This is a genomic window from Microbacterium hydrocarbonoxydans (assembly GCF_011752045.1).
Lineage (GTDB): Bacteria > Actinomycetota > Actinomycetes > Actinomycetales > Microbacteriaceae > Microbacterium.
On record NZ_JAAKXW010000003.1, the window covers coordinates 55,794 to 113,464 of the forward strand.

Below are 57,671 nucleotides of genomic sequence, written 5' to 3' on the forward strand. Positions count from 1 at the left end.
CGCGCGCAGCTCGGCCGCGGAGATCGTCGCGCCGTCGTGATCCCCCTCGACGGGAGCGGGCGCGGGAGCGGGAGCCGCCGACGCGGAGGACAGGTGCACCGTCTCGCCGAACAGCTGATCGAACTCGTCGTCGTCGGCGGGGGCCAGCGTCTCCTCGGTCACGGGACGGCTGTCGTCCGCTCCCCGGTCGTCGGCCGCGTCGGTCTCGTCGGCCTCGTCGGTCTCGTCGGCCGCGTCGGGTCCGGGAGCGGGCGCGGGCGCCTCGGACGCCGCCACGGCGGCGACGGCGGCGTCGGTCTCGGCGATCGCCGGAGCCGGGTCGGCGGATGCCGGCTCCTCGCCGGCGCTCTCCGCGGCGGCGGGCGGGGGCACCGCCCCCGGTACGACGAGAGGGGGCGCGGCGACCGCGCCGGCCGCGCCGGCGACGGGAGCGGCCGCGGGAGCGGCGGCGGACGCCGGTGCGGCATCGGCGGAGGCGGCGGGGGTCGACGCGACGGCGGCGGCCTGCCCGCCGAAGGACGCGAGCTGCGGCGCGGTCGTGCCGGCCAGCACGGCGGCCGAGACCCCGGCGGCGTCGGGCTGCACCAGCGGCGCGGGCCCCTGTGCGCCGAGGAGCGGCTCGGCGTCGCTCGCCTCGAGGTCGGAGGACACCGCCGCCGCGCGCACGACGCCGCTGTGCACGGGCAGGCCGGAGACCGCGTCGGTCTCCTCGACCGTGATCTCGACCCGGCTGGCCCGGCCGACGAAGCGCTCGCTCCAGGTCGTGACCTCGGCACCGGTGAACTCGTGGGCGGCGTCGTCGTCGTCGCTCACCCTCGCGGCCACCCCGCCGCGCAGCGCGATGCGCACGTCGTCGCCCTCGGCCACCGCCGCGGCGAACGGCGGCAGGGCGGTGAAGGAGCCACCTGCGTGGGTCGTGAGCACGTCGACGACCGTGGCGAGAGTCTTCTGCTGCGGGAGCCGCTCCCACAGCTTCGTGACCAGCTCGCCGGGTGCGTCCGGCGGCAGGGCGACCAGGGCGCCCGGGATCACGATCAGGTACCACTGTCCGGGTCGGTAGATCGTCTGCATCAGAGAATCCCTCCTGCTGCCTCACGCGGGCGCGTGTCCATGTCGATGTCGGTGTCGTCGGTCTCCAGCAGCGTGCCGGGTCTCGAGGCCACCGAGACGGCGTCCGCGATGATGACCGTGATGTTGTCGCGCCCGCCGGCCGTGACCGCCTCGTCGACGAGGGCGTCGGCCGCGGCCTGCGGATCGGCGACCGACCGCAGGATCTCGAGGATCCGCCCGTCGGCGAGCTCGGAGGTGAGTCCGTCGGAGCAGATCATGATGCGGTCGCCCATCTCGGCGGGGAACAGCCAGTAGTCGGCATCCCCCGTGCTGCTCGCCCCGATGGCCCTGGTGATGATGTTGCGCCTGCGGTCGGTGGCCGCGTCCTCCGGGGACAGCTCGCCCGACTCGATGAGCTCCTGCACCACCGAGTGATCGACGGTGATCTGCTCGAGCTCCCCGTCGGCGTAGCGGTAAGTGCGCGAGTCCCCGATGTTCACCGTCAGCCAGTAGCCCATGCCGTCGACCGAGGCGACGACCACGCCGCTGAGAGTGGTCCCCGCACGTCCGTTCCCGGTGGTGGAGAGCTCCTCGACGCCCTCCCTGGCGCTCGCGATCGCGTCACGGACGTCATCGAGCTCGAGCGCCGACCGCCCGATGAAACGCGAGAACTCCGCGATCACCCTGGCGCTCGCCCGCTCGCCCGCCTCGTGCCCGCCCATGCCGTCGGCGACGACGAACACCGGAGCGCTGGCGAGATGCGAGTCCTCGTTGAGGGCTCGGCGGAGGCCGGGGTGCGTCGCGGCCCCCGCGCTGACGATCAGTCCGGCCCTCATGCGTAGCCGCCGATCGTGACGATCCGGTCGCCGATCTCGAGGGCGTCGCCGAGACGCACGGGCACCCGCTGGCCGGCGGGGCAGGCGATGCGCTGCCCGTCGCGGACGATCGTCAGGCCGTTGGTGGAGTGGCGGTCGAGCACCCACCCGCCGGACGTCTCCGCCGCGGCCTCGAAGTGCGTCTTCGAGAGGGAGAGGGTCTCATCGCGCACGGAGACGAGGACGGCGCCGTCCTCGGGCGCGGGGTTGCGGCCGAAGATCGTGCGCCGCGACACCGACACCCTCGTGCCGTCGTCCCAGGTGAACACCAGACGGTGCCCGGGGATGCTGATCCGGGTGTCCTCGATGTCCTGCTCGCCGCCGTCCGAAGGCGGAGCGGATGCCGGAGCTGCGGGCGCGCTCGGAGCCGGAGCCGGAGCCGGCGCTGCGGTCGGAGCAGCGGCAGCGGGGGCCGCAGGAGCGGCGGGAGCCGGCAGCGGCGGAGCGGGCGGGACGGCCTGCGGTCGCTGCACGACCGTCTCGTCCAGCGGCGCGGGCTCGGGCAGCGGGTTCCGCTGCGGCGGGGAGTCCTGAGTGATCCCCGGCACATAGTCGATCAAGGATCCGGCGTCGGCGATCGGCTCCGCGGGGGCCGCGGGTCGCGCAGCCTCGGCCGCCCGGGGCGCCGGGGCGGGAACCTGGGGGAACGCCGGCGCCTGCGGAAACGCGGGGGCCTGCGGGAACGCCGGCGCCTGCGGGAACGCGGGAGTCTGAGGCGCGGCCGGCGCGGCCGGAGCGGCCGGAGCGGCGTAGCCCTGCGCGGCCAAGGACGGCGCGGGGATGCCGGGGACGGAGGGGAAAGCCGACGTGGCGGGGGCGGCGGCATCGGCGACGGGCGCCGCGGCGGCGGCATCCGGCTGCGCGTCGAGCATCAGCGACCTCGCCACCTTGTCGTGCCAGCCCTGGAACCGGCCCGAGCCGTCGAACAGCGGGGTGAAGTATCCGATGACGAATCCGGCCGTGAAGCCGAAGACGACGTTGCGCAGCAGCGTGCGTCCGAAGCCGAGGGGTGAGCCGTCCTCCGAGACGAGGCGCAGCCTCTGCAGGCGCATCCCGATGGACCCCTTGCCCGCCTGCATCAGGGTGTACGCGACGAACCAGCCGAGCAGCAGCAGGGAGACGACAGGACCGCCGATCGCGATCGTGCCGAGCATCGCCTCGGCACTGCCGCCGGCATACGCCGCGGCGACGAGCCCGCCGGTCAGCAGGACGCCGATCCCGGAGGCGATCAGCGCGTCGATCAGGTAGGCGATCGCGCGCCGCCGGACAGGCGCGACCTGGCCGAACGGAAGCATGCTCATGGGGTCTCGCTCTCGGGTGAGGGGGACTTCGTACTGTTGTCGTTCTTGATGGTGCCAGGTTCGCGGCGCACGCGCGCGGCCGCGGCATCCTTCAGGCTCTCGAAGCCGGCGGAGACGGCGGTCCCGCCCAGCAGGGAGCGCAGGCTCAGCCGCGCCTTGGTGCGCTTCCAGAGGCTCGCCTCCTTGCTCAGGCCGCCGACGATCCCGTCGACCTCGGCCCAGAAGGCGTCGACGTCCTCGGAGGTCGGCTCGGACGGGCCGAACACTCCGCTGTCGGCGCGATCCGCGAGCGCGGTCACCTGCGGGAGGGCGAGGCTCGTGGCGACGGTCACGGCCTCTTCGGCCCTCGTGCCGCCGGGGGCGATGCGCGCCCCGTAGTCGACGGCGCGGTCGGTGAGCTCGTCCCAGCCTCCGCTGATGCGGTCCGCCGTGCGCGCGGCGCTGCGGCGGGTGCGGCGGCGGGCAGCCTTCCAGGCGCCGATGAGGATGAACGGCGAGGCCAGCAGGGCGAGGATGCCGAGGCTGATGCCTCCGATCGCGAGGATCGCGCCGATGATGCCGAGGATGTTGAGGCTCTCGTCCTCGCCCTTGCGGTCGTCGGGGAGCGTCGGCGGGAGGTCCACCGGCTCCTGCGGCGGGGGCGGGGGCTGCAGCACCTGCGGCTTCGGCTCCACCTTGGGCTTCGTGTTGAGGTTGTTCGGGACCTTGTCCTCGGGCGGGGTCGGGTTGAACGTCAGCCACCCCAGTCCGTCGAAGTTCACCTCCACCCAGGCGTGCACGTTGTCGCCGGTGGCCTCGAAGAGCGCCTCCTCCGCCTGGTCCTCGTCGGGGTAGTAGCCCATGACGACGCGGGCGGGGATGCCGACCTCCCGGGCGAGCAGTGCCATCGCGACCGCGTACTGCTCGTCGTCGCCGACCATCTGGTCACCGCCGACAAGGGTCGAGATCCGCTCCGACGTGTGCCCGGCGCGGGACAGTGCGCCCTCGTTCTCGAGGCCGTGGCTGAAGAAGCCGCCCTCGGCGAAGAACGTCTCCAGCGCGCGCACCTGCTCGATCGGTGTCTCGGCCCCGGCGACCGTCTCGGCCGCCAGTGACGTGAGCCCCTCAGGCACGTTGCTCTGCTTCGGCAGCGGCACCTTGCCGAAGTCCGCGTCAGCGAGGTCCTCGTCGTCGACGTCCGCGGGCAGGATGGTGTCGACCGTGTACGTGTCCCCGCTCTTCAGCCGCGAGGTCACCACGGCCGTCCCGGTCTCGGGGTTGAAGAACCCTGAGCGCCGCAGCTCCTCGGCGCGGTCTCCGGTGAACTCGATCCGAGACACCGCACCGGCGTCGGGAACCCAGACGCCGCTGTACTCGCCGACCTCGAACCTGAGGGTGGCAGGCACGCCCTCGGCATCCGGCGCCATGTTCGAGCGCAGCGGCCCGAACGCGCTGGACGACCCCGGACCACCATCGGTCACGTTGTACACCATGCCGTCGAACTGATCCATCACCGCGATTCGGATGCGGGTGCCCTCCGGCAGGCCCTGCACCGTGAAGAGAGTGTCGCTCGCGTAGTCGCGGACGTTCTTCCGGAAGGCCTGCAGCGGGCTGGGGTAGTCGCGCACGTTGAACGGCGGGATGATCACGTCGCGGAAGACGTGGCGGGGCTGCACGGGCGCGGCGATCGCGCTCGAGGCGAGGCCGGCGCCGCCCGCGACGGCGAGCACCACGACGCCGGCGAGCAGCCGACGCATGCGCATGTGCGCGGCTCGCGCCGGATCGACCTCGCTCACCGAGACCGCCGCGTTCTGCGGCGCCCACATCTGCCGCAGCGCCAGCCACGCGATGCCGAGCACCGCGAAGAGGATGCCCTGCACGACGGGGGATGCCGGCTCCGGGGTGCCGAGGGCGATCACCAGGATGAGCATGAATCCCGCGGGCAGGAGCGCCCAGACGACGCGCGAGAGACGCAGGGCGAGGGATGCCGTGAGCACCGAGATCACGAGGGTGAGCAGGAACGGCACGAGGAGGTGGCCGTCGGCCGCGGAGACGGGCGCCACGGTGGTGAGCATCTGCTTCCACGACGTCACGGCGCCGAGCGCGAGGCCGATGAGGGTGTCGAGGGTCGGGATGACGCCGGCGATCGTGGTGTGCGGGAGGGCCAGCGGCCCTCCGAAGAGGAAGTACGCCGCGACGGTGAGCCCCGCGATGATCAGGATGCCCCATCGGCGCCAGGCCGCGACGGCGGAGATCGCGAGGCCGATGAGCAGGGCGCCGACCGCGGCGGGGAGGTACGACGGTCCCGCGAACGTCGGCCAGAACCCCACGATCGACACGGCGATGAGGAGCGCAGACACGCCGAGGTCGAGGATCCATCGGCGCAGCGGCAGACGGGTCTGCGAGGCGGGAAGCGAGGTCATGAGAGCACCTTCTGCAGTGCGAGGGGGATCTGCTCGAGCGCTCCGACCGTCACGACGGCGGCGTCGCCGATGCGGCGCAGCGCGGGAGCGGTGGCCGTCCTGTCGGCGACGACGGCGAGCACGCGCGCGCCGAACGGGAGGCGGGAGCACGCGAGGCGGAGATCGTCGGCCTTGACCTTCGAACCGCACACCAGCACCACGACGCTCGCGAGCGGCAACGTGCGGCTGAGCACACCGGCCAGCTGATCGATGCCGCCGTCACGCGGACGGGAGGCCTCCAGGGCGGACAGCGAGTCGAGCAGCTGCTTGCCGGTCCCGGCGGCGAGCTCGCGACCCTGCACGCGGACGTCGACGCGCTGGGAGTCGCGGATGGCGCGCAGTCCGATGGACCCCGCGGCCGAGATGGCGAGCTCGAAGTCCTCGCCGTCCGCGTAGTCGCCCGAGGAGGTCGACAGGCCGATCACGAAGTGCGAGCGGCGGGTCTCCTCGTACTGGCGGACCATCATCGTGCCGGTGCGCGCGGTGGACTTCCAGTGCACATGGCGCAGGTCGTCGCCCGGCTGGTACTCCAGCAGGGCGTGGAACGAGACATCATCTCGGGAAAGGTCGGCCGCGGGAAGGCCCTCGAGATCGCGGAGGAACCCGAGCGACTGTCCGTCGAACAGAACGGTGCGCGGGTGCACGTACAGGTCCACCGGATCGTCGCGCCGGTGCGCCCGCTCGAACAGCCCGAGCGGATCGCCGCGCACGACGCTGACCGGACCGACCTTCACGACCCCGCGCTTCTGCGTGGGGATGGCGAAGAGCTCCTCCGCCTCCTCCCCCGGGGCGAGGCGCTGGATGCCGAACTCGCCGCGGCCGGAGCCCACCGGCAGCACCACCCGCGAGGGAAGGATCGCGCGGCTGCCGCGGTTGGCGAGCTTCAGCGCGCCGACCGCGCGCTCGCCGACGACGACGCGAGTCCGGGCGAGGTCGAGGGACACGTCGTAGGCGGTGCGACCGATGAGGAACAGCGCGCACAGCGCGACGGTCAGCGCGATCACCACGGCGGCGACGGTGAACTCGGCCCAGCCGGCGACCTGACCCAGGATCCAGAATCCGATGGTGACGGCCATCAGCACCCAGGCGAGCGGCCGCACCGCGGCCGCGATCATGCGGAGGCGCGCCAGGACGCGCGCGCCGATGACCGCCGCGATGTCGCGCCAGCCGGCGTCGCGGTCGGTCGGCGCGGCCTGCGCCAGGAGCACCTCCCCCGTCATCAGGCCGCCGATCGCGCCTGCGGCGCGGCCACGCCGTCGAGCACGCGCGCGAGGACGACGTCGCTGGTCGTGCCGGCGAACTCGGCTTCGGCGTCCAGGAGCAGACGGTGCTGCCACACGGGCCGGACCAGCGCCTTGATGTCATCCGGCAGCACGAAGTGGCGTCCGTGGGCCGCGGCCCAGATCTTGGCCATGCGGACCATCGCGATCGCGCCGCGGACCGAGACGCCCAGACGGATCGCGGAATCGTTTCGGGTCGCCTCGGCGAGCTCCGCGACATAGCGCAGCACCGCGGACTCGACATGCACCGAGGCGCCGAGGTCGGCCATGTCTGCCACCGCGCTCGTCGTGATGACGGCGGAGAGTCCAGCAGACGGGTTTCGGTCGGACGCCCCGGCCAGGATGCTCTCGGTCACGGCCAGGTCGGGGTAGCCGATCGTCGTCTTGATGAGGAAGCGGTCGAGCTGCGCCTCCGGGAGCTTGTACGTTCCCGCCTGCTCGATCGGGTTCTGGGTCGCGATGACGAGGAACGGACGGCCGGTCGAGTGCGTCACGCCGTCGACGGTGACCCGCGACTCCTCCATGACCTCGAGCAGCGCCGACTGCGTCTTCGGCGAGGCGCGGTTGATCTCGTCGGCGAGCACGATCGAGGCGAAGATCGGTCCCTTGTGGAACTCGAAGCGGTGCGACTGCTGGTCGTAGATCGTGACGCCGGTGACGTCGGACGGCAGCAGGTCCGGGGTGAACTGGATGCGAGCGCTGGTGCCCTGCACGGTCGCGGCGAGCGCCTTGGCGAGGCTCGTCTTGCCGGTGCCGGGCGCGTCCTCGAGGAGCACGTGCCCCTCGGCCAGCATCGACGCCAGCACGAGGCTGACGATCTCGCGCTTGCCCTGGACGGCCTTGTCGACGTTGTCGACGAGGCGCTGGAAGGTGCCCTGGAACCAGGCGGCCTGTTCGGGGGTCATGCTCATGTTCGGGAGTTCCTGTTCGTGTCGTCGATGTTCGTGTCTAGTACCAGGTCATCGCGTCGGCGTCGCCCCAGCCTCCGATGGTCACCCACACCCGGGTGTTCGGCCGGCCGTAGAAGCAGCCGAGCTCCACCTTGCCGTTCTTCGGGACCCACTTGGTCGCCCCGCCCCACTGTCCGCCGCTGTCGTTGCAGTAGAGCCGGTAGTTGCCGGCGGGGAAGTTCTCGACGGAGATCGCCATGTACGCGCACGAGGAGCTCGTGCAGCTGCCGTCACCACCCCACCCGGGAGGCCAGTTGCCGGATGTGCCCTTCACAGTTCGCGCCGTCGGCTTCGGAGGACTGTCCGTCTTGGCGGATGCGGAGGCGACCGGCGTCCAGGCCCCCGTCGAGTCCTGCGCGCGCACCTGGATGCTGTGCGTCTGGTCGTAACCGTTGCCCGGCGTGCGAGAGCCGGTCTGGTTCACGTTCTGCCAGCCGTTGCCGTTCACGTTGATCTGCGTGAGCGTGATGGGGCGGCCATTGTCGGACACCCTCGAGTCCCAGGTGAGTTCGACGCTGGTCCCGAGGTTCCGTGCCGTCGCCTTCGGCGCGAACGGGGCGCCGTACGGCACCTCGGACACGGTGTTCGACACGCCGCTCGCGTAAGTGGACCCGTCCACGGTGGCGACGGCGCGCATCTCGACGCGGTACGTGGTGCCGTTGCTGAGCCCGCGGATCACCCGGTCACCGGGGAGCCCGGCCCAGCCGCCGCCGTTGAGGCGGTACTGGTAGGCGACCTCGCCGGTCCTGGCGCCGTTGCGGGAGCCGGGGGTGTAGGCGACCGTGATCGTGTGATCCGCCGGACGAAGGCTGTCGATGCGCGGCGGCGACGGCGCGATCACACCGCGGCGCGGCGCCGACGGGGCGCTGAGCTCACCCCAGCCGGCCTTGTTGTGCGCCTGGATCCGGAACGTGTACGCGGTCTCCGAGGTCGGCACCACGACGGCCTGGCTGGTCGCCCCCGCGCTCGGGGTCAGCGTGTTGACGAGGGTCGACCCCTCGTAGACGTTGAGCCGGTAGGCGTCGATCGCGTCGCCGTTGCTGTTCGGAGCGACCCAGTTCACCTGCATCTGCGCCTGGTTGCCGACCGGCGCGAGCTCCTGGGTCGTCGGCGCGTTCGGGGTCATCGGCGGGCCCGCAGGCACCTCGGATGCCGACCAGCCGCTCCAGCTCGACGGCTCGGGCGCGCGGTTGTGCGCCTGGACCCGCACCTGGTAGTTGCCGCCGTTCTCCAGCCCCTCCCAGACCAGGGAGTTGCCGGTGACGTTCTGCTTCTGCGTGATGCCCGACGGCGGTGCCGGCGAGATCTCGAGCGTGTACGACTCGACGGGCGACCCGGGGGTGGTCGGGGTGGTCCAGCTCACGTTGAGCGAGCGGTCGCCGAAGGTCAGCGTCGGCGGGCTCGGCGTGTCCGGGCGCGCATCCGGACGGGCCACCTCGGACGTCCCGGACGGCTTCGACTCGCCGACGCGGTTGGTCGCGGTCACCTGGAACGTGTACTCGACGTTGTTGGTGAGGCCGTCCAGCGTGCACGTCGTCGACTGGCACTCCTTTGTGTACGGCGTGCCGCTCACGGATCGCACCGTGTACTTCGTGATCTCGGCGCCGTTGTTCGAGGGGGCGCCGTAGGAGACGACGACCGTGCGGTCCTGCACGCTCGTGACCGTGGGGACTCCCGGTGCCGCGGGAACGCCCTGCACGGTGACGACGATCTGCCCGTTCGCCTCGCGATCGGCATCCTCCGTCGCATCCTGGATGCGGTAGCCGACGACCATCGTGCCGACGAAGTCGCCGTTCGGGGTGACGACGACCTCGTCGCCCTTGACCACCGCGGTGCCGCCGCCGGTCTCCGGAGCGGCCGCGACCAGCTTGAGCGGCGTCTCCGGGAACGGGTTGAAGTCGTTCGCGAGCACGGGCACGGTGATGCTCTTGCCCTGGTCGGCCTCGGAGATCGTGTCGGTGTTGGCCGCGGGCAGAGCGCGGCTCGAAGCGGTCACGAGCACGCGCACCGTACCCTCGATCGGCTCCGTCTCGCCGTCGCTGATGCGCAGGGTCAGCGTGGCCGCCGTGCCCTTCTTCGCGTTCGAGGAGGCCTGCACCAGCAGCGTGCTGCCGTCTTCGATCTTCGCGGTGATCCCCTTCTCCTCACCGCCGACGATCGTGTAGTCGTGCTTGCCCTCGTCCTCCGGGTCGGGGTCGGTGGTCAGCGCCGCGAGATCGAGCGGGGTCGCGTCCTCGCCGGGGGCGACGCTGACCTCACCGCGGATGAAGGTCGGCTGCTGGTTCTCGGGGGGCAGCACGTTGATCGGGATGCTGAGGGTCGCCTTGCGCCCCTCGGGATCGTCCGGGCCGGTGCCGTCGGTCACCTCGAAGGTGATCGCGTCCTGGCCGAAGTAGCCGGCGGCGGACGTGTAGACGAGGGTCTTCCCGTCCTTGACGAGGTCGGCTCCGTCGGCGTGGACGGCCGTGACCTTGGCGTGCTCGGTGATCACCACGTCGCCGCCGCCGGCGACGGTGACGTACTTCGAGAGCGGCAGCTCCTTGGTCTCACCGCTGACGACCTCGACCGGCTTGGTCGACGTCAGGGTCGGACGCAGACCGTCCACTGAGGGGACGAAGATGAACGCGGACGCGGTCTGGTCGTCCTGATCGGTGAGCGTGTACCGGATGAGCTGCAGCTTCTCGCCGACCTCGACCCGCACCTTGCCGTTCTCGAGCAGCGTGCCGCCGGCGCCGACCTCGACGTCCAGAGCATCCGTCGTGCCGTCCGGGTCCTCGTCGTTGGTGAGGATGTCGATGTCGGCCGTCAGCGTCTCGTCCTTCAGATCGGCGGGACGCACGCGGTCGTCACGGGCGACCGGCGCCTGCAGCGGAACGTCTTCGTCGACGGTGATCTGCAGCACGGCGGATGCCGTCGCACCGCGAGCATCCGTGATCGTGTACTGCAGCGAGGTCTCGACCGCCCTGTCCGGGGCCTGGACGAGCACGCGGTCGCCCGACACGCGTGCCGAGAGGCCGTCCACATCGGGGAGCTCCAGGCCCTTCTTCACCAGTGCGACCTTGTCGCCCTCGGGGTCGGAGTCGTTGCCGAGCACGGGCACGGCGATCTCACGACCGGGGCGGACCACGACGGCGTCCTTGACGGCGTACGGGGCCTGGTTCACCTGCTCGGCGGGGGCGATGCCGACGCGGATCGTGGCGACGCCCTCCTTGCCGAGGCGATCGCGGACCCGGTACTTGAAGGTGTCGACGCCGGTCGAGTCGTCGAAGGCCTCGTAGACGAAGTAGTTCTGGGCGGTCTCGACGATCCGTCCCTTGGTGGGGCTCGAGGTGATGTCGAGGAGTTCGACCGAGTCGCCCTCGGCATCCAGTCCGTCGAGCGGCACGGCGATGTTGACCTCGGTTCCGGCGAGCGCGCGCGCCTCGAGATCACGCGGGCGCGGCGCGGAGTTCTTCTCGACGTCCACCGGCAGGATCTGGATCGTGACGTAGCCGGCCGCCTTCTGCTGCCGGGAGTCGACCGCCTCGTAGGTCAGGTAGACCGTCTTCGCCTCCGGGCCTGCCTTGAAGCGCACCTTGTCCTGCGAGACGAACGCCTCGCCGTCCTCAGGGTCCACGAACGGCTCGATGAGCTCCGGGGCGACGTGCAGGGTGTCGCCGCTCGGGTGGGTGTCGTTGTCGAGCACGGGGATCGTGACGACGTCGCCGGCGCGGACGTACACCGTGTCGTCGTTCGCGACGGGCTGGAGGATCTCCTCCGGCGGGGCGATCGGGATCACCACGACCTCGCCCTCCGCCGACTGGGAGCCGTTGGAGATGCGGTACTTGACCCGCACCTGCTCCTCGAGCGCACCCTGGTCGGTGATGCGGAGCGTCTCGTGGTTGATCACCGAGACGGAGATGCCGCTGCTCGGCTCGAGCGAGACGGACTGCACGACGAGGATGCCGCCGGACGGGTCGGTGTCGTTCGCGAGCACGCCGATGAGGGTGTCACCGCCGGAGGGCAGCAGTGCGACGTCGCGCACGGCGACCGGGGGCAGGTCCGCCTCCGCCGCGTCGAGGACGTCGATGCGCACCAGCCCCTCGCCGTTGGCCGGACCGGCCGTCGCCAGGTACTGCACGTAGTAGACGCCGGGCTTCGGGGCGGAGAAGGAGAAGGTGTTGTTCGTGATGTCGGGGAGTACGGTGGCGCCGAGCGTCTCGTCGACGCGGCCGAGGCGCAGCGGCTCGCGGCCCGAGCTCGTGTCGTTCGCGAGCGGCGAGACCGTGATCTGCTCGCCCACTCGAGTGACGACATGGTCCGCGTTGGTCTTCGGGTTGGTGCTTCCCGCCGGGCGCACGTCGAGCGTGATGGTGCCGGTCGCGACCTCGCCGAAGCCGTCGGCCACGGTGACCTGCACGTCCTTGCGGCCCTGCAGGCTCGCGGTGGCCTTGTAGGTGATCTGCCCGTCGGTGCTGAAGTCGGCCTCGTCCCCGGGAGCGGGCACGACGCTCTTGAGGTAGACGTCGTCTCCGTCGGGATCGATCCAGTCCGGAAGGATGTTGTACGAGATCGTCCCGCCGCTCTCGACCGTCAGCATCGTCTTCCGCTTCGGAGTCGGGGCGCCGTTCACGTCCCAGTCGTGCACCGCCAGCGTGACGGCGGCGGTGTCCTTGCCGCCTCGCCCGTCGTCGGCGTCGTAGGTGAAGGTCGCCGAACCCGAGGCCTTCTCCTCGACGGCGATCTGCAGGGAGCCGCCGTCGTAGATCGGCTGCACGGTGCCGATCGCCGGCTGCGCCTCGGCGAGCGCGGCCACGAGCACATCGCCGTCCGGATCGTTGTCGTTGTCGAGCACCGGCAGGATCACGGACGCGCCCGGTCGCACGCCGAAGGAGTCATCTTCGGCGATCGGCGGCGTGTTCACGTCGCTGCGCTCGGGGAGCGTCGTCTCGACCGTCTCCTCGGTGCTCTCCTCCTGGTCCTCGGACTCGCCCTCCGGCGGCACGATGTCGTCCCAGTTGTCCACGCGCTTCAGGCTGTCGTCCGCCATCCAGGCGGCACCGCCGACGGCGTCGTTGAGGATGATGACGTCGCGGTTGACGCGGAACTTCAGCGACGCGGAGTCCTCGGCACCCGCGATCTTCTCGTTGACGTCGTTGGCGTCGCCGGCGCATTCGCGCACGAACCGGGCGGAGCCCGCCCAGGCGCCATAGGCGCAGCCGCGCAGGGTCACCGGCGACGCCGGCGTGCCCTCGGCGCCCGCCTCGGCCGCCGCCGGCTCGCTTCCGTCGAGAGGAACGCTGACGAGCGCCGTCGCCGTCGAGACGGCCACGGCCTCGGCCGGATCCGAAGCCTGCTGCAGCACGGCATCCGCGGCGCCCTTGACCTCGGTGCGGAACCCGCCGGGGGTGCTGACGACGCCCGCGGCGTCGAGGATGACGGGGGTGCTCCCGACCGCGGTGATCTGCGGGGCCTCGGAGTCGTCGAGCTCGCCGGCGGATGCCGTGGACGGATCGAGCGCCTGGCCCTCGTTGTCGACAGGCACGGTGACGACCTCGCCGCTTTCGGCGGACACTGCGAAGACCGTTCCGTCGTAGGCGACGGCGACGTCGGCCTTGCCGCCGAGTTCGGCGACGGGCTCGGCTGCCTCGATGTCGAAGGACGCGATGCCCTTGACCGGCACGACCCAGAGGTCGCCCGACTTCGTGTCGAGGATCGCCGCGGTCTCCTCGCCGAGCGCCACCTTGGCGGAGCCGGGGATGTTCGCGGTGTCGCCGAGCGAGACGCGCGCCGGATCGACGGCGGTGACGGTGGACCCGCCCTCGTCGACGACCAGCACGTTCGTCTCGTCCTGGAGGATGTCGTAGTTCTCGCCGGTCGTGCGCAGACCGCCGTCGAGCAGTGTGGACTCGTGGTTGAAGTGCCCGACGAGGAGGCTGGACGTCTTCGTGATCCACACGCCGCCGTCGTTCAGGTCGACCTTGGTGGTGGGCACGCCTTCATAGCTGAACGCCATCGTGGTCAGGGCGACGACCCCGACCGTCACTCCCGCCGCCGACGCCAGCGTCTTCGGCCGCGCGCGCATCCACGACAGTGCCTTCATCGCGTTTTCCCCCGGTGTTCACGTACATGTTCCCTGTGCCGGTCGCAGAGGCGACCGGCGGGACATACCCGCCCATCCTAACCGGGGTCGATTTCGCACTCGATGGGGAGAGATACCCATCGAGCCCGCAGGGCGGGCTCAGCTGGCTGCGGCCCGCCAGCATCCTTCGAGGTGGTCGTCGACCATGCCCGCCGACTGCATCAGCGCGTACATCGTCACAGGTCCCACGAACCGGAATCCGCGGCGGCGGAGCTCCTTGCTCATCGCCGTCGACTCCGCCGTGACCGCGGGCACGTCGGCCATCGAGGCGGGACGGGCGACGCGCGGCGCGGGCGCGAACGACCACATCAGCTCGTCGAGCTCCCCCTCCGCCATGTCCAGGACCAGGCGGGCGTTGCCGATGGTCGCCTCGATCTTCGCGCGGTTGCGGATGATGCCGGCATCTGCCATGAGCCGCTCGACGTCGTCCTCACCGAAGGCGGCGACCGCCTGCGGCTCGAAGCCGGCGAACACCTCGCGGAACCGGGGCCGCTTGCGCAGGATCGTGATCCAGGAGAGACCCGCCTGGAAGCCCTCGAGCGCCATCTTCTCGAACAGCGCACGGTCGCCGTGCAGCGGCGTGCCCCACTCCTCGTCGTGGTAGCGGCGGTACTCGGCATCGTCGCCCACCCAGGCGCAGCGTCCACGGGCATCCGGCCCGACGATCAGAGAGGTCACCCTGCGACGCTATCGCGGGTCGCCGACGTCACGCCCCGAACGTCTTCGCGTCGATGACGAACCGGTAGCGGACGTCGGAGGCGAGCACCCGGTCGTAGGCGTCGTTGATCGCGGATGCCGGGATCACCTCGATCTCCGCGGCGATGCCGTGCTCGGCGCAGAAGTCGAGCATCTCCTGCGTCTCGCGGATGCCGCCGATGTTCGATCCGGCGATCGTCTTGTTGCCGCCGATGAGCGAGCCGACGTTCAGGGCCAGCGGCTCGCCGGGCGCCCCGACGCACACCATCGTGCCGCCGGTGGCGAGCAGGCCGAGGTAGGCGCGGAGGTCGACGACGGCGCTGACCGTGTTGAGGATGACGTCGAAGGAGCCGCGCAGCTCGCGGAAGGTGGCGGGGTCGCCGGTGGCGCGGTAGTCGTCGGCGCCGAGCCGCAGACCGTCGTCCTTCTTGCTCAGGGTCTGCGAGAGCACGGTCACGTGAGCGCCGAGGGCGTGCGCGATCTGCACGCCCATGTGCCCGAGGCCGCCGAGCCCGACGACGGCGACGCGCGTGCCGGGTCCGACCTTCCAGTGCCGCAGCGGCGAGTAGGTGGTGATGCCGGCGCACAGCAGCGGCGCGGCCGCATCGAGCGGGAGGGCGTCGGGGATGCGGACGACGAACGACTCCGTGACGACGACCTGCTCCGAGTAGCCGCCCTGGGTGACGGTGCCGTCGCGGTCGGTGCTGCCGTAGGTGAAGACGGCGCCCTCGGCGCAGAACTGCTCCTGGCCGCGCAGGCAGCTGTCGCACGCGCCGCAGGAGTCCACCATGCAGCCGACGCCGACCCTGTCGCCCACGGCGTGGGCGGTGACCTCGGAGCCGACGGCCGCGACGGTGCCCGCGATCTCGTGCCCGGGCGCGAGCGGGTACTGCTGCGGACCCCAGTCTCCCTGCACCGTGTGGATGTCGGAGTGGCAGATGCCTGCGTAGGCGATGTCGATGAGCACGTCGTGCGGGCCGAGCTCGCGGCGCTCGATGACGGTCTTCTCCAGCGGGGCGGCTTCGCGGGGGGCTGCATAGGCGTGGACGCGGGTCATGCCCTCGAGCCTAGTCAGCCCCCACCACGCTCCCGTATGAGTTGTCGTCGCGAGAACGGCGTTTCAGCGACAACAGCTCATACGGGAGCGACCCGGGGGGTCAGTGATTCTTCGCTTCGTCTCGCTGCGCTCGCTCAGTGCGGCGCTTCAGGGCCTTCTCCTGGACCGGGGCCTCGCCGGAGGCGGCGAGCGCGGCGTAGTACGCGCGGGCCTCGTCCTGACGCGCCTGCTCCGCGCCGGAGGCGATGGGCGCGCGGACGTGCTCGGGCTCGTAGCCGAAGGCGTCGACGAGGTCGAGCGCGTACGGGCGCAGCCGCGCGCACAGGCGGTCGATGTAGCTCGAGACCGCGGCCGCGCGCTGCGTCGACAGGCGGCCGTTGATGAGGTGCCAGGCGAGGTGCTTCTCGATCAGGTGCAGGCCGAACAGGTCACGCAGCCAGGTGAGCACCTTCTTCGTCTCGGCATCCTCGACCGCGTGCACGGCATCCGTGAACGCCTCCCACTGCAGCAGCTCTCCGTGGGCGCGCGCGGCCTCGATGAGCTCGGCCTGATTCTCGTTGAACAGGCGAGCGCCCAGCACCTTGTCCTTGCCCGCGGCGCGCAGACGGCCGGCGATGTCGGCGATCATCTGCTGCACCCGCTCCGCGAGCAGCTCGTGCTGCTGCTCCTCGCGCAGGCCCCGCTCCACCGACCGGGCCGTGGAGCCGAGGTCGCCCACGGCCTGGCCGAGCTGACGCAGGCCCGCACCGTGGAACACCTTGCCCGCTGTCATCCCGACCGCGTAGCGCGCCAGGGCCGCGGCATCCTTGCCCTTGAACTGCTTCGCGTAGTCGGTGAGCAGGCGCTTGCCGACGAGCTGGAGCAGGATGTTGTTGTCGCCCTCGAAGGTGACGTAGATGTCCAGGTCCTGGCGAAGGCCGACAAGGCGGTTCTCGAACATGAAGCCGGCGCCGCCGCAGGCCTCGCGGGCCTCCTGCAGGGTGTCCAGCGCGTGCCAGGTCGACAGGGGCTTGAGTGCCGCGGCGAGGGTCTCGAGGTCCTCCCGGTCGTCGGGGGTGTCGGTACGGCCGGAGAAGACTCCGTCGAACTTCTGCAGGAACTCGTCGTGCGCGAAGATCTGCGCGTAGGTGGTGGCCAGGCGCGGCAGCAGGCGGCGCTGATGCTTTCCGTAATCGAGAAGCACGACCTCCTGCCCGTCGGCACCGTCGAACTGGCGGCGCTGGGTCGCGTAGGTGATCGCGATCTTGAGACCGAGAGCGGATGCCCAGGACGAGGCGCCGTCGAGCGAGACGCGCCCCTGCACCAGGGTGCCGAGCATCGTGAAGAAGCGGCGGCCGGGGCTGTCGATCGGGCTCGTGTACGTGCCGTCGGAGGCGACGTCGCCGTACTTGTTGAGGAGGTTGGTGCGGGGGATGCGGATGTGGTCGAAGCTCAGCCGGCCGTTGTCGATGCCGTTGAGCCCGCCCTTGAGGCCGTCGTCCTCGCGGCCGATGCCGGGCAGGTCGTTCCCGTCCGCGTCGCGGAGCGGGACGTAGAAGCAGTGCACGCCGTGGTTCACGCCGTTCGTGATCAGCTGGGCGAAGACCGTGGCGGCGATGCCGTGCAGGGCGGCGTTGCCGAGGTACTCCTTGGTGGCGCCGCGGAAAGGCGTGTTGATGACGAACTCCTCGGTGTCCGGGTCGTAGGTCGCCGTGGTGCCGACGGCGGCGACGTCGGAGCCGTGACCGATCTCGGTCATCGCGAACGCTCCGGGGATGGAGAGGTCCATGATGCCGGGCAGCCACTTCTCGTGGTGCTCCTGCGTCCCCAGCTGCAGCACGGCGGACCCGAAGAGACCCCACTGCACACCGGACTTGATCTGCAGGCTGGGGTCGGCGACGACGAGCTCCTCGAAGCCGGCGATGTTGCCGCCGTTGTCCTCCTCGCCGCCGAGGGACTTCGGGAACGCGCGGTGCACGGCGCGGTTCTCGACGAGCAGGTGCAGCTGGCTGAGCACGCGCTCGCGGTGCTCGTCCTTGCCGAGCTCGTCCTGCCGCCAGAACGCGGAGTCCTTGATCATCTCGCGCGCCTGACGGCGCGTGTCGCCCCACGTTCCCATCAGCAGTTCGTTCACGCGCGCGACATCGATCCGCGGGTTCGCGTCGGCGCTGTTCGGTGCAGCGGGAGTCATCGAAGGACGGACGGCGGCGTCGACCATGTGCATTCCTCTCGAGGAGAAGGTGGGGATGCCTCCATGGTAGGTCTGCCACAACCGCGAGAGAACTGCGCTGTGAGCATCCTCCAACTTCGTGCCGGGCCGTTCCCCTCGGGGGTTGTCGGCTGGCGACAGGCGGGCGCCTACTCCTCAGGTTCCTCGCCCGTCCCCCACTTGTCATCGGGCACGCCGTTGACCTCCTCGCGGCCGTCCGGCACGTCGAAGCGCTGCGCCGTGAGATCGCGCGGGAGCAGCGTGAACCCCTGCCAGTGCAGCTCCATGGGCGACTGGTCCTCATCGCGCGGGACGTGATGGAACCCGATCGCGACCCAGGCGACGACGTCGTCCAGCGCCTCGTCCCGCGAGCGGGACACGAAGTCGATCACGCCGTCGCCGCAGCCGCGGATCGCGTTCCGTGTCGCGAACAGCTCGCACTCGTCCGCGTTGGTGAACGCGACGTCGTACCCGGCATCCTCTCCGTGCTCGTGGTCCTCCACGAAGGTGAACGAGTCGCTGCGCTCCAGGTCGATCTGATAGGAGATCGGATGTCCGTCGGCGTTCTGCACGCCGGGCGCGAGCACCCGCCACCAGCGCCGGTCGACCCATTCGGCCGTCGTCGGATTCGGCAGCGGGGTGAGCGCCCCCTCGACGATCGGCGACTCCGGTCCGCTCTCCCCCGTGGCGTCGGCGTCGTACTGCTCGACGGCCATGCCGGTCTCGCCGCCGAGCGCCCAGTCCACCCGCCACACGGCGTTGTGCGAATGGCTCGCGGCATGGTCGTGGTCGCCCTGGCCGACGGCGGATCCGTGCTCCTCGTCGGTGTAGTCGACGGGAGAGAGGTCGCCCGTCGCGCCGAGGCGCACGCGGATGGAGCCGTCGGCGCCGAACACGTACTGGGTGACGTACTCGTACCAGCCGACGCGCGAGATGGAGGAGAGCTGCCAGTCGGTGCGCCTGTCGGCCGCCGGGGCGATGAGGTCGCTGGAATGATACGCGAGGCCGCCGTCCACGGTCTCGGCGCAGAGCACCTCGCGGGTGCGTGTCTTGCCGTAGGTGCCGTCGCCGACGTCGGGGATGTCGGCGGAGAGCCGCTCCCCCGTGCACGACTCCTCGACGAGCGTCTTCATGTTCACGCCGCCGAAGCCGGCGCTGGTGATGTCGCTGGTGAGCCGCTGCCCGGAGTCGTACGGCACCTCGAGCTGCGAGATCGAGAGAGACGAGAGGAGGCTGACGGGCTCCTCTCCGGGCGGAGCGATGTGCACATCGGACAGGACGAGGCCGAGGGCCGGATCGACCGACCAGCACATCGACCAGGTGGCCCCGCTGGAGAGCGTCTGCGCGAGCTCCTGCCCGTCGCCGCAGTCGAGGTCCGCGACCGCCGTGGCTGCCGGCGCCGGAGTGGCCGCATCCTGCGGCGGATCGGTGCATCCGGTCAGCGCGAGGAGGCAGACGAGCGTCGCCGCCGCGATTCGTGCGCGTCTGCTCACATCTCCCCCTCGGTGCGACCCGTTCCGGACATGGAATGGTGGCGGCCCGCAGAGCGGACCGCCACCATTCTTACCTCCCCCCTACTGCTTGTCCGCAACCACGCCGGGTCGGCGGATGAGCAGCACCGCGGTTCCGATGGCGATCAGTGCGATGGCGAGCGGGATGTGGACCCCAGGGTCCCCACCCGTCGCCGCCAGACCGCCGCCGGCGCCTCCGGTGACCGTCAGGTCGGCCGACGCGGCGTTGCCCGTGTCATCCGTCCCGACGATCTTGTAGGTTCCGGCCGCCGCACCAGCGGGGACCTTCACCGTGATCGTGAAGCCGCAGCTCGCACCGACCTCGAGCGTCAGCGCCGGGTCGAGCAGCGCCTTGCCCTTCGCGTCGTAGAGCTGCACGGTGGCCGTGCTGCCCGCGGCGAAGCCGGTGCCGGTGACCGCCACCGTCTTCCCCGGTGCGACCGCGGTCGGGTTGACCGTGATCGCCGGGTTGGCGCAGCCGGCCGTCGCGGCCGTGACCGCCAGGGCGGCCTCGAGCGCGGCGCCGGTCTGGTCGACCGCCGTGATCGTGTAGTCGCCCGGTGCGGCCGCCGCCGGAACCGGGACCGAGGTCCCGGCCGGGAGCGCTCCGGCGCCGTTCGCGTTCACGGTCACGGGCTCGCCCACCGGCTCACCCTCGCTGTCGACCAGCTGCAGGGTGACCGTGGAGTTCGGCATCCACCCGTCGGAGGTGATCTGCGACGAGCCGCCGGCCGGAACCGGAGACGCTGCCAGCAGACGCGGGGCGTAGACGGCGAGCGCGGCGGATGCCGTGTTGTCGTCCTCGTCCGTTCCGACCACAGAGTAGGTGCCTGCCGTGGCGGCCTCGGGGACCGGGACCGTGGTGCCGGCCGGGATGCTGCCATCCCCGCCTGCCGTCACGACCACGGGCTCGCCGACGGGGTCGCCTGCCGGGTTCGTGAGCTGGAGGCTCACGATCGCGGCCGGCTCCCAGCCGGTCGACGTCACCGTCGTCTCGCCGCCGGCCGGAACCGGAGACGTCGCCGACAGGGTCGGACCGGTGCCCGCCGCGGTGACCTCGATCGCCGCGGAGACCTCGGCCCCGTTGGCGTCGGTGCCGACCACCGAGTAGGCGCCGACCGGTGCATCCGCCGGAACCGGGAGGGTGGTCCCGGCCGGAATCGCACCGGCGCCGTCCGACATCACGGTGAGCTCCTCGCCGACGAGGTTGTCCTCGGCGTCCGTGAGCTGCAGCGTGACCTCGGTGTTCGGCATCCAGCCCGTCGACGTCACCGTCGTCGAGCCGCCGGCCGGAACCGGGGAGGTGGCCGAGATCGCCGGCGCGTAGACCGCGAGCGGGGCGGAGGCCTCGCTGTCGCCGTCGGTGCCCGTGATCTCGTAGGCGCCTGCCGTGGCGTCAGCCGGGACCGGGACCGTGGTGCCGTCCGGGACGTTGCCGTCGCCATCCGCCGTCACGATGACCGGCTCCCCGACCTCGGCGCCTTCGGCGTCGGTCAGCTGAAGCGTGACCGTCGCACCCGGCTCCCAGCCGCCCGACGTCACCGCCGACTCGCCACCGGCCGGAACCGGGGACGAGGCCTGCAGCGTCGGAGCGCTGCCTGCGGCGAGGACCTCGATCTGGTCGGCGACTTCAGCGCCGTTCTCGTCGGTGCCGACCACGAAGTACTCCGTGCCGGCCGGAGTGCTCTCCGGGACGGGAACGGTCGTGGCGTCCGGGATCGCGCCGTCGCCGTCGGTCATGACGGTGACAGGCTCTCCGATCGCCGCGCCCTGCGCGTCCTGGAGCTCCAGCGCGACCTCCGTGTTCGGCAGCCATCCGGTCGACGTCACCTCGGTGGCGTCACCGGCGACCACCGGCGAGGACGCCGAGATCGACGGGGCGTAGATGTCCAGCGGACCGGACGCCTCGTTGCCGAACTCGTCCGTCGCCGCGACGGTGTAGCCACCGGCCTCGATTCCCCGCGGGATCTCGACCGTCGTCCCGGCAGGAACTGCACCGGTCGGGTCGGCCGTCACCTCGACGGGCTCGCCGACTGCGGCTCCGAGCCCGTCGGTGAGCTGGAGGCTGATGTCGGAGCCGGGGACCCAGCCCGTGGACTGGATCGTGGTCTCGCCGCCGGCCGGGGCCGGAGACGATGCCGACAGCGTCGGGGCGAGGACCGCAGCGGTGACCTCGAGCGGTGCCGAGACCTCCACGCCGTCTTCGTCCGTCGCGGTGACCCAGTAGTCCTCACCGGGCGCCGCCGTCAGCGGGACCGGGACGGTGGTGCCGTCCGGAACGCTGCCGTCGCCGCCGGTGGTGACCTCCACCGGGTCGCCGAGCGGGTTGCCGGCCGGGTCCACGAGCTGCAGGGTCACCTGCGAGTCCGGGTTCCAGCCGTCGGAGTCCACCGTGGTCTCGCCACCGGCCGGAACCGGGGACGTCGCCGTGATGGTGGGGTTGATGGCATCCGGGTCGACGGCGACCGGGGCGGTCACCTCGGCGCCGTTGTCGTCGGTGCCGACCACCTCGTAGTCGCCCTCCGGAGTGCCCTCCGGGATGGTGACGCACGTGCCCGCAGGCAGGTCGCCGTTCGCATCCGCGGTGACGGTGACGGGAGCACCGACGGGGGTGCCGTCCGCCTCCGTCAGCTGGAGCGTGACCGGGGTGTTCGGCAGCCAGCCGCCCGATTCGACGAGGGCGCAGGTGCCCGGTGCGACCGGGGACTGCACCTCGAGAGCCGGCGCGTACACCGCGAGGGTGTCGGATGCCGTGTTCTCGTCCGCGTCCGTGCCGACGACCGTGTACTCGCCCGCCACGGCGTCTGCCGGGATCTGCACGGTGGTGCCCGTCGGGACGTCGCCGTCGCCGTCGGCCATCACCTGCACGGGAGCCCCGACCGGGTCGCCGTCCGGGTCCGTGAGCTGCAGGCTCACCTGCGAGCCCGGGATCCAGCCGCCCGACGTCACCGTCGTCTCGCCACCGGCCGGAACCGGAGAGGAGGCGTCCAGCGTCGGCGTGATGACAGCCGCCGTGACCTCGATCACGTCGGATGCCTCAGCGCCGTTCGCGTCCGTGCCGACCACGGAGTAGCCGGGTCCGGGAGCTGCCGTCAGCGGCACCGGAACGGTCGTGCCGTCCGGCACGTCGCCCTCGGCGTCCGTCGTCACCGGGACGGGGTCGCCCAGCGGGTTCCCGTCCGGATCCAGCAGCTGCAGCTCGACCGCCGAGTTCGGCAGCCAGCCCGGCGACGTCACAGCGGTCGTGCCTCCGGCCGGAACCGGAGAGGCCGCGTCGATCGTCGGGGCGTAGACCTGCACGGCGTCGGAGACCTGGACGTCATCCGGGTCGGTGGCGACGACCGTGTAGCCGCCCGCAGACGCATCCGCCGGAACCGGCACGGTCGTGCCCTCCGGAAGAGCGCCGTCGCCGTCGGTGGTCACGACCACCGGAGCGCCGGCCGGGTCGCCGTTCGGCGCCGTCAGCTGCAGGGAGACCTCGGATGCCGGGTTCCAGCCCGAGGAGGTCACCGTCGTCTCGCCACCGGCGGGAACCGGGGACGACGCGTCGATGGTCGGGTTGATGCCGGCCGCGGTCACCTCGATGGTGTCGGACACCTCGACGCCGTTGGCGTCCGTGCCGACCACCTCGTAGTCGGCACCGGGGGTCGTGCCCGCCGGAACCGGAACCGTGGTGCCACTGGGCAGGGCGCCCGTGCCGTCAGCCGTGACCGGGACGGGGTCGCCCACCGGGGCGCCCGCACCGTTCGTCAGCTGCAGCGTGACCGCCGAGTCCGGGAGCCAGCCCGTCGACGTCACCGCGGAGGTGCCGCCGGCCGGGACCGGGGAGGCCGCGTCGATCACGGGAGCGTAGACGGTGAGGACGTCGGACGCCTCGTTGCCGTCCAGATCGGTGCCGACCACGGAGTAGTCGTCACCGGCCGGAGCGTCAGCGGGGACCGGGACCGTGGTGCCCGTCGGGACGTCGCCGTCACCGTCGGTCATCACCAGCACCGGAGCGCCCACGGGGTCACCCGCGCCGTTCTCCAGCTGCAGGCTCACCTGCGAACCGGGGACCCAGCCACCCGAGACCACCGTCGTCTCGCCACCGGCCGGAACCGGAGAGGAGGCGTCCAGCGTCGGCGTGATCGCCGCCGCGGTGACCTCGAACTCGCCCGTCGCCTCAGCGCCGTTCGCGTCCGTGCCGACGACCGAGTAGCCCGTGCCGGGGTCAGCGGTGAGCGGCACCGGGACGGTCGTGCCGTCCGGGACGTCGCCGTTCGCATCCGTCGTCACCGGGACGGGGTCGCCCAGGGGGTTCCCGTCGGGGTCCGTCAGCTGCAGCGTCACAGGAGTGTTCGGCAGCCAGCCCGTCGACGTCACCGTCGTCGAGCCGCCGGCCGGAACCGGGGTCGAGGCCGACAGCGCCGGAGCGTAGACCGCGAGCGTGCCCGTCGCGTTGTTGCCGTCGGGGTCGGTGCCGACGACCGTGTAGTCGCCCGCAGGAGCATCCGCCGGAACCGGAACCGTGGTCCCGGCCGGAAGAGCGCCGTTGCCGTCAGTGGTCACGACCACCGGGGCTCCGACCGGGTCGCCGTTCGGCGCCGTCAGCTGCAGGGACACCTCGGATGCCGGGTTCCAGCCCTCGGACGTCACCGTGGTCTCGCCGCCGGCCGGAACCGGGGACGAAGCCGCGAGCGTCGGCGCAAGCGCGCCGGCGTCGACGACCACCGGGTCGGTCACCTCGGCGGTGCCGTCGGTGCCGAGGACGTCGTAGTCGCCCTCGGGAGCGTCCGCCGGGACCTGCACGCAGGTGCCAGCCGGGACGACGCCGTTCGCGTCGGTCGTCACGGCCACCGGTGCGCCGACCGGGTCACCGGTGGCGTTGCGGAGCTGGAACGTGACCGGCGAGTTCGGCAGCCAGCCGTCCGACGTGATCGCCGAGCAGACACCGGGTGCGACCGGGGACTGCGCGTCGAGCGTCGGCGCGTACACCGTGAGCGGTGCGGAGATGGTGTTGTCGTCGGGGTCCGTGCCGACGACCGTGTAGTCGCCCGCCGGAGCATCCGCCGGGACCGGGACCGTGGTGCCGCTCGGGACCGTGCCCGTGCCGTCCGTGGTCACGTCCACCGGGTTGCCGACCGGGTCTCCGTTCGGCGCGGTGAGCTGGAAGCTCACCGGCGAGTTCGGGTTCCAGTCGCCGGAGGTCACCGTGGTCTCACCGCCGGCCGGAACCGGGGAGGTGACGGACAGCGTCGGCGTGATGGCCCCGATCTGGACCGTCACCGTGTCGGTGCGCTCGGTGCCCTGCCCGTCGGTGCCCACGACCGTGTAGTCGCCCTCGGGGGCGTCCGCGGGGATCGGCACGCAGGTGCCGGCCGGGACGGCGCCGTTCGCGTCCGTCGTCACCGCCACCGGAGCGCCGACCGGGTCACCGGTCGCGTTCTCCAGCTGGAGGGTGAGCGGCGAGTTCGGCAGCCAGCCGGTCGACGTGATCGCGGAGCAGTCCGCCGGAGCGACCGGCGACTGGGCCTCGAGCGTCGGGGCGTACACCGTGAGGTTCGCGGTCAGCGGGTCCTCACCGGGCGCCGAGCCGACGACCGTGTACTCGCCTGCGGGAGCGTCCGCGGGGACCGGGACGACCGTGCCGGCCGGGACGGTGCCCGTGCCGTCGGCGGTCACGACCACCGGGCTGCCGACCGGGTCGCCCTGGGGGCTGGTCAGCTGCAGGGAGACCTGTGCGTTCGGCGCCCAGCCGGACGACGTCACGTCGGTGGAGCCGCCGGCCGGAACCGGGGACGACACCGAGAGCGCGGGGCCGGCGAGGTTGCAGGCGTCGACGCGGACGCCGGCGTTGCCGATGCCGAGGCGGCCGAGGCCGCCGCCGACGCCGAAGCTCAGCGCGGAGACCTCGAGCGCGGAGATCTGGTCGGCTCCGCCGCCGGGCGGCGTGCAGACCTGCGTCTCCTGGTGGTTCAGCTGCACCGAGAAGGCGACCTGCGCGGCGATCTCCAGGAACGGGTCGACCACGGCGCGGATGGGCACCGTGATGAGGTCGGTCTTGATCGTCGTGAAGATGTTGTACAGGTACAGCGGGCTGTTCGGGTCGGTGAACCCGGCGAGCACCGGAGCCATCAGCCCGGGGACCGTCGCGAGGAACGTGTTGATCGTCGCGCAGATCGCGATGCCGCCGAGGCCGGCCGGGTTGCAGAACTGGTTCGTCACCGTTCCGGCGAGGTTCATGTCCCAGCCGGCGGTCGTCCCGCCGACGGCGGTGACGGCGAAGTTGATGTTCACGCTCTGCAGCGACTCGATGGCCGCGCCGACGGCGACATCGATGACCTTCTCGATGACGTCGTGGATGCTGGAGGCGATGAACGGGTAGGTGTCGCTGTCGATGAGCTCCGTGTTCGGGTTCTGGTTGTTGATCCCGGTCGGAAGGCTCGGGTCGCGGATGCCGTCGTCATTGCCGCCGAAACGGCCGATGTCGAACGTGACCGTGCCCGCGCCGATGTCGATCGAGGCGAGTCCGTCGTCCGTCGTGATCGGGCCGAGGAGCACCGCGTTCAGCACGTCCTCTTCGAGGTTGCTGGTGATCGTGGTGTCGATCGACGCACCCGGAAGGAGCGTGCCCAGCGCGAGCACCGGGTTCACCGCGTCCAGGATCGCCTGCTCCATCTGCCCGGCTGCGGTGCTGAAGCCCGCGGCCGCCTGCTCGATGACCGGCGAGTGCATCACGATCTTGGCGTCGCCGACACGGTACTGACCCATGCCGCCGATCGCGTCGGGGTCCTGGAAGACGCCGTCGATCGCCTCCACCCACGCGCCGCCGAGGCCGAACGAGAAGTCCGCCTGATCGATCGCGATGTCGGTGAGGCCGTCCACGCCCGAGGCCGTGAACAGCGAGAGCAGGTCGACCGTCGCGGTGCCGAACTCCCCGTCGGCGCCGTCGAGGGTCAGCCCGCCGTCAGCGCCGGCGATGCCGGAGATGGCCTCGCCGTTGCGTCCGTCCGTGGCCGTGGACTCGCTGAGGAGGACTCCGGCCTGACCGAAGTCGATGAACTGGTCGAGCGGGATCGTGTAGCCCGCTCCGAAGTCGATGATCTCGCCGCCGAGGATCGACCCGGCGAACGCCTCGCGGTTCGGACCGGGGTCCGCGACCGAGCCGGCGTGCGATGACGCGAGGCCGATGAGATCGGTGCCGTTGAGGCTGAGGTCGAAGATGCTCGCCTCTGCTTCGGTCGGATCACCCGGATAGGTGTCGAGCCCCGCAGCGGACGCGGCGCTCGTGGCGATGAGAATTCCCGCCACGCCGAAGGCAACCCCGGAGACGACGTGGCGCGACTTGAAGCGCCATGTACCTCTCCTGTTCCTTGCCCTCGACCTTTCTTGATTCTGTTCACGAGTGAACACTTTTCCTCCTCATGAGTTTTCACATGAGGTGGTCTCCCCCCCAGGAGCCAGCGATATTTCGTTGACGGGATCCCTCCCTTACGGGGGAGTCTGGACGTTGCCTGAGAGGGCGTCAAGCACTAATTTCGTGAACTTTCGGGGTGTCCCCCGAATGGGGGACACCCCGAAAACGCCGGATTCCGCGGATTCACGCGGGGAATACATTCATCCCCATAGGTTCACGACTTCGAGAATTCTTCGCCGTGCACGTCCGGGGCGCGGGCCCCTTCGCCCCGGCCTTCAGCCGCCGTGCTGAGTCTGGATCGCCCGCACGTCTCCGGCACCGAGGACGCGCGCCGACACCTGGCACGCTCCGATGTTCGGGCTCATCGTCAGATCGCTCCCGCCGTACTCGGCGGCATGGCCGAGCGACAGCGCGTGGCCCAACTCGTGCGTGAGCACGGATCGGACGTCGTAGGCGGTCGTGCATCCGGTCTGACCGGTCGTCCACGCCCGCTCGCTGTTGTCGAGGCGGACGTCCTTCTCGACGGCCGCGCCGTTCACCAGCCAGGTGCAGGTGAGGCCGAGGTTGCCGCCTGCGAGCGGACCCCAGTCGACCACGTTGCGGCTGTCACGCGTGCCGCAGCCGCCCGACAGGGTGAAGTTCGCGTCGTAGGTCCAGGCTCCGGAGGAGAGCGATCCCGGCACCTTGAGCGCGGGGGTGAGCCCGCAGCTGTTCGTGCCGTTCTTCCACGTGCTGAACGAGGAGAGCGCGATCGACTCGAAGATCGACTTCGCGATGTTCCCCGGGCGCCGCTCCGTGCTGTTCAGGTAGAACGCCGTGGGAGAGAACTTCGCGGTCGTCGCGAAGGAGTAGTCCGTGCACCGGTCGTACGCGGACGTCGTGGTCGTCGCCGCCTGCGCCTCCTCGGTGATCACCGCGACCTTCCCGTCTGCGCCGACCTCGACGCGCAGGAACCCCCCGCCGGTGCTGCCGGCGGCCTCCGCCTGGACTCCCTCTCCGCGTGCGGGGATGACGACCTCCACGCCGTTCGCCGACACGCTCCGCCCCGCGAGATCGCACACGGTGAGGTCGACGCCCTGCACGAGACGCGCAGGGATCGCCGCCTGGCTCGGCAACGACGGACAGGGCACGGCCGGCGACGCCCCGGCCCCGGCGGGCAGCGCCACGACGGCGGCGAGGACGACGACGGCGATCGAGATCGCACGCGTGGCAAGTTTCATCTGACAGCTCCATCCGGTCGAACGACATCGGTCGCGCGAAAGCTAGCACGCCCGCAGATCGCTGCGGAAGAGACAGAATTCCGGGATGCCGGCGAGCTCGAAGGCGAGGCCGGGCGCACGGACGCCCCCGCAAGCCAGGGCGCCTGCAGGGTGTCCGGGAGCGGGATGTCAGAGCGAGAGGCCGTGTCCGAACCGGAAGAGCGGATCCTCCGTGTCGAAGGGGACGTCGGGGCGGGATGCCTCGACCGCGGCCATCGAGCGCGGCACGTCGAACGGCAGTCGTCCGGTCGCCGGCGCCGCCCCGCTGAGCACGTCGAGCAGCGCCTCCGCGCTGGAGCCCCAGTTCGCGACGACGGCATCGGCCGTGTCGACGATCGGCGCGAGGATCGCCGGGCGGTCGAGGAACACGTCCACCACCGTCGGCACCGCGGCCGACACCTCGGCGACGTGCGCGAGCACGTCCTCCGGGAAGTCGAGCGAGCCGGCGTGGAAGAAGTTCTCGAACATCGAGGAGCGCTGCTCATACGGGGCCTGCAGCCGGAGGATCGCGATGTCGGCCTCGCCCGGCGCCTGCACGACCGTGCCGTAGCGGGCGGCGGTCTCCGCCGCGATGCCCTCGACGTAGAGCTTCGCGCCTTGCGCGAACGGCAGCGAGCCGCCGTTCGACAGCACCGTCACCGAGGCCCGCTGCGCGGCGTCGCCGGCCGCGCGGAACTCCGCCGATCCGACGATCCCGTCCGCTGCGGAGGCGTCGACGTAGGGGTTCTCGAACAGGCCGAGCTCGAACTTCTCGCGCAGCAGGCGGCGAGCAGAGACGTCGAGGCGCTCTTCGCTGACGATCCCATCGCGGACGAGACCGATCAGCATCTCCGGCTCCTGCTCGCCGCCGAACTGGTCGGCGCCGGCATCCAGGATCTTCGCCATCCGCTCCTCGGGAGTGAGGTGCTCGACACCCCAGGCGCGCGCCGCGAAGTCGGTGCCCATGATGGCCTGGTCGGTGACCAGGCCCCAGTCCGTGCAGACGATGCCGTCGAAGCCGAAGCGCTCGCGGAGCAGCCCCGTGAGCACGCCCTTGTTGAAGCCGAAGCCGACCTCCTCGTACTCCGTGCCGATCGGCATCCCGTAGTAGGGCATGATCTGGCGTCCGCCGGCGGCGAAGACGGCCTCGAACGGCTTCAGGTGGTGCTCGAAGTTGTCGCCGGGATAGACCTGCTCGCGGCCGTAGTCGAAGTGCGGGTCCTCGCCGTCCTTCTGCGGGCCGCCGCCGGGGAAGTGCTTGGTCATGGTCGAGACCGAGCCGTCACCGAAGGTCTCGCCCTGGAATCCGCGCACGTACGCGGCGCCGAGCGCCCCGGACAGCTCGGCATCCTCGCCGAAGGTGTGCAGCTGACGGGCCCAGCGCGGCTCGGTGGCGAGGTCGACCTGCGGATGCAGCGCGACGCGGATGCCGACGGCGGTGTACTCCCGGCGGGCGATGTCACCGAAGCGCTCGACGAGCGCGGCATCCTGCGTCGCGGCGAGCCCCAGCGGCTCCGGCCACTGCGAGAACGGTCCGGAGAGGATCGATGCCCCCGGGTTCTCGCTGAACGAGTGCCTCGGGTCGGTGGAGATCGTCACCGGGATGCCGAGGCGGGTGGATGCCGCGAGCTCCTGCAGCCTGTTGTACCAGGCCGCCATCTCACCGGCGGTGGGCGCGGCGCCGAGCAGGTTGAAGTGCGACATCTTCAGCTCGACGACGTGGTGGTGGTTCGACGGGATGCCGAACGCGTCGCTCCCCTCGGAGAGCTCCCCGTTCTCGCCCATGGCGATCATGGTGTGGAAGAAGAGCCCCGCCTTCTCCTCGAGTGTCATCGCCCCGAGGAGCAGCTCGACGCGCTCGGCGACGGGAAGGCTCGTGTCGAGCCAGGGGCGTTCGGATACGGCGCTCATGGGTGTCCTCTCGGAGATGCGGTGTCGTCGTCGACCGGCATCCCGAGAATACCGCTACACATACGGTTTTCGGAGGGCCCTGTGCGCTGAACCACCGCGGCGCCACAGGAGGGACCCCGGATCGCCGCACCCCGAACACGACGCGGCCGCTTCAGGCCCCGGCCGGGGCACCCGCGCGGATGCAGGATGCTCAGGCGGCGGCGATGACCGCGAGCACGCCCTCGCCGTAGGCCTCGCGCTTCTTCTCGCCGATGCCCGTGATGCCGTCGAGGTCGCTCATGCTCGCGGGGCGGTGCTCGGCCAGCGCCCGCAGGGTGGCGTCCCCGAACACGATGTACGCGGGCACGCCCTGCTCGCGGGCGGTCTCCGCGCGCCAGGCACGGAGGGCCTCGAAGAGCGGCCGGTCACCGGCATCCAGGGCATCGGCCGCGCTCGCCTTGCGGGCGCGACCCGACGAGGTGGGACGGCCGATGGTGTCCTTGCGCAGCGGCACCGGGGTCTCCCCCTTGAGCACGCCGCCGGCCGGCTCGCCCGGCGCGAGGGTGCCGTACTCGCCCTGGGCGACGAGGATGCCGCGGGCGAGCAGCTGGCGGATGACGCTGCGCCAGTCCTGTTCGGAGAGGTCCGCGCCGATTCCGTAGGTCGCGATCCGCTCGTGCCCCTGCTGGCGGATGCGCTCGGTGGACGCTCCGCGGAGGATGTCGATGAGGTGCCCTGCGCCGAACGCCTGGTTCCGCTCGCGCTTGAGACGCACGATCGTGGAGAGGAGCTTCTGCGCGGGCACGAGGCCGTCGAAGGTGTCGGAGGGCTCGAGGCAGGTGTCGCAGTTGCCGCACGGCTGCGACTCCTGACCGAAGTAACCGAGCAGGTTCTGTCGCCGGCACTCGACCGTCTCGCACAGCGCGAGCATGGCGTCGAGGTGCTGCCCCATGCGCATCTTGAACGTGCGGTCGCCGGGGCTCTGGTCGATGAGCCGGCGCTGCTGCACGACATCGCCGAGCCCGTAGGCCATCCAGGCGACGGACGCCTCGCCGTCGCGGCCCGCGCGGCCGGTCTCCTGGTAGTACCCCTCGACCGACTTCGGCAGGTCGATGTGCGCGACGAAGCGGACGTCGGGCTTGTCGATGCCCATCCCGAACGCGATGGTGGCGACCATGACCACGCCGTCCTCGCGGAGGAAGCGGGACTGGTTCGCGGCGCGCACCTCGGCGGGCAGGCCCGCGTGGTACGGCAGGGCCTCGAGGCCCTGGGCGGCGAGGTACGTCGCCGTCTGCTCGACCGACTTGCGGCTCAGCGCGTAGACGATGCCGGCAGCACCCTCGGGCTGCGAGCGGATGAACGCGACGAGCTGCTTGCGCGGATCGACCTTGGGGACGATCCGGTACTGGATGTTCGGCCGGTCGAAGCTCGCAACGAAGTGCCTGGCGTCGTCGAGACGAAGGCGCTCGGTGAGCTCCTTGTGCGTGGCGCGGGTCGCCGTCGCGGTGAGCGCCATGCGCGGCACCCCGGGGAACCGCTCGCCGAGGTCGCCGAGCGCGAGGTAGTCGGGACGGAAGTCGTGACCCCACTGCGACACGCAGTGCGCCTCGTCGATCGCGATCACGCTGAGGGCGCCTCGCTGCAGCAGCGCCGTGGTCGCGGGGCTGGACAGCCGCTCGGGGGCGACGTAGACGAGGTCGAGCTCGCCGGCGACGTACGCCCGCTCGACCTCCCGGCGCTCGTCGATCGACTGCGTCGAGTTCAGGTACGCGGCGTTGACGCCGTTCGCGCGCAGCGCGTCGACCTGGTCGTGCATGAGGGCGATGAGCGGGCTGATCACGAGTCCTGTGCCCTCGCGCACGAGCGCGGGCACCTGGTAGGTGATGCTCTTGCCGCCGCCGGTCGGCATCAGCACGACGGCATCCCCGCCGCCGATCACCTGCTCGACGATCGCCGCCTGGTCGCCACGGAACTCGTCGTACCCGAAGACCGTGTGCAGCGCCTCGCGGGCGGTGGGGAAGCGGGCGGGGGCCGCCCTCCTCGCGGCCCGGACGGATGCCGTCGCCACCGGCGTCACGGGCCCGGACCCCCAGTCCAGAGGGGGCTCGAATCCGGCGCCCTGAGGCTCCCAGTCCATCGGCTCCGGCGGCTCGCTCGGCTCCCAGCCGTCGCCCCACGGCTCGTCGGCGTACGGCAGGTCCTCGTACGGGTCACGGGGAGTCTGCGGCATTGCTCCAGCGTAACCGCCGCCTCCGACGTCGGGCGGTCCTGTCCACAGGGCGGCTCGCCGGAAGGACGCTGCCTGTGCCGAGCATCCGCCGCCGCTTTCTCGAGTTGGCACCTGTCGCCGGTACGCAGCCCGGATTCCGACCACAGGCGCCAACTCGACGAGATGCCTGCGCCCTGACTTGGCACCTGCTGCCGCTACCCGCCGCTCTTTCCGACCACAGGTGCCAACTCGGCACGCGACGTGCACGCCTCACCCACCGGCGCGCTCACCCGCCGAGGTACGCATCCGACAGCAGATCGTTCTCGACGAGCCCCTGGACGGTGTCGTGGCCGACCACGCGGCCGTCGGCCAGCACGTACACCGACGAGCACAGGTGCTGCACGAGGTGCGTGTTCTGCTCGACGAGCAGCACGGTGAGTCCGGCCGCGGCGACTCGCTCGAGCAGCGCGCGCACCTCCTGCACGGCCACCGGCGACAACCCGCTCGACGGCTCGTCGAGCATGAGCAGCCGCGGCTCCGACATCAGCGCGCGGGCGATCGCGACGAGCTGCTGCTGCCCGCCGCTGAGCCGCCCCGCGGACTCGCGCCGGCGCTCGGCGAACCACGGGGTGCGCTGGTACGCGGCCTCCAGCCGCTCGCGCGCGACCTTGGCGGGGGCGAGCGTCGCCCCGAGCAGCAGGTTGTCCTCGATGGACATGCTCGGGAACAGCCGGCGGTTCTGCGGGCACAACGCGATGCCGGCCTCGACGATCCGGCCGGTGGGAGCATGCCCGAGTTCGACCCCGTCGAAGCGGATGCTGCCGGAGCGCCGCGGCGTCGCCCCCATGATGCCCATGAGCAGCGAGGTCTTGCCGGCGCCGTTCGCGCCGAGCACGCCGGTGACCGTGCCGGCTGCGACGTCGAGGTCGACGCCGTGCAGCGCCTCGACCGCGCCGTAGCCGACGGAGAGTCCGGTGAGGGTGAGAAGCGTCATGTCAGCTCCCGAGATAGGCGGCGATCACCGCGGGGTCGTTGCGGACGTGCTCCGGCGTGCCTGCGGAAAGCACGCTCCCCGAGGCCATCACGACGACCTCGTCGGCGAGGGGCATGAGGAACCGCATGTTGTGCTCGACGACGATCACGCTCGCCTCGAGTTCGTCGCGCACCCGCGCGACGACGTCTTGCAGATGATCGGTCTCGGCGACGTCCATCCCCACGGCCGGCTCGTCCAGCAGCACCACCTGAGGCGCCGCGGCGAGCGCGGTCGCGATCATCACGAGCCGCTGCACCGCGCTCGGCAGCGAGGACCCGACCCGGTCGAGATCGTCCTCCACCCCGACGATGCGCGCGGTGCGCTCCGCCGACGGCGCGTCGGGGCGGGCACGACGCGCGAGCTCGAGAGTCTCCCGCACCGTCCAGTCGGCGAGCAGCCGGGTGGTCTGGAAGGTGCGGGCGATGCCGCGACGGACCTTGCGGTGCGGGGTCAGCCGCGAGACGTCGGCGCCGTCGAGCAGCACCCGCCCTGCGGTGGGCGCGATCGTCCCGCCGATCATGTTCAGCAGCGTCGTCTTGCCCGAGCCGTTCGGCCCGATCAGCCCGAGGATGCGCCCGCGGTCGACGCTCACCGAGACGTCCTTCACGGCGTGCACGCCGCCGAAGTCCTTCGACAGCGCGTCGATGACCAGAGTGCTCATGAGTTGCCCTTCCCAGATGAACCGAGCGCTGTCCGCACGCGCCCCAGCGCCTGCTCGAGGCCGCCGATGATCCCGCCCGGCATCAGCAGGGTGACGAGCACGAAGATGATTCCGAGCGCGATCTGACTGACGCCGGGGTAGAGCTTCAGCAGCTGCGACAGCCCGACCACGACGACGGCCCCGACGATCGGCGTGAACAGACGCCCGTAGCCGCCGATGCCGATCGCGACGAACATCAGGAACCCCTGCACGAAGGTGAACTGCGAGGGCGCGATCACGCCGTTGTACTGGGCGAGCAGCACGCCCGCCCAGGCACCGATCACCGCGGAGATCACGAAGGCCACGGCCTTGGTGCGCGCCGTCGGCACGCCCAGGTGCTCAGCAAGGTCCTCGTCGGCGCGGATCGCGCGCAGCCGCTCGCCGAGGGCGGAGCGGCCGATCACCTCGAACAGCACGAGGGCGACGACGAGCGAGCCCACGATCAGCAGCAGCACGGCATCGAGCGGGATGCCGAGGCTCACCGGCATCCCGTTCGGACCGCCCGTCCACTGGTCCTCGTTGATGAAGACGAGCGTGCAGACCGCACCGAAGAAGAGGGTTCCGATGGCGAAGTACTGCCCGCGGGTGCGGCTGAACACGAGCGCGACGACGGTGCCGACCACCCCGGCGATCAGCACCGCGCCGAGGGCGGCAAGCAGGAACGGAGCCCCGGCGTCGAGCAGCAGCGACGACGAGTAGGCGCCGATGCCGAAGAAGCCGGCCTGCGCGAGGCTGGGATAGCCACCGAGGCCCTGCACGATGTTGAGGCCGACCAGGGCGATCGCCCAGATCACCACGAGGATCGCGACGAGCCCCTGATCGCCCTGCAGCCCGGTGACCGCGAGATACGCGACGGCTCCGAGCACAGCGATCGTGACCCAGCTCGGCCACCGCCGCGGTCGCGCGAGGACGGCGCGCCGGGCGGGAACCGCGAGTTCGAGTACCGACATGTGTCAGCCCACTCTCTGTGCGTTGGTGGAGCGGATGCCGCCGGGCTTGAGCACCAGCACGGCGACCAGCAGAAGGAACCCGAACGCGCTCTGATACGCCGAGTCGATGAAGGTGGCGCCGAGGCTCTCCACGACGCCGAGGGTGAGCCCGCCGATCACGGCGCCGGCGATGCTGCCGAGGCCGCCGATCACGACGACGACGAACGCGCTCAGCAGCAGCGGGTCGGCCATGAACGGCGACACCTGGTAGGTCGGCGCGAACACCACGGCGGCGACCCCGGCGAGAAGCCCCGCGATGAGGAAGGCGAGCAGATACTGCCGCTTCACGGAGACGCCGAGGATGGCGGCGGCCTCTCGATCCTGCGCGACGGCGCGGATCGAGCGGCCGAAGCGGGTGCGGTTCATCACCAGCGCGAGGGCGGTCACGCTCGCCGCGGCGGCGACGATCACGACGACCTTCACACCCGAGACCGTGAGCCCTGCGAACTCCAGCGTCCAGCCGTCGTAGGGCGTGTTCAGCGCCTTGCCCTCGCCGCCCCAGATCACCAGGGCGACGTTCTGCAGGATGAGCAGCAGGCCCAGGGCGATCGCGGGAGCGGCCGCCGGGTTGTCCCTGATCCACCGGTAGGCGAGCACCTCGGTGAGCACGGAGAGCAATCCGGCGGCCAGCACCCCGGCGGCGACTGCCAACAGGTAGGGAGCGCCCGCACCCTGGAGGGTCCAGGTCGTGTACGCGGCCAGGACGATCACGCCGGCGTGGGCGAAGTTCGGGATCTCCATGATGCCGTAGACCAGGGTGAGCCCCAGGGCGACGACGGTGAAGAGGCTCCCGAGGAACACACCGTTGAGCAGCGCCTGGACGATCATCAGCCCGCTGCCCCGCACGGGTCATCGGTGACCTTCGCGTCGGCGATCTCGCCGCCGAGACCGTCGAACACCGTGGCGGTGGCGATGGACGCCGCTCCCGTGCACCACTGGGTGACCTCGGAGAGCGTGCGGGCGTTGCGGTCGGTGAACAGCGCGCCGTCGCCGGAGGGCAGCCAGCCGCTAACGGTGCCCTCGGGCACCTCGATCGTGCCGAGAGCGTCGAGGATCGCCGCGCGGTCGGTCGTGGATCCGGCCTCGGTCATCGCGGCCGCGACGACGAAGGGCAGGTCGTAGGCCCACATCGTGAGGTCCTGCGGCATCTCGTCGTACTTCGCCTGGTACGCCTCGGCGAATGCGCGGGCGGCCTCGTTCTCGGCCGTGGCCGGGGTGGTGCCGGCGCAGTCGTAGTTGTCGGCCATCAGCTCGTCGAAGCCCTCACCGAGGATCGCCTCGGCCTGCTGCGGGTTCACTCCGGCGCTGTGCATGACGGGTCCGGAGTAACCGGCCTGCCGCAGCTGCTTCAGCACCGGCAGGATGACGCCGGTGACGCTGGAGAGGTAGACGACGTCGGGGTCGGATTCGAGCGCACCGGCGATCGCGCTGCCGTAGTCGGCGCTGCCCAGCGGCGCGGAGGTGACGGTCACGTCGAGGCCGGCATCCGCCCCCTGCGTCTCGATGAGCTTCGTCAGCCCCTCGCCATACGGCTCGCCCTTCGTGTCGATGACGCTGAGCCGCGAGGCGTCCAGCGTCTCGGTCGCCCAGTCGACGCATCCGATCGTGTAGGTCTCACTGGCTCCGCGCATCAGCACGATGTTGTCGCTGTAGTCGAGGATGCTCGGGTAGGTGCTGTCGAGGATGTTCACCATCGGCACCGGGGTGCGCTCGAGCTGCGGCGCGTACGTCGAGGAGCCGAGCCCGAAGGCGATCAACGGCAGTTCGTCGGACTGGACCATCTGACGCAGGGCCGCGACGCCGGTGGTCGCGGGATCGCTTTTGTCGTCGGCGTAGGTGAAGGCGAGGGTGTGGTGGGTTCCGTCGACTTCGAAGCCCTCCTCGTTGAGGGCATCGAGCCCGAGTTCGATCGCGTTCTTCTGCGCAGGGCCGAGCGTGGCGTACACGCCCGACATCGACAGGATCGCGCCGACGGTGACCTCCTCGGCGGCGGCTCCGGTGTCGCCGCCGGCCTGCGAGGAGCAGGCCGAGGTGACGACGGTCAGTGCGGCGACGGCGGCGGCCGCCGCGACGGTGCGGACTCTCATGATGTCTCCTTCGTTCGATGGCCCGGGTCTCCGATGACCGGGCTCGTTATTGCAACAATTTGCACAAATGGGCGGAAAACAGCCCGTCCGAGGACGGGCACGTGCAGGGTTCGGTTCTCAGGCCGGAGCGGATGCCGTCGCGGCGGTCAGCTGCCGCGCGGAGGCCGCGATCCGGTGGAGCCCCGGGGCGACGACCCCGGGAAGACTCACCGAGGTGTCCCCGAGGAAGACGTAGCTCGCCTCCCCCGCGACTTCGCGGTCGTAGGCCCAGACGCGGTGGAACGTCTCGGCGCCCACGCGGTAGGGCAGGACGAGGTACGGCTCATACCCGTCCGGGCCGGCGGGCACCGTCCAGATGGACGCCGTGCCGACGCCGGCGGCGGGATGGAGGAGTGCGGCGTAGCTGCTCGCGGTCAGGGTGTGCGTGATCATCAGGGTGTTCGCCTTTCGCTCGGGTGCTCGGCGCGGTTCAGGGCGTCCGGGCCGGGGTGCGGGCGTCGCGGCCGCGGAGCTCGCGACGCAGGATCTTGCCGGCCGCCGACTTCGGGACCTGATCGATGAACTCCAGCAGCCGGATGCGCTTGTAGGGCGCGACCCTCCCCGCGACGAACTCCTTCAGCGCCTCGGGATCGATCTCCCTGCCGGGCTGCGGCACGACGAAGGCCTTCGGCAGCTCACCGGCATCCTCATCGGGGACGCCGATCACGGCGGCGTCCGCGACATCCGGATGCTCCAGCAACACGGCCTCCAGCTCGGCCGGCGGCACCTGGTAGCCCTTGTACTTGATGAGCTCCTTCAGGCGATCGACGATCGTGACGTTGCACTGCGGGTCGATCACGACGATGTCGCCGGTATGCAGGAAGCCGTCGGCGTCCAGCGCCTCGGCCGTGGCAACCGGATTGCCGATGTAGCCGCGCATGACATTCGGTCCCCGCACCCAGAGCTCCCCCGGCTCGCTGACGCCCTCGACCGGGATGCCGATCTCGCGGCCGTCGAGGGCGACGATGCGGTTCTCCGAGTTCGGCACCGGGCTGCCGACGCTGGCCTTGGGGGCGCGCTCGCCCCGGCCGACGAAGTGGGACACCGGGCTCATCTCGCTCATGCCGTACCCCTGGCGTACCGCGACGTCGAGCCGGGTCTCCACGGCCTCGGCGAGATGCTCGTCGAGGGGAGCCGCACCCGAGAAGATCTCGCGGAGGCTGGAGAGGTCGTACGCGTCGATGAGCGGATGCTTCGCGAGGGCGACCGCGATGGGCGGCGCGACGAACGCGAAGGTCACGCGATGCTGCTGGATGAGCGCCAGGAACTGCTCCAGGTCGAAGCGCGGCATCGTGACGAGCGTGGCCCGGCGCTTCAGCGCCAGGTTGAGCAGCACGGTCATCCCGTAGATGTGGAAGAAGGGCAGCACCGCGATCACGACGTCGTCCCGGTCGACGCCCATGCGCTCTTCGACCTGGCAGATGTTCGCGACGATGTTGCCGTGGGTGAGCTCCACTCCCTTGGGGTGCCCGGTGGTGCCGGAGGAGAACGGCAGCGCCATGAGCGTCGTCGCGGGGTCGAATCCGGCGAGCTCCAGCTCGCCGGACTCGCTCTCGAGCTCGCGCTCGGAGAGGTCGAGCCGGTGCACGGCATCCGCCGGCAGCCCTGCCTCCTCCGCTCCACGGGAGGCTGTGTCGAGGAGCGAGGGCGCGGCGTAGATGCGCTGTGCGCCCGAGACACGGAGCTGCGTGCCGATGTCCTCGGCGACGGCGAGCACGGGGATCGTCGTCACGGCGACGCCGAGCGCTCCGCAGGCGTGGAACAGCACGGCGAAGTCGATCGAGTTGGGAGCGTGCAGCGCGACCACGTCGCCGGCGCGCAGCCCGGAGGCTGCCAGCTCGCGCGCGGTGGCCGTGACCAGCGCGTGCAGCTGACCGTAGGTGACCCGGCGTCCGCCGGCACCCTCGATGATCGCCGGGCGGTCGGCGTCCGCCTCGGCGAGCGCGCCGAGCACGACCTGCGCGAGGGGCAGGTTCGGGATGTCCACCGCGGGGTGGGGGCTGGAAAGGCTCATGACGACTCCTTCGTCGCTGTGGCGTCGTTGCCGGGCCGGGGCTCTCCCGGACCCCGACCCGGCAGTCGGATGCTCGCGGCTCAGCCGCGAACCGGGACGTGCTCGCCGAGGAAGGCGATCACGTCGGCGATGACCTCGTCCCGGTTGGTCTCGTTGAAGATCTCGTGGCGGGCGCCCGGGTAGCTCTTGCGCCGCCCCTCGGCGCCGATCAGTCTCGGCAGTGCCGCCTCCGCGAGCGGGAACGGGGCGATCGGGTCGTCCTCGCCGTGCAGCCAGATCGCCGGCAGCGCGCCCACATCGGGGCCCGCCGCGATGTCGGCCAGCGCCACCTCGATCGCGAGCAGCGTCTCGCGCAGGAACGGTCCGTGGTAGACGTACTCGTCGTCGAGGTACGCCTGACCCGTCGCCGGGTCGCGGGACAGCCCCGCCGGATCGATCGGCACGTCGGGGATCGGGTCGAGGTTCACGAGACCCATGAGGTCGGGGTTGCCGCCGATGAACGGACCGCTCAGCACGAGTGCGGCGAGAGCATCCGTCCCTTCGCGCTGCACGTAGCGCGCCGAGATCGCTCCGCCCATGGAGTGCCCGATGAGCACCACGGGGAGGCCGGGGTGGCGGCCGGTCGCCAGCGAGATCGCCGCCGCGAGGTCGCGGGCGTAGTCGTCGAAGGTCTCGATGAAGACCCGGTCGCCGTCGGAGCGGCCGTGACCCTGATGGTCGGGGGCGTAGACCTCGGCCCCTGCGGCGACGAGGCGCTCGACGACGTGGTCGTAGCGACGGGCGTGCTCGCCGTAGCCGTGCGAGATCACCGCGACGAACCGCGGAGCGTCCGCCGCCCAATGCCACACGATCACACGCCCGGCGGTGCCGGCGAGTTCGAGCTGCTGCGGTTCGGTCATGGTGTTCCCTTCGGATCTTCGAGCGCTTCCAGCTGCTCGATCGCGGCGTCGGCCCAGTCGAGCCGGGCCTTCTGCAGGTGGAGTCCCCATTGAAGGACGAGGTATTGACGACGCCGGGACTCGGAGAGCTCGCCCTGGAAGTCGCGCTTCTCGATCGCCTCGTACTCGGCGAGCTGCCTGGCGTGGATCTCCCGGTGTCGGCGGACCTCGGGCAGGAGGTCGCCGCCGAGCGAGGCGGAGGCGCGCACCCGCACCATCAGGGAGTCCTTGATGTGCTTGGGATCCTCGGACGCCGTCACCCAGCGCCGGAGCTCGTCGCGCCCCTCGTCGAGGATCGCGTAGGTGCGCTTCCCCCCGCGGCCGCCGTCGTCGGCGACCTGCATGATGAGCCCGTCGCGCTCGAGGCCCTTGAGCTCGCGGTAGATCTGCTGGTGCGTGGCGGGCCAGAAGTAGCCGATCGAGCGGTCGAACCGCCGGGCGAGCTCGAGACCGGAGGACGGCCGTTCGTTGAGAGCGGTGAGGATGGCGTGGACGAGAGACATGCGATCAGGATACGAACCCGCGCGACCGCCGACACGGCCGCTCGCTGCGCGGGACGCGGGTCGGGTGGGCGCGGTCATCTCTGGTCGACCTCTCTGTCGGCGGCCGCCGCATGCGGCCGAGTCGTAGGGCTGTGACACTGAGTGTCATAGCCTCTGGAACCGGGTAGCAAGAATGCTACTCCCGGGGCGAGCTTTTTGCAACAAGTTTCATTAGATCGTCGCAGCGAGTTCGACACCCTGCCTGATCGCCCTCTTCGCGTCGACCTCTGCGGCGACGTCGGCCCCGCCGATGACGTGGTGACGGATGCCGCGGACGGCGAGCTCCGGCACGAGCGCGCGGTTCGACTCCTGGCCGGTGCACAGCACCACGGTGTCGGCCTCCACGAGCCGCTCGGCGCCTTCGTGCGCGACGAGGACGCCGGCCTCCGTGATCGCGAGGTAGTCCACCCCCGCCAGCATCTCGACATCGCGATGCCGGAGCTCCGCGCGATGGATCCAGCCTGTCGTCTTGCCGAGCCCGGCCCCGAGCCGACCGGGCTTGCGCTGCATCATCCGCACCGTCCGCGCGGGCGGGAGCGGCACGGGGGCGATCGCGCCGCCCGCGGACTCCGGAGCGTAGCTGATGCCCCAGGCACGCTCGAAGGAGCGCAGCGCGTCGCCGCCGGGTGAGGGCTCCGCCTGGCTCACGAAGGATGCGACATCGAAGCCGATGCCCCCGGCGCCGAGGATCGCGACCCGCGCCCCCACCGGCCGCCCCTCGCGCACCACCTCCGCGTAGTCGAGCACGTGCGGAAGGTCGGCCCCGGGGACGTCAGGCCGCCGAGGCCTGACGCCGGTCGCCACGACCACGCGATCGAAGCCGTCGAGCGCATCCGCGTCGGCATCCGCTCCCAGCCGGAGATCGATCCCCAGCTCCTCGATGCGCCCGCGGTAGTAGCGCAGCGTCTCGGCGAACTCCTCCTTGCCGGGGATGCGCCGGGCGATGTCGAACTGCCCGCCGATGTCGGGGCGGCGTTCGAAGAGCACGATGCGGTGGCCGCGCTCGGCGGCGGCCACCGCGAACGCGAGGCCCGCCGGCCCCGCCCCGACCACGGCGATCCGCTCGGCGCGACGCGTGGGCGCGAGGGTGAGCACGGTCTCGTGACCCGCCCGCGGATTGACGAGGCAGCTGGTCACCCGCCCGGTGAGCGTGTGGTCGATGCACGCCTGATTGCAGCCGATGCAGGTGTTGATCGACGCGGCCTCACCCCGGGCCGCCTTGGCGAGGAACGCCGGGTCGGCGAGGAACGGCCGCGCCATGGAAACCAGGTCGGCGTCGCCGTCGAGGATGAGGCGCTCGGCGACCTCTGGTGTGCTGATGCGGTTGCTCGCCACCACGGGGATGCCGACGCGGGCGCGGATGCGCCTGGTCGCCTCGGCGAAGGCCGCGCGCGGCACCAGCGTCGCGATGGTCGGCACCCGGGATTCGTGCCAGCCGACTCCGGTGTTCAGCAGATCGACGCCCGCGGCCTCGAGCGCCCGCGCGAGGGCGATCGTCTCCTCTGCGGTCGATCCGCCGTCGACGAGGTCGATCGCGGAGAGGCGGAACGAGAGGATGGCCTCGGCGCCGATCGCCTCGCGCACGGCGGCGGCGACGCGCAGAGGGAAGAGCCGGCGCCGCTCGGCATCCCCTCCCCAGGCGTCGTCGCGGAGGTTGGTCGCCGGAGCCAGGAACTCGTTGAGCAGGTAGCCCTCCGAGCCCATGATCTCCACGCCGTCATAGCCCGCCTCGATCGCGCGCGACGCGGCGCTCGCGAAGTCGCGGATCGTCCGGAGGATCTCTTCGTGGGTCATCGCGCGAGGCGGACGCTCGGAGATCGGCGCCTGCAGCGCGCTCGGCGCGACGAGGTCGGCATGGTGGGCGTACCGGCCGAAGTGCAGCAGCTGGAGCAGGATGCGCCCGCCCTCGGCATGCACGGCGTCGGTGATGAGCCGGTGCTCCTCGACCGCGGCATCCGTCATCACCGCCCCGTCTTCCCAGGGGCGCCCCTCCTCATTCGGGGCGATGCCGCCGGTGACCATGAGCGCGACGCCGTGGCGGGCGCGCTCCGCGTAGAAGGCCGCGAGTCTCTCGAAGCCGCCGTCGACCTCCTCGAGGCCGAGGTGCATGGAGCCCATGAGCACGCGGTTCGGCAGCGTGACGGCACCCACGCGGACCGGGGTGAAGAGTGCGGGATGAGCGACCATGCTTCCTCCTTTTGCAACAAGTTGCATAAAAGATAGCAGGTGGGCCGGGCCGACGCTCTGGCCGACGGGCTTAGGTTGGACGCATGACCGACACCACCGTCACCCGCGACGACGACGCCTCACGCTACGAGATCCACGTCGACGGCACGCTCGCCGGCTTCGCCGAGTACGACCTGCGCCCGGGCACGATCCGGTTCATCCACACCGAGGTCGACCCGGCGTTCCAGGGTCAGGGCCTCGCCGCGATCCTCGCGAAGGGCGCACTGACGGATGCCGTGGCCTCCGGCCTCACCATCGTGCCGCTGTGCCCGTACATCGCGAAGTACCTGACGACGCACGAGATCCCGGGTGCGGAGATCCGCTGGCCGCAGCGACCGGGCACCGCGGCGAGCGCGTGATGATCGGCGAGCGGCGGATCGTCCTCGAGCCGCGTGAGGTGCCGCTCGGCGGCGTGCGCGGCATGGACGTGCTGCGCGTGCTCCCGCACCGCAACCTCCCGACGATCGGGGCGTGGTGCTTCCTCGACCGGTTCGGCCCGGCCGACACGAGGATGCGCGTCGAGCCGCATCCGCACATCGGCCTGCAGACCGTGACCTGGCCGTTGGTCGGCGAGATCCGGCACCGGGACTCCCTCGGCAGCGACGCGGACCTCCGCCGGGGTCAGCTGAACCTGATGACCGCCGGCCACGGCATCTCGCACTCCGAGTACTCGCTCGGCGACGACCCGGTGCCGCTCGACGCGCTGCAGTTCTGGGTGGTGCTGCCGGAGTCCGCGAGGCACGGCGAGGGCGGTTTCGAGCGCCACACGTCCCTGCCGGCCGTCACCCTGGCCGCCGAGCAGGGGACGGATGCCGAGGCCACGGTCGTGCTCGGCGAGTTCGCCGGCGCCGCCTCCCCCGCCACCGTGTTCACGCCGATCGTCGGCGCGGAGATCGCCGTGCCCGCGGGGTCGACCGTGCGGCTGCCGCTGCGCGCCGACTGGGAGCACGCGATCATGCTCGTCGACGGGGATGCGGTCGTGGCGGAGCATCCGATGACCCGCAACGACATGCTGTACCTCGGGGACTCGCGTGAGGGCGTCGTGGTGTCGAGCACCGAGGGCGCCCTGCTGTTCCTGCTGGGCGGCGAGCCGTTCGAGGACGAGATCGTGATGTGGTGGAACTTCGCCGGCCGCAGCCACGACGAGATCGTCGAGGCGCGCGAGGCGTGGGAGGCGGAGTCGGTCGGCGCTCAGACGACCCGGTTCGGCGTGGTCGAGGGGCACGAGGTGCGCATCCCCGCACCTCCCCTGCCGGACGTGCGGCTGATGCCGCGCGGCCGCCGGATCTGAGGGCGCGTCTCTCCCGGCCGCCGCCCCGCCGCGGCGTCGCCGGCCGAAGCTAGGCTGGGGACGTGGCGTCCACCTCCCCCGTCCTCACGACCCGTGTGCTGCTCGTCTGCGCAGCGATCGGGGTCGCGACGGGGATGCTCGGGGGCGTCGCGGGCCTGCTCACCCCGGTCGTGCTGATCGGGGCGCCCTGGGCGTACGGGCTCGTGCTCGGCTCGCACGTGCTGCCCGGCATCATCGCGCAGGAGGTGCTGCGCAAGCCTCTCGTCGCGCTGGTCACGCACGTGATCGCCGCGCTCATCGCGAGCGCGTTCAACCCGGCGTGGGCGCTGCGTTTCATCGGCACCGCGCTGCTGTTCGGCGCGATCCAGGAGGGCGTCGCCGCACTCACCCGCTACCGCTCCTGGGGAGCCTGGCGCTTCTTCGTCTCGGCGGTCGTGATCGGCGTCGTCGTCGCGGTCGTGGTGTTCCTCGCGGTCGACTTCGGCAAGTTCGCGCCGTGGGCGCAGATCACCTACCTCGTCATCTCCGTCCTCGGCCCGGTCGCCTGGACCGCCGTCGGACTCGGCGTCGGCACATCGCTCACCCGCGCGGGCGTCGCCCGGCGGTAGCGCACCGGAACGACTGCCGAGACCCCGGCCTCCCGCCGAGACCCCGCCCTGGCGACGTCGACAGCACGGGGTCTCGACGACATCAGGGGGTCTCGACACGTGGGCGCAACACCCGCCTGACCGGCAGGCCGCGCGTCCTATCCTGGAGGAATGTCGCGCATCCTCGTCCGTCGTCCTTCGCCCCGCCTCGCCGAAGGCGAGCTCACGCACATCGAGCGGGTCCCCGTCGACCCGGAGCTCGCGCAGCGGCAGTGGGAGCAGTACGTCGACGTCTACCGTTCGCGCGGCTGGGACGTGGTCGACATCGAGCCGGACGACGCGCACGCCGACGGCGTCTTCGTGGAGGACACCGTGGTGATGTTCGGCGACATCGCCGTGCTCACCCGCCCCGGTGCGGACTCCCGTCGCGGCGAGATCGACACCACGCGCGCCGCGCTCGAGCGCGCCGGCATCCCGTTCCTCGCGATCGAGGAGCCGGGCACCCTCGACGGCGGCGACGTGCTCAAGGTCGGCCGCACCGTGTACGTCGGTCAGACGCTCCGCACCGACGCCGAGGGCATCGCGCAGCTCGACGCCCTGCTCGCGCCGCGCGGCTGGACCGTCGTGTCCGTGCCGGTGACGAAGGTCCTGCACCTGAAGAGCGGCGTCACCGCCCTCCCCGACGGCACCGTGATCGGCTACCCGCCGCTCGTCGACGACCCGTCGGTGTACCCGAGCTTCCTCCCGGTGCCCGAGGAGCACGGCACCGCGGTCGTCGTCCTCGACGAGAGCACGGTGCTGATGTCCGCCGACGCCCCGCGGAGCGCGCAGCTGTTCCGCGACCGCGGCCTCACCGTCATCGAGACCCCGATCACCGAGTTCGAGAAGCTCGAGGGCTGCGTGACCTGCCTGTCGGTGCGCGTCCGCGACTGACGGCGGCATCCGCCTCTCTTCACGGAGAAGCCCGCCATCCCCGGGGAATGGCGGGCTTCTCCGTGAAGGGAGCGCGGGAGTCAGGCCTCCTCGGCGGCCTCGACGAGCTCCTCGGCTGCTCGGCGCGGCACGATGATCGCCGGCACCGGGGAGTTGCGCACGACCTTCGTGGCGTGCGAGCCGATGAACACGCGGGCGAGGGGGCCGAGCGTGCTCGAGCCGACGACGAGCACGTCACCGGCATCCCACTCGACATCCTCCAGGGCATGCGCCCAGGTGTCGCCCATGCCGACGACAGCGCCGTCGAGCTCGGGGACGCGCGGCAGGGCGGTCACCTCGGCGAGCAGCGATCGCACATGCTCCTCGATGGTGCGTGCCCACTCGTCTGCGACGTCCTGTTCGGCCTCGAGGCCGACGCCGGCGGTCACGCTGCCGCGGGTCACCGCGAACGAGGCCACCCGCAGCGAGGCGCCGATCGACTGGGCGACGCCGGCTGCGCCGAGCACGACGTCGGCCGCGGCATCCGTTCCGCCGTAGGCCGCCGTGATGCGCGTCACCGTGGCGGTGTCGGCCGCCCTGAAGCCTCGCGGCGCGATGGCGACGGGCACAGGAGACGCGTGCAGCAGGGCGTCGTTGGTCGAGCCGAGGGCGATCTGCCCGATCGCTCCGGCCGACGAGGAGCCCACCACGACGAGGTCGGGCTTGTGCTCCTCGATGAGCTCGAGCAGGCCGCGGTGCGCGGAGCGCGCCGTGTGCTGGACGAACGTCGCCTTGACGCCCACGATCACGGATGCCGCGTGGTCCAGCACGATGTCGGCGGAGTCGCTCATGTACGTCCGCCACTCGCCGTCGGCGTTGTGCCGCAGCGGCGACCACGACTGCGGCAGCACCGCTGCGACGATGAGGTCGGTCTTGATCGAGCGGGCGAGCATCGCGGCCAGGTGCAGGACGGATGCCGAGCGCTGCCCCGGGTTCACCCCGACGAGGATGCTCATCGGTCGCCGTCCTTCGGCTGCACCACGGTCGACGTGAACGGGATGTCGCCGGTGTGGGCCGCCGAGTTCTCCAGCGCCGAGCGGCGGCGGCCGTAGAACCAGTAGAAGACGAGGAACGCGGCGGTCCAGATGACGAACACGATGATCGTGATCGGGCGCAGCTGCGTGATGATCCAGATGCAGCCGAGGATCGACAGGACCGGGATCAGCGGGTGCAGCGGCAGCGTGAAGCCGCGCTCGAGGTTCGGCTCGCGCCTGCGGAGGATGATGACCGCGACCGAGACCACGAGGAAGGCGACCAGGGTGCCGATGCTCGTCATCTCCAGGAGGAAGTTGATCGGGACGACGGCGGCGAGGATCGCGATGACGGCCGAGACGATCAGCACGTTCGGGACCGGCGAGAGCGTGCGGGCGTTGACCTTGGAGAAGATCGGCGGCACCATGCCGTCGCGCGACATCGCGAAGATGATGCGGGTCTGGCCGTAGAGGGTCACCAGGGTGACGCTGAAGATCGAGATCACCGCGCCGGCGGCGACCACCGTGCCCGGCCAGGATGCGCCGATGAGGTTCTCCAGGATGGCGGAGAGGCCCGCGCTCTGGTTCTCGAACTTCTCGGGCGCCTGCGCGCCGACCGCGGTGAGCGACACGGCGACGTACATCACGACGACGACGATGAGCGCGAAGATGATCGCGAGCGGCAGGTTGCGCTTCGGGTTCTTCGCCTCGCCACCGGCCGTCGACACGGCATCCAGCCCGATGAAGGAGAAGAAGATGAGGCCGGCGCCGGCGACGATGCCCTGCAGGCCCGCGGGGGCGAAGTTCGCGAAGTGGTCGGCGTTCCAGCCGGTGACGGCGACGGCCACGAAGAAGACCAGCACGGCGATCTTGATGAGCACCATGATCGCGTTGATGGTGGCGGACTCGCCGACTCCGCGGAGCAGCAGCAGCGCGCAGAGCGCGATCACGATCACGGCGGGCAGGTTCATGATGCCGCCCTGCTCGGGGGCGTTGGAGAGCTCCGGCGGGATCTGGAAGCCGAACAGGTTGAAAAGGAGCTGGTTGACGTACTGCGACCAGCCGACCGCCACGCCGGCGGTGGAGACGCCGTACTCGAGCAGGAGGCAGGCGGCCACGCCCATCGCGGGGGCCTCTCCGAGGGTCGTGTAGGCGTAGGAGTAGGTCGAGCCGGAGACCGGCACCGAGCCGGCGAGCTCGGCGTAGCAGAGGGCCGTCACGCCGGCGACGGCGCCGCCGATGATGAACGACCAGACCACGGCGGGACCGGCGATCGGGACGGCGCCGGACAGGACGTAGAAGATTCCGGTGCCGATCGTCCCGCCGATGCCGATCATCGTCAGGGCGAAGAGGCCGATGCTGCGCTTGAGATGCGAGTCCTCGACCCCTTCGATCGGGGCCGGCTTACGGCGCAGCAGCTGCTGGGTGACTGAGGTCATGGGAGTGCTCCAGGGTGTCACGGACCGATCCTCGTTGAGCGGCCCAGAGAATCATACTCTTAATTCGGCCATTCTTTGACATCGGCGTCAAACATCGCGCGCGAACAGATCCTCCCAGGTCTCCCGGCGCACCACCGCACGCGCCTGCCCCTCGTTCGCGAAGACCACGGGCGGGCGCCGGTAGCCGTTGTAGTTGTTCGCCATGGTGTGCGTGTAGGCGCCGGTCGCGGGCACGACGAGCAGGTCGCCCACCTTCGCCGCGGGCAGCCGGATGCCGTCGATGAGCACGTCGCCGCTCTCGCAGTGCCGCCCCACGATGACGGCGTCCTCGGCCGGCTCCTCGTCCATCCGCGCGGCGAGCGCGGCCTCGTAGCGCTGCCCGAACAGCGCCACCTCGAGGTTGTCGCCCATGCCGCCGTCGACGGCCACGAAGTTGCGGGCGTCGCGCTTCACGGTGGTCACCGTGTACAGGGTGGCCGCCGCCGCATTCACCATGCTGCGGCCGGGCTCGATGATGATCTCGGCCTCCGCGGGCAGGTGCGCGCGGGCAGCGCCCAGCAGGGCGTCGAGGTAGTCGGCGACGGCGGGCGGATGCTCGTCGTAGGTGTACCGCGCGCCGAGACCGCCGCCGAGGTCGTACACGGGGAACTGCCCCATCGCCGCCAGCGGCTCGACCGCAGCGGCGAGCTCGGAAGGGTCGAGGATCTGCGAGCCGACGTGCGCGTGCACGCCCTGCATCGACAGTCGAGGGCTCCGCTCGATCCGCTCGATGAGGGCCTTCGCGGCCGGCGGCGTGAGACCGAACTTCGAGCCGATCTGCCCGGTCGCGACGTGAGGATGCGTGGAGGACTCGATTCCGGGCACGACGCGCACGAGCACGCCCTGCGTGGACCCGAGCGGCACGGCGGCCTCGAGCCGGTCGACGTCGTCGGCGTTGTCGACGACGACGAGTCCAGCTCCCGCCTGCACGGCGTACTCGATCTCGTCGGTGGACTTCGCGTTGCCGTGCAGCACGAGGAGGGCCGGGTCGATGCCCGCCTTCACGGCGCTGCGCAGCTCGCCGCCGCCGGCGACGTCGAGCCCGAGTCCCTCCTCGACCATGACCCGCTGCACCGCGGTCGCGGGGAAGGACTTCGACGCGAACACGACGCGCGCGCGGGGCCAGCGCTTCGCCGCTTCCTCGCGGTACTCCCGTGCACGCGCGCGCAGCGCCGGCTCGGCGACGACGATCGCCGGGGTGCCGAACTCGCGGGCGAGGTCGTCGACCCGGCATCCGGAGATCCGCAGGACGCCGCCATCGACGTCGGATCCGGGCGGCAGCAGGGACAGCAGGTCGGTCATGGTTCTCCTTCGAAAAGACGGAGATCACTCTATCCGCGGGACGATCCGGCCGCATGGCGGATCAGGTTAGGCTCAGCTAAGTTAGAACGGTCCGATCCGACGAACCGAGGCAGCGCCTGTGCGCCCATCCGCGCCCCTTCTGCGCGTGCGTGACCTCTCGATCACCCACGCGGATGCCGCGGACCCCTCGGTCCCTGAGCGCGACGGCCCGAGCCGGACGGCGCCGGACGGCGTCTCCTTCGACATCCGCCCCGGCGAGGTCGTGCTGCTGCTCGGCCCCTCGGGTTCCGGCAAGTCGACGCTCACGCTGGCGCTGAACGGCCTCGTCCCGCACGCCGTGCCGGCGACCATGACCGGAACGGTCGAGGCCGGCGGTCTCGACACCCGGACGACCACCACCGCGCAGCTCAGCACCCGGGTCGCGATGGTCTTCCAGGACCCGGATGCCCAGATCGTCACGGGCACCGTCTACGACGAAGTGGCCTTCGGCCCGGAGAACCTGCTGCTCCCCCTCGCCGACGTGACGGCACGCACCGAGGACGCGCTGCGGCGCGTCGGTCTCTGGGAGCGCCGCGAGGAGAACCCCGACCGGCTCTCCGGCGGAGGCCGGCAGCGCCTCGCGATCGCCTGCGCGCTCGCCATGGGATCGCCGCTGATCGTGCTCGACGAGCCGACCGCGAACCTCGACCCGCAGGGCATCGACGACGTCTACGAGGCACTGGCGGATGTCGTCGCCGCGGGCGACCGGGCGATCCTGCTCGTGGAGCACGACCTCGACGCGGCGATGGGCTTCGCGACGCGGACGATCGTGCTCGACCGCTCCGGCCGGCTGGCCTTCGACGGTCCGGTCGATGAGGTGCTGCGCCGTCATGTCGACGAGCTCGTCGACATGGGCGTGTGGCTGCCCGCAGCGACCCTCGCGGCCCTGCGGATGCGGGAGGCCGGCGTCGCCGTCGACCCGCTCCCGCTGACCGTGGCGGAGCTGCGCGAGGCATTGAACTCGAGCTCTTGGCCGTTGAGCGACTCCGAGCCGGCAGTCACTGCTCGGTCGTCGAGCGAGCGGAGCGCAGCGGAGCGAGACGAACCGCCTCACGTTGCGTTCGAGTCCAGTGACAGGCGTTTCGACTCAGTCGCCCCCCTCCTTCGCTCAACGACCGGCGATACGGCCGACCCGATCATCCGCGCCCGCGGCCTCACCGTGCACCGAGGCCGCACCGAGATCCTGCACGGGATCGACCTCGACATCCGCCCCGGCACCCTGACGGCGATCGTCGGCGCGAACGGCGCGGGCAAGACCACGCTCATCCAGGCGCTCGGCGGGGTCGTGCCCCCGCCCCGGCGCCAGGTCGCGGTCGACGGGATCGATCCGGGTTCCGCCTCCCCGCGCGAGCTGTCGAGCCGCATCGGCTTCGTGTTCCAGAACCCGGAGCACCAGTTCATCGCGCACACCGTCTTCGACGAGCTCGCGCACGGCCTGCGGCTGCGGCGGACCCCGGATGCCGAGATCGAGGCCCGCGTGGGCGAGATGCTCGACCGCTTCGGCCTCGCGCACAAGGCGGGCGTGCATCCGTTCCTGCTCTCCGGCGGCGAGAAGCGGCGGCTCTCGGTGGGCACGGCGCTGATCTCCCGTCCGCGGGTGCTCGCGCTGGACGAGCCGACCTTCGGGCAGGACCGCGCCCGCGCCGCCGAGCTCCTCGACCTTCTGGAGTCGCTGCGCGCGGAGGGAACGACGGTCGTGGTCGTCACCCACGACCTGCAGCTGGTGGCCGAGCACGCCACGCACACGGTGATCCTCGCCGGCGGACGGGTGCACGCGGCGGGCACCACCGCGGAGCTCTTCGCCGGCGAGCACACCTTCACCTCGGCGGGGCTGCGACTGCCGGCCCTGCACCGGATGCTGGCGGGCACCGCATGAGCACCCGGACCATCGACCCGTACGCCGCGATCGCCCCCGCCTCATCGCGGCACTTCCTGTACGCGCTCAATCCGCTCGCGAAGGTGGCCGGCGTCGTGCCGGCCATGCTGCTCCTCGTGTTCGTGCGCGATCTCGCGACGCCGGCGACGTTCCTCGTGCTCTCCTACGCGGTGATCCTCGTCGGCGCCCGGATCACCCGCCGCACGGCGGCGCTGCTGTTCCTCGGCGTGCCGCTCGGCATCCTCGCCCTCGGATCCGGATTCGCGCTCTGGGTCGACGCCGGCCTCGTGCGCGACAGCATCCCGGTGCTGCGGATCGGCGAATGGACGCTGTTCCAGGGCGCACTCGAGATCGGCTTCGCCACCGCCCTCCGGCTCGGAGCGATACTCGCGCTCGCGCTCATCGGGGGCCTCACGACGACCGGCCCCGACCTCGTCCGGGCGAGCGTGCAGCAGCTCCGGGTGCCGTACCGGATCGGCCACACCGCCCTCGCCGCCTTCCGCTTCGTGCCGCGCTTCGGGTACGAGCTGTCGGTGATCCGCGCGGCGCACCGCGTGCGCGGCCACCACGGAGGGCGCGGGCCGTTCGCACGGATCGCCCGCGGCTGGGGTTACATCGTGCCCCTCCTCGCCGGGGCCATCCGGCACGCTGAGCGCGTCGCCCTCGCCATGGACTCGCGCGCCTTCGGCGCGCACCCGACGCGCACCGAGCGCCATCTCGTGCCCTTCCGCGTGCGCGACGCCGTCTTCATCGTGCTGTGCCTGGCCGTGTCGGCGGCGATCTTCACGATCCTCTTCCCCTGGCAGCTCCCCTGAAAGGCGACGCGATGGCGTACAGCAAGCTGGTCAAACCGCTCTCCTCCGAGCTCATCCCCCTCAGCGTGGTGCGCACCGAGCGCCTCTCGGCGCACTGGATGCGCGTCACGCTCGGCGGCGGCGAGATCGAGAGGTTCCGCCCGATGGGCTTCGACCAGTGGTTCCGGCTGTTCCTGCCGATCGGCGGTGACGCAGGACTCGACCGGGTGCCGGCGAAGGCGAACAGGATGTTCGGGTACCTGAAGTTCCTCCGGATCCCCGACGGAGAGCGCCCCGTGATGCGCAATTACAGCGTCCGCGCCTACCGGCCGGCCACGGCGGATGCCGGCGCCGAGATCGACGTCGACTTCGTGCTGCACGGATCGGCCGCCGACGGCACCGCCGGGCCCGCCTCCCGGTGGGCGGAGACCTGCGCCCCCGGCGAGCACGTGCTCATCATCGACGAGGGCCTGACCTTCAACCCGCAACGGGGCACCGACCGCGTGATGCTCGTCGGTGACGAGACGGCCCTGCCCGCGATCGCCTCGATCTGCGCCTCGCTGCCCGCCACGGCGACCGGCACCGCGATCATCGAGGTCCCCTCCGACGAGGACGCCCTGGAGTTCCCTCGCCCCGCAGGAGTCGAGGTGGTCTGGATCACCCGGCCGCACTCCGCCGCCCCCGGCGCCCTGGCCCTCTCCGCGATGCGCGAGGCGCCACTGCCGGATGCCCCTTTCCACGCGTACGCGGCCGGCGAGCAGGCCCTCGCCTCCGGCGTCCGCAAGCACCTCGTCGGCGAGCGCGGCGTCGACAGGCAGTCCGTCAGCTTCTGCGGGTACTGGAAGGTCGGGGCAGCCGCCCCCGCCTCGAGGGCCGCACGCGAAGCTGCGGCGGAGGCGCGCGCATGAGCGGGGCGGATGCCGCGTCGCCGGGCCCGTCCGCGCCGGCGCCCGAAGCCGCGTTCCTCCCCGGTGCGGGGTCGGAAGAGCATCCGGAACCGGCCGCGGAGATGCGGAATCGACCACGCATCGCCGGCACCGGGCGCTTCCCGACCGCGGTGCTGCTGACCTGCGCGGCGCTCGGCGTCGCCGGGGCGATCCTGCTCGGACCGGCGAACTGGCTCTCCACGCTGCTCGCCGGCGTCCCCTTCCTGAGCACGGGATTCGCCGGGCTCTGGCTGCTGCCCTCGGTCATCGCGCTGCGGCTGCTGCGCCGGCCCCTGGTCGGGCTGCTCGTCGGGCTGCTCGCCGGGCTCGTGCTGGTGCCGTTCTCCGGCTACGGCTTCGCGAGCGTGCTCACGAACCTGTGGTGGGCTGCGTTCACCGAGCTGCCGTTCCTCTTCGTGCTCTGGCGGTACTGGGGCGCCTGGATGCACTACGCCGGCGCAGTCATCGTCGGCGTCGTGTACCCGATCTCGGCCTGGGCCTGGTTCGACCTGGGCGCGTTCGGCCTCTGGTATCAGGGCGCTTTCTTCGCGGTCACGATCGCGAGCTGCGTCGTCGCCACCGCCCTCGGCATCCTCATCGCCGACCGCCTGCGCCGCGCAGGCGTCGGCGGCCGCGCGCCCCGCGGCTGACGCTCGCGCGGGCGGGCGGGCGGGCACGGCGCGGACGGCACGGCGCCTGGCCGTGTACGGCGCCCGGCACCGTGCGAGAAGTCGGAGGTTCGTGACGACACGCCGCGCGCCGCGGCATCCGTCCCCCGCGAGTCGCGCCGGAACTCCGACTTCTCGCGCACCCGACCGGCGCTCCGCATGCCAAGGGGCCCCGGATGCGGCATCCGGGGCCCCTCAGAGGCGATGCGTCAGCGCTTGCCGGCGATCTGACGGCCGACGAGGTCGCGCATGATCTCGTTCGTGCCTCCGTAGATGCGGTGCACGCGGGCGTCTGTGAAGGCGCGCGCGATCGGGTACTCCATGATGTAGCCGTAGCCGCCGTGCAGCTGCACGCCCATGTCGAGCACCTCCCACTCGCGCTCGGTGCCCCAGAACTTGACCTTCGCGGCGTCCTCGGCGGTGAGCTTGCCGTCCTTGTAGGCGAGCAGGGCGCGGTCGACGTACGCCCAGAGCGCCTCGGTCGTCGCCGCCATGTCCGCGAGCCGGAACCGGGTGTTCTGGAAGTCCGCGATGCGCTCGCCGAACGCCTCGCGCTCCTTCGTGTAGGCGATGGTCCAGCCGAGCGCGGCCTGCGCGGCCGCCGCCGCCGCGACGCCGATCGACAGGCGCTCCAGCGGCAGGTTCAGCATCAGCTGGATGAAGCCCTGACCCTCCTTGCCGCTGATGAGGTTCTCGTCGGGGACGAACACGTCGGTGAAGCTGAGCTCGGCGGTGTCCCAGCCGTGGAAGCCCATCTTGCTGAGCTTCTTGCCCTGGTCGAAGCCCTCCATGCCCTTCTCCACGAGGAGCAGGCTGAACGCGTCGGGGCGGTTGCCCTCACCCGTCTTCACGAAGGTGACGACGACGTCGGCCGTCGTGCCCGAGGAGATGAACGTCTTCGCGCCGTTGAGGATGTAGCCTCCGTCGACCTTCTTCGCGTTCGTCTTGATGCCGCGGAGGTCCGAGCCGGCGCCGGGGTCGGTCATCGCGAGGGCGCCGAGCACCTCGCCGGTGGCCATGCGAGGCAGCCACTTCTCCTTCTGCTCCTGGGTGCCCATGTGCACGAGGTAGGGGACGGCGAGGTCGTCCTGGATGCCGAACGCGCCCGCCAGCGAGCCTGCGCCGGCGGCGATGACCTCCTCCATCACGATCGTGCGGAAGCGGTAGTCCTGCAGCATCCCTGCGCCGCCGAACTCCTCGGGGACGGACAGGCCGATGAGCCCGGCCTCACCCGCGGCGAGCATGGTCTCGCGGTCGATCTCGCCGGCGGCATCCCACTTCTCGATGGCCTCGTTCGTGACGTGGCGCTTGACGAAGTCCTTGACGAGGTCGCGGAACGCCTCGTGGTCCTCTTCGTAGATGTCGCGTTCCATGGGGTCCTCCGGTGAGTCTCGTGCGTCGCTGCTCCGGCGATTCTATGCCGGGATCACAGGGGACGGCGGCGAGTTGTGAGAATGCATCCCACATTCGGTGAGACTGGGTTCCGCGATTGTCGGATGCCGCCAGAGGGCGCTCCGCAGCGGCTCAGTGCGGGTACTCGGGGGCCGCAGGGAGGCCGAAGAACTCCTCCAGCGTGTGGAAGCCACCGTGGTGGTAGGCCGCCGCGAGCTCGGTGCCGACGTACCGCAGGTGCCATGCCTCCGGCTTGTATCCGGTCACGGCGGTGCCGACCTCCTCGTAGCGCACGATGAAGCCGTGCTCCCATGCGTGCTCGGCGACCCACGCGCCCTGCGGCGTGCCGCCGAAGGCGTCGATCTCCCCGCAGGCGGGGCTGCAGGCGACGAGGTCGAGGGCGAGCCCGGTCTGGTGCTCGCTGTGGCCGGCGCGCGCGGAGGCGGCATCCGCGTCGGCCTGGCCCCTGTTGTCGACATGGGCGGCGTGCGTGCGCACCTGGAGGTCGTAGGAACGGTAGCCGTTGTTGGCGCCGATCCGCCCGGCCCCGGCCGCCTCTGCGGCGGCGGCCAGCGAGCCGACGGCCTCGGCGACATCGGCACGGGCGCGGCTCGAGCCCGTGGTCATCGGCAGGGGGATGTCGGCGAGGGATGCCGGGGCGAAGTCGATCGGCGCGAGCGGACGCGCCTTGTTCACGACGACCCAGACATGGCTGGGGTCGTCGAGCGAGATGCACGGGGCGTTCCCGGCGACCACCGCCGCACGGAAGCTCTCCCCGCCGCCGAAGCCGGCGATCGTCGCGGCGTCGTCGGCGGACGCGATCGCCTCCAGCACGGCAGGCTCCGCGCACGGGTCGGCCGCGGTGGTCGCACCGACCTGCACGGAGGGCACCTCCTGCACCAGAACCGGCTCCGGCATCGGCTGCTCGCGCTCCGCTGACGAGGCCACGGGCGCACTCGCGAGCGAGAGCAGGATGCCCAGCGCGGTCACTGCGAGGCCGATCGGCAGAGCGGGTCCATGGATCGGGGAAGGCGGCGCCGCATGCTGAGGCTGCGGCACGGAGTACATGCCTCTATTGTCCCCCCATCCGGGATAGAACATATCTTCCATACCGTCTTGACTCAGTATCGTTCTTCTGTTCGAATTGGGGCATGAGGTGGCAGGGACAGAAGCTCGGCGACGTGGATGCCGCGGCGCTGCCCGGCCTGGAGGACCGCTCCAGCATCCTGCGCACGGTCACCACCCCCGAGTTCGCGGGGATGACCTTTCACGAGGTGCTCTCGAAGTCGGCGCTGAACAAGGTGCCCGGTGCGTCCCGGATGCCGTTCACCTGGACGATCAACCCGTACCGGGGATGCAGTCATGCCTGCGTCTACTGCCTGTCCCCGGACACGCTCATCCTGTGCGCGGACGGACGGCAGCGCCCGCTGCGGGAGCTGGAGATCGGTGACGAGATCATCGGCACCGAGGTGCGCGGCGTCTACCGCCGTTATGTGCGAACGACCATCAAGGCGAGGTGGAGCACCCGGAAGCAGGCGTATCGCGTCACGCTCGCCGACGGCACCTCGCTCATCGCCAGCGGGGATCACCGCTTTCTCACGGATCGCGGCTGGAAGCACGTCACGGATGCCGACAACGGGCAGCGCCCGCACCTCACCCTGAACAATCGGCTGATGGGGTTCGGAACTGGGGCCGACGCGCCGTCGATCGATCACGCCGGTGCCGAGTACCGCCGTGGATATCTCGCCGGGATGATCCGCGGCGACGGCATGATCTTCCACGGCTCCTATTCCAGTCCTACGAGGACGCGGGAGATCCATCGTTTCCGGTTGGCGCTGATCGACGACGAGGCGCTCCAGCGCTCCCGTGACTTCCTCGTCGAGGAGGGCGTGCCGACGCGGACGCGTCCGTTCGCTGTTGCGACGTCGGCGAGGAGCGCGGCTGAGGCGATCCACACGGCGGCGCGCTCGCACGTCGAGGCCATCGAATCACTCGTCATGACGCCCGCGGATGCAGGACGCGACTGGTATGCCGGTTTCCTCGCCGGCATCTTCGACGCAGAAGGCAGTTGTTCACGGGGAGTGCTCCGGATCTCTAACAAAGATGCCGTGATCATCGACCTCATCGAGGCAGGGATGCAGAGCATCGGCATGCCGTACGTGGTCGAGGCCCCCCGACCGAGCGGCGTGCGAACAGTCCGCGTGACCGGAGGCTTGCCGAGCCGGCAGCGCTTCTTCGACACAGTCCGTCCCGCGATCACGCGGAAGATGACGCTCGAGGGCACCGCAGTCAAGACCATCGCCGACCTCAGGGTCATCGCGATCACGCCGCTCGAGGGCGAATCGGATCTTCTCGACATCACGACGGGTACGGGTGACTTCATCGCGAACGGAGTGATCAGTCACAACTGCTTCGCCCGCGGCACCCACGAGTACCTCGACCTCGACGGCGGGTCGGACTTCGACTCGCAGATCGTCGTGAAGGTGAATGTCGTGGAGACGCTCGAGCGGGAGCTGCGCCGCGGGAGCTGGCGGCACGAGCTCGTCGCGCTCGGCACGAACACCGACCCGTATCAGCGGGCCGAGGGACGCTACAAGCTCATGC

General features: G+C 71.2%; 39 protein-coding genes (2 of these 39 cut by a window edge). 9 read left to right on the forward strand and 30 right to left on the reverse strand.

Going from position 1 to position 57,671, the window contains the following annotated elements; all coding sequences use genetic code 11:
- The 25 genes from G6G98_RS11435 to G6G98_RS11555 all read right to left on the reverse strand — a co-directional run.
- Window positions 1–1,071, reverse strand: the 5' portion of a protein-coding gene (locus G6G98_RS11435; RefSeq protein WP_164234244.1) for an FHA domain-containing protein. Its footprint begins 408 nt before the window's first position; 1,071 of the gene's 1,479 nt are visible here — the first part of the coding sequence; its start codon is at window positions 1,069–1,071; the stop codon falls past the left edge of the window.
- On the reverse strand, window positions 1,071–1,886 hold the full coding sequence (locus G6G98_RS11440; protein WP_164234243.1) for a PP2C family protein-serine/threonine phosphatase: 816 nt from the start codon (window positions 1,884–1,886) through the stop codon (window positions 1,071–1,073). The genes G6G98_RS11435 and G6G98_RS11440 overlap by 1 nt, the downstream gene beginning before the upstream one ends.
- Entirely contained in the window at window positions 1,883–3,226 is a 1,344-nt protein-coding gene (locus G6G98_RS11445) for an RDD family protein (RefSeq protein WP_164234242.1), read from the reverse strand. The genes G6G98_RS11440 and G6G98_RS11445 overlap by 4 nt, the downstream gene beginning before the upstream one ends.
- Window positions 3,223–5,628, reverse strand: coding sequence for a transglutaminaseTgpA domain-containing protein (locus G6G98_RS11450; protein ID WP_164234241.1), 2,406 nt, complete (start codon window positions 5,626–5,628; stop codon window positions 3,223–3,225). The genes G6G98_RS11445 and G6G98_RS11450 overlap by 4 nt, the downstream gene beginning before the upstream one ends.
- A complete protein-coding gene (locus G6G98_RS11455; protein WP_164234240.1) occupies window positions 5,625–6,887 on the reverse strand; it encodes a DUF58 domain-containing protein in 1,263 nt (420 codons plus the stop codon). Before G6G98_RS11455 ends, G6G98_RS11450 begins: the two co-directional genes overlap by 4 nt.
- Entirely contained in the window at window positions 6,887–7,858 is a 972-nt protein-coding gene (locus G6G98_RS11460) for an AAA family ATPase (RefSeq protein ID WP_067355989.1), read from the reverse strand. The genes G6G98_RS11455 and G6G98_RS11460 overlap by 1 nt, the downstream gene beginning before the upstream one ends.
- A gap of 37 nt (window positions 7,859–7,895) precedes the next feature.
- The gene (locus G6G98_RS11465; protein ID WP_164234239.1) at window positions 7,896–13,979 is read right to left on the reverse strand and encodes an Ig-like domain-containing protein; all 6,084 of its coding nucleotides are present in this window, start codon (window positions 13,977–13,979) and stop codon (window positions 7,896–7,898) included.
- Between the two features lie 138 nt (window positions 13,980–14,117).
- The gene (locus G6G98_RS11470) at window positions 14,118–14,696 is read right to left on the reverse strand and encodes a DNA-3-methyladenine glycosylase I (RefSeq protein WP_164234238.1); all 579 of its coding nucleotides are present in this window, start codon (window positions 14,694–14,696) and stop codon (window positions 14,118–14,120) included.
- Window positions 14,697–14,724: 28 nt separating this feature from the next.
- Complete coding sequence (locus tag G6G98_RS11475) at window positions 14,725–15,771, reverse strand: NAD(P)-dependent alcohol dehydrogenase (RefSeq protein WP_164234237.1); 1,047 nt, start codon at window positions 15,769–15,771, stop codon at window positions 14,725–14,727.
- A 100-nt stretch (window positions 15,772–15,871) separates the two neighbouring features.
- Window positions 15,872–17,968, reverse strand: a complete 2,097-nt coding sequence (locus G6G98_RS11480) for an acyl-CoA dehydrogenase (RefSeq protein ID WP_164234236.1) — start codon at window positions 17,966–17,968, stop codon at window positions 15,872–15,874.
- A gap of 140 nt (window positions 17,969–18,108) precedes the next feature.
- Complete coding sequence (locus tag G6G98_RS11485) at window positions 18,109–19,452, reverse strand: copper amine oxidase (protein WP_243842102.1); 1,344 nt, start codon at window positions 19,450–19,452, stop codon at window positions 18,109–18,111.
- Window positions 19,453–19,533: 81 nt separating this feature from the next.
- On the reverse strand, window positions 19,534–26,760 hold the full coding sequence (locus G6G98_RS11490) for a hypothetical protein (protein ID WP_164234235.1): 7,227 nt from the start codon (window positions 26,758–26,760) through the stop codon (window positions 19,534–19,536).
- A gap of 381 nt (window positions 26,761–27,141) precedes the next feature.
- Window positions 27,142–28,086, reverse strand: coding sequence for a matrixin family metalloprotease (locus G6G98_RS11495; protein ID WP_084788423.1), 945 nt, complete (start codon window positions 28,084–28,086; stop codon window positions 27,142–27,144).
- A gap of 168 nt (window positions 28,087–28,254) precedes the next feature.
- The gene (locus G6G98_RS11500) at window positions 28,255–30,015 is read right to left on the reverse strand and encodes a glycoside hydrolase family 3 protein (RefSeq protein WP_164234234.1); all 1,761 of its coding nucleotides are present in this window, start codon (window positions 30,013–30,015) and stop codon (window positions 28,255–28,257) included.
- A gap of 190 nt (window positions 30,016–30,205) precedes the next feature.
- Window positions 30,206–32,224 carry a DNA helicase RecQ gene (recQ, locus tag G6G98_RS11505; RefSeq protein WP_164234233.1) on the reverse strand — a complete coding sequence of 673 codons (2,019 nt, stop codon included), beginning with the start codon at window positions 32,222–32,224 and terminating at the stop codon, window positions 30,206–30,208.
- Window positions 32,225–32,489: 265 nt separating this feature from the next.
- Window positions 32,490–33,197 carry an ABC transporter ATP-binding protein gene (locus G6G98_RS11510; protein ID WP_067356014.1) on the reverse strand — a complete coding sequence of 236 codons (708 nt, stop codon included), beginning with the start codon at window positions 33,195–33,197 and terminating at the stop codon, window positions 32,490–32,492.
- Window position 33,198: 1 nt separating this feature from the next.
- Window positions 33,199–33,897 carry an ABC transporter ATP-binding protein gene (locus tag G6G98_RS11515; RefSeq protein ID WP_067356018.1) on the reverse strand — a complete coding sequence of 233 codons (699 nt, stop codon included), beginning with the start codon at window positions 33,895–33,897 and terminating at the stop codon, window positions 33,199–33,201.
- Window positions 33,894–34,886, reverse strand: a complete 993-nt coding sequence (locus tag G6G98_RS11520; RefSeq protein ID WP_164234232.1) for a branched-chain amino acid ABC transporter permease — start codon at window positions 34,884–34,886, stop codon at window positions 33,894–33,896. The genes G6G98_RS11515 and G6G98_RS11520 overlap by 4 nt, the downstream gene beginning before the upstream one ends.
- 3 nt (window positions 34,887–34,889) lie before the next feature.
- On the reverse strand, window positions 34,890–35,753 hold the full coding sequence (locus G6G98_RS11525; protein WP_067357182.1) for a branched-chain amino acid ABC transporter permease: 864 nt from the start codon (window positions 35,751–35,753) through the stop codon (window positions 34,890–34,892).
- Window positions 35,753–37,012, reverse strand: coding sequence for an ABC transporter substrate-binding protein (locus G6G98_RS11530; RefSeq protein WP_084788425.1), 1,260 nt, complete (start codon window positions 37,010–37,012; stop codon window positions 35,753–35,755). Before G6G98_RS11530 ends, G6G98_RS11525 begins: the two co-directional genes overlap by 1 nt.
- A gap of 117 nt (window positions 37,013–37,129) precedes the next feature.
- Window positions 37,130–37,444 carry a hypothetical protein gene (locus tag G6G98_RS11535; RefSeq protein WP_164234231.1) on the reverse strand — a complete coding sequence of 105 codons (315 nt, stop codon included), beginning with the start codon at window positions 37,442–37,444 and terminating at the stop codon, window positions 37,130–37,132.
- A 37-nt stretch (window positions 37,445–37,481) separates the two neighbouring features.
- A complete protein-coding gene (locus G6G98_RS11540; RefSeq protein WP_164234230.1) occupies window positions 37,482–39,065 on the reverse strand; it encodes an AMP-binding protein in 1,584 nt (527 codons plus the stop codon).
- 80 nt (window positions 39,066–39,145) lie between these two features.
- Window positions 39,146–39,964, reverse strand: coding sequence for an alpha/beta hydrolase (locus G6G98_RS11545; protein ID WP_067356030.1), 819 nt, complete (start codon window positions 39,962–39,964; stop codon window positions 39,146–39,148).
- Window positions 39,961–40,506 (reverse strand): PadR family transcriptional regulator, encoded by a 546-nt coding sequence (locus G6G98_RS11550; protein WP_067356033.1) that lies wholly within the window; start codon window positions 40,504–40,506, stop codon window positions 39,961–39,963. Before G6G98_RS11550 ends, G6G98_RS11545 begins: the two co-directional genes overlap by 4 nt.
- Window positions 40,507–40,716: 210 nt before the next feature.
- Window positions 40,717–42,732 (reverse strand): NADPH-dependent 2,4-dienoyl-CoA reductase, encoded by a 2,016-nt coding sequence (locus tag G6G98_RS11555; RefSeq protein WP_067356036.1) that lies wholly within the window; start codon window positions 42,730–42,732, stop codon window positions 40,717–40,719.
- An 83-nt stretch (window positions 42,733–42,815) separates the two neighbouring features.
- Here G6G98_RS11555 and G6G98_RS11560 point away from each other — a divergent pair, with 83 nt between their 5' ends.
- From G6G98_RS11560 to ddaH, 4 genes are all read left to right on the forward strand, one after another.
- Window positions 42,816–43,130, forward strand: a complete 315-nt coding sequence (locus G6G98_RS11560; RefSeq protein WP_067356040.1) for a GNAT family N-acetyltransferase — start codon at window positions 42,816–42,818, stop codon at window positions 43,128–43,130.
- Complete coding sequence (locus G6G98_RS11565; RefSeq protein ID WP_164234304.1) at window positions 43,130–44,062, forward strand: pirin family protein; 933 nt, start codon at window positions 43,130–43,132, stop codon at window positions 44,060–44,062. Before G6G98_RS11560 ends, G6G98_RS11565 begins: the two co-directional genes overlap by 1 nt.
- 62 nt (window positions 44,063–44,124) lie before the next feature.
- Window positions 44,125–44,670, forward strand: coding sequence for an ECF transporter S component (locus tag G6G98_RS11570; RefSeq protein ID WP_164234229.1), 546 nt, complete (start codon window positions 44,125–44,127; stop codon window positions 44,668–44,670).
- Window positions 44,671–44,820: 150 nt separating this feature from the next.
- Window positions 44,821–45,582 carry a dimethylargininase gene (gene ddaH / locus G6G98_RS11575; RefSeq protein ID WP_164234228.1) on the forward strand — a complete coding sequence of 254 codons (762 nt, stop codon included), beginning with the start codon at window positions 44,821–44,823 and terminating at the stop codon, window positions 45,580–45,582.
- An 80-nt stretch (window positions 45,583–45,662) separates the two neighbouring features.
- Here the strand turns inward: ddaH and G6G98_RS11580 are convergent, their stop codons facing one another.
- The 3 genes from G6G98_RS11580 to lysA form a co-directional block, all read right to left on the reverse strand.
- On the reverse strand, window positions 45,663–46,577 hold the full coding sequence (locus G6G98_RS11580) for a universal stress protein (RefSeq protein WP_067356053.1): 915 nt from the start codon (window positions 46,575–46,577) through the stop codon (window positions 45,663–45,665).
- Window positions 46,574–48,031 carry an amino acid permease gene (locus tag G6G98_RS11585; protein ID WP_067356056.1) on the reverse strand — a complete coding sequence of 486 codons (1,458 nt, stop codon included), beginning with the start codon at window positions 48,029–48,031 and terminating at the stop codon, window positions 46,574–46,576. Before G6G98_RS11585 ends, G6G98_RS11580 begins: the two co-directional genes overlap by 4 nt.
- An 87-nt stretch (window positions 48,032–48,118) precedes the next feature.
- Window positions 48,119–49,372, reverse strand: coding sequence for a diaminopimelate decarboxylase (gene lysA / locus G6G98_RS11590; RefSeq protein WP_164234227.1), 1,254 nt, complete (start codon window positions 49,370–49,372; stop codon window positions 48,119–48,121).
- Window positions 49,373–49,517: 145 nt separating this feature from the next.
- Here lysA and G6G98_RS11595 point away from each other — a divergent pair, with 145 nt between their 5' ends.
- From G6G98_RS11595 to G6G98_RS11610, 4 genes are read left to right on the forward strand one after another with little or no spacing between them, the layout of a single operon-like run.
- Window positions 49,518–51,287, forward strand: a complete 1,770-nt coding sequence (locus tag G6G98_RS11595; protein WP_243842103.1) for an ABC transporter ATP-binding protein — start codon at window positions 49,518–49,520, stop codon at window positions 51,285–51,287.
- Complete coding sequence (locus tag G6G98_RS11600) at window positions 51,284–52,102, forward strand: energy-coupling factor transporter transmembrane component T (RefSeq protein ID WP_164234225.1); 819 nt, start codon at window positions 51,284–51,286, stop codon at window positions 52,100–52,102. Before G6G98_RS11595 ends, G6G98_RS11600 begins: the two co-directional genes overlap by 4 nt.
- 11 nt (window positions 52,103–52,113) lie before the next feature.
- Window positions 52,114–52,989 carry a siderophore-interacting protein gene (locus tag G6G98_RS11605; RefSeq protein ID WP_164234224.1) on the forward strand — a complete coding sequence of 292 codons (876 nt, stop codon included), beginning with the start codon at window positions 52,114–52,116 and terminating at the stop codon, window positions 52,987–52,989.
- On the forward strand, window positions 52,986–53,657 hold the full coding sequence (locus G6G98_RS11610) for an ECF transporter S component (RefSeq protein WP_243842104.1): 672 nt from the start codon (window positions 52,986–52,988) through the stop codon (window positions 53,655–53,657). The genes G6G98_RS11605 and G6G98_RS11610 overlap by 4 nt, the downstream gene beginning before the upstream one ends.
- A 227-nt stretch (window positions 53,658–53,884) precedes the next feature.
- Here G6G98_RS11610 and G6G98_RS11615 read toward each other — a convergent pair whose 3' ends face one another.
- Together G6G98_RS11615 and G6G98_RS11620 are read right to left on the reverse strand one after the other, a co-directional pair.
- On the reverse strand, window positions 53,885–55,048 hold the full coding sequence (locus G6G98_RS11615) for an acyl-CoA dehydrogenase family protein (RefSeq protein WP_067356073.1): 1,164 nt from the start codon (window positions 55,046–55,048) through the stop codon (window positions 53,885–53,887).
- A gap of 151 nt (window positions 55,049–55,199) precedes the next feature.
- The gene (locus G6G98_RS11620) at window positions 55,200–56,135 is read right to left on the reverse strand and encodes a M15 family metallopeptidase (RefSeq protein ID WP_164234223.1); all 936 of its coding nucleotides are present in this window, start codon (window positions 56,133–56,135) and stop codon (window positions 55,200–55,202) included.
- 83 nt (window positions 56,136–56,218) lie between these two features.
- Here G6G98_RS11620 and G6G98_RS11625 point away from each other — a divergent pair, with 83 nt between their 5' ends.
- On the forward strand, window positions 56,219–57,671 hold the 5' portion of the coding sequence (locus G6G98_RS11625; RefSeq protein ID WP_208321477.1) for an intein-containing Rv2578c family radical SAM protein. It continues 623 nt past the right edge of the window; the window shows 1,453 of its 2,076 coding nt (coding positions 1–1,453); the start codon lies at window positions 56,219–56,221; the stop codon falls past the right edge of the window.

Coding starts and splice junctions, on each gene's coding strand:
- G6G98_RS11465 (WP_164234239.1), bottom strand. CDS start 13,979: ATGAAGGCACTGTCGTGGATGCGCGCGCGGCCGAAGACGCTGGCGTCG.
- G6G98_RS11555 (WP_067356036.1), bottom strand. CDS start 42,732: ATGGTCGCTCATCCCGCACTCTTCACCCCGGTCCGCGTGGGTGCCGTC.
- G6G98_RS11620 (WP_164234223.1), bottom strand. CDS start 56,135: ATGTACTCCGTGCCGCAGCCTCAGCATGCGGCGCCGCCTTCCCCGATC.
- G6G98_RS11460 (WP_067355989.1), bottom strand. CDS start 7,858: ATGAGCATGACCCCCGAACAGGCCGCCTGGTTCCAGGGCACCTTCCAG.
- G6G98_RS11495 (WP_084788423.1), bottom strand. CDS start 28,086: ATGAAACTTGCCACGCGTGCGATCTCGATCGCCGTCGTCGTCCTCGCC.
- recQ (WP_164234233.1), bottom strand. CDS start 32,224: ATGCCGCAGACTCCCCGTGACCCGTACGAGGACCTGCCGTACGCCGAC.
- G6G98_RS11610 (WP_243842104.1), top strand. CDS start 52,986: ATGAGCGGGGCGGATGCCGCGTCGCCGGGCCCGTCCGCGCCGGCGCCC.
- G6G98_RS11440 (WP_164234243.1), bottom strand. CDS start 1,886: ATGAGGGCCGGACTGATCGTCAGCGCGGGGGCCGCGACGCACCCCGGC.
- G6G98_RS11550 (WP_067356033.1), bottom strand. CDS start 40,506: ATGTCTCTCGTCCACGCCATCCTCACCGCTCTCAACGAACGGCCGTCC.
- G6G98_RS11530 (WP_084788425.1), bottom strand. CDS start 37,012: ATGAGAGTCCGCACCGTCGCGGCGGCCGCCGCCGTCGCCGCACTGACC.
- G6G98_RS11535 (WP_164234231.1), bottom strand. CDS start 37,444: ATGATCACGCACACCCTGACCGCGAGCAGCTACGCCGCACTCCTCCAT.
- ddaH (WP_164234228.1), top strand. CDS start 44,821: ATGTCGCGCATCCTCGTCCGTCGTCCTTCGCCCCGCCTCGCCGAAGGC.
- G6G98_RS11585 (WP_067356056.1), bottom strand. CDS start 48,031: ATGACCTCAGTCACCCAGCAGCTGCTGCGCCGTAAGCCGGCCCCGATC.
- G6G98_RS11600 (WP_164234225.1), top strand. CDS start 51,284: ATGAGCACCCGGACCATCGACCCGTACGCCGCGATCGCCCCCGCCTCA.
- G6G98_RS11500 (WP_164234234.1), bottom strand. CDS start 30,015: ATGAGCGCCGTATCCGAACGCCCCTGGCTCGACACGAGCCTTCCCGTC.
- G6G98_RS11565 (WP_164234304.1), top strand. CDS start 43,130: ATGATCGGCGAGCGGCGGATCGTCCTCGAGCCGCGTGAGGTGCCGCTC.
- G6G98_RS11455 (WP_164234240.1), bottom strand. CDS start 6,887: ATGACGGGGGAGGTGCTCCTGGCGCAGGCCGCGCCGACCGACCGCGAC.
- G6G98_RS11520 (WP_164234232.1), bottom strand. CDS start 34,886: ATGTCGGTACTCGAACTCGCGGTTCCCGCCCGGCGCGCCGTCCTCGCG.
- G6G98_RS11525 (WP_067357182.1), bottom strand. CDS start 35,753: ATGATCGTCCAGGCGCTGCTCAACGGTGTGTTCCTCGGGAGCCTCTTC.
- G6G98_RS11480 (WP_164234236.1), bottom strand. CDS start 17,968: ATGGTCGACGCCGCCGTCCGTCCTTCGATGACTCCCGCTGCACCGAAC.
- G6G98_RS11540 (WP_164234230.1), bottom strand. CDS start 39,065: ATGAGCCTTTCCAGCCCCCACCCCGCGGTGGACATCCCGAACCTGCCC.
- G6G98_RS11445 (WP_164234242.1), bottom strand. CDS start 3,226: ATGAGCATGCTTCCGTTCGGCCAGGTCGCGCCTGTCCGGCGGCGCGCG.
- G6G98_RS11515 (WP_067356018.1), bottom strand. CDS start 33,897: ATGAGCACTCTGGTCATCGACGCGCTGTCGAAGGACTTCGGCGGCGTG.
- G6G98_RS11475 (WP_164234237.1), bottom strand. CDS start 15,771: ATGACCCGCGTCCACGCCTATGCAGCCCCCCGCGAAGCCGCCCCGCTG.
- G6G98_RS11580 (WP_067356053.1), bottom strand. CDS start 46,577: ATGAGCATCCTCGTCGGGGTGAACCCGGGGCAGCGCTCGGCATCCGTC.
- G6G98_RS11545 (WP_067356030.1), bottom strand. CDS start 39,964: ATGACCGAACCGCAGCAGCTCGAACTCGCCGGCACCGCCGGGCGTGTG.
- G6G98_RS11615 (WP_067356073.1), bottom strand. CDS start 55,048: ATGGAACGCGACATCTACGAAGAGGACCACGAGGCGTTCCGCGACCTC.
- G6G98_RS11510 (WP_067356014.1), bottom strand. CDS start 33,197: ATGACGCTTCTCACCCTCACCGGACTCTCCGTCGGCTACGGCGCGGTC.
- G6G98_RS11450 (WP_164234241.1), bottom strand. CDS start 5,628: ATGACCTCGCTTCCCGCCTCGCAGACCCGTCTGCCGCTGCGCCGATGG.
- G6G98_RS11560 (WP_067356040.1), top strand. CDS start 42,816: ATGACCGACACCACCGTCACCCGCGACGACGACGCCTCACGCTACGAG.
- lysA (WP_164234227.1), bottom strand. CDS start 49,372: ATGACCGACCTGCTGTCCCTGCTGCCGCCCGGATCCGACGTCGATGGC.
- G6G98_RS11605 (WP_164234224.1), top strand. CDS start 52,114: ATGGCGTACAGCAAGCTGGTCAAACCGCTCTCCTCCGAGCTCATCCCC.